Raw genomic sequence first — 57671 nt, forward strand, 5'->3', positions numbered from 1 at the left:
CGCCATGACCTTGATTTTCTTGCGCCTGGTGTTCGGCGCCGAATGGGCCGGCGACGGTTCGTTCGTGCTGTTCGCCGTGCTCTTCGTCTTCACGGGTGGGCAATTCATCGGCATGGGCCTGCTGGGCGAGTACCTGGGGCGCATGTACAGCGACGTCCGCGCCCGCCCGCGTTTCTTTGTCGAAAAAGTCTTGCGTAGCCAACCCGCCGCACCCGCTCCCGTTGTCACTGTTGACGGCCTCACTTCCACTTCAGATCAGGTTCTCTCATGAGCGCAAAAGCTGTTGTCTTCGCCTACCACGATATTGGCTGTGCCGGTATCGAATCCCTGCTCGCGTCCGGCTTTGAAATTGCCGCCGTGTTCACTCATGCCGATGACCCGAAAGAAAACGCGTTCTATGGTTCCGTTGCGCAGTTGTGTGCCCAAAAAGGCATCCCGGTGCATGCGCCGGAAGATGCCAACCACCCGCTGTGGATCGAGCGCATCGCCAAACTCAACCCTGATTTCCTGTTCTCGTTCTACTACCGCAACCTGTTGACCGAGCCACTGCTGGCCACCGCCCGCAAAGGCGCGTTCAACCTGCACGGCTCGTTGCTGCCACACTACCGTGGCCGCGCGCCGGCCAACTGGGTGCTGGTGAACGGCGAAACCGAAACCGGCGTGACCCTGCACCGCATGGTCAAGCGCGCCGACGCCGGCGCGATCATCGCCCAGCAAAAAGTTGCCATTGAGCGCAGCGACACCGCGCTGAGCCTGCACGGTAAATTGCGTGTGGCCGCTGTCGACCTGTTGCGCGACACCCTGCCCGCCTTGCTGCAGGGCAAAGTCACCGAAACCGCTCAGGACGAATCCAAAGCCACGGTATTTGGTCGCCGCACCGCCGCCGACGGCAAGCTGCTCTGGAAGAAGCCGGCGGAAGAACTGTTCAACCTGGTTCGCGCGGTTACCCAGCCGTATCCGGGCGCATTCTGCGACGTGGGCGAGCACAAGCTGATTGTGTGGAGTGCCGAAGTTGCCAAGGGCAACGAAGGTCTGGCGCCGGGCCGTGTGATCAGCGTCGATCCACTGCGTATCGCGTGTGGCGAAGACTCGCTGGTGATCACCGCCGGCCAGCGCAATGACAACGGTCTGTACCTGAGCGGCCCGCAACTGGCCAACGAATTGGGTCTGGTCGACGGTTCCGTCCTGCGCGGTGCTGAATCCGGGCGCAAGCCACGTCGCACCCGCGTGCTGATCCTTGGCGTCAACGGCTTCATCGGCAATCACTTGTCCGAGCGCCTGCTGCGCGATGACCAGTACGAAGTCTACGGCCTGGACATCGGTTCGGACGCCATCGACCGCCTGCGCAGCCACCCGAACTTTCACTTCGTCGAAGGCGATATCAGCATTCACTCCGAGTGGATCGAGTATCACATCAAGAAGTGCGACGTGATCCTGCCACTGGTAGCGATTGCCACCCCGATCGAATACACCCGTAACCCGCTGCGCGTGTTCGAACTGGACTTCGAAGAGAACCTGAAACTGGTTCGTTACTGCGTCAAATACAACAAGCGCGTGATCTTCCCGTCGACTTCCGAAGTCTATGGCATGTGCCAGGACCAGAACTTCGACGAAGACACCTCCAACCTGATCGTCGGCCCGATCAACAAGCAGCGCTGGATCTACTCGATCTCCAAGCAATTGCTCGACCGCGTCATCTGGGCCTACGGCCAGAAAGGCCTGAACTTCACCCTGTTCCGTCCTTTCAACTGGATGGGCCCACGCCTGGACCGTCTGGACTCGGCACGTATCGGCAGCTCCCGGGCCATTACCCAGCTGATCCTGAACCTGGTGGAAGGCACGCCGATTCGCCTGTTCGATGGCGGCGAGCAAAAGCGTTGCTTCACTGACATCGCGGACGGCGTAGAAGCCCTGGCGCGGATCATCGACAACGAAAACGACGCCTGCAACGGTCAGATCATCAACATCGGCAACCCTGAGAACGAAGCGAGCATTCGCCAGTTGGGCGAAGAACTGCTGCGTCAGTTCGAAGCTCACCCGTTGCGCGACAACTTCCCGCCGTTCGCCGGTTTCCGCGACGTAGAAAGCAAAGCCTTCTACGGCACCGGCTACCAGGACGTGTCCCACCGCAAACCAAGCATCGCCAACGCCAAACGTCTGCTGGACTGGACGCCAACCGTGGAGATGAGCGAGACCATCGGCAACACGCTGGACTTCTTCCTGCGTGAAGCCATGCTCGAAATCGCGGACAAGCGTTGATGCAGGCAGGCCTTCGAATCGATGTCGACACCTACCGAGGCACCCGTGAGGGGGTGCCCCGGCTGCTGGAAATCCTCGACGAAGCGCAGGTCAAGGCGACGTTCTTCTTCAGCGTCGGGCCGGACAACATGGGGCGCCACTTGTGGCGCCTGATCCGCCCGCAATTCCTCTGGAAAATGCTCCGTTCCAATGCCGCCGGGCTGTACGGCTGGGACATTTTGCTGGCCGGCACTGCCTGGCCAGGCAAGCCGATCGGTCGGGACCTGGGGCATTTGATGCGCCAGGCTCAGGCTGCCGGGCATGAAGTCGGCCTGCACGCCTGGGATCACCACGGCTGGCAGGCCAATGCCGGACGCTGGAGCGACGCGCAACTGATCGAGCAAATCCGCCAGGGCGTCGACACGCTCAGCGACATCCTCGGCAACAAGGTCGACTGTTCGGCCGCCGCCGGTTGGCGCGCAGACGAGCGCGTGATCGAAGCAAAAGAGGCGTTCGGCTTTCGCTACAACAGCGACTGCCGGGGCCAGAGCCTGTTTCAGCCGACGCTGGCAAACGGTGGTTCAGGTGCGCCGCAGATTCCGGTGGACCTGCCGACCTTCGATGAGGTGGTGGGCCCGACGGTCGCTGCCGAGGATTTCAACGCTTACATTCTTGAGCGCTTCACCCCCGAAAAACTCAACGTCTACACCATTCATGCAGAAGTAGAAGGGATTCTGATGGCCAACGATTTCCGTCAGCTGCTGGCCGATGCACGCCAGCGTGACATTCATTTCCAGCCCTTGGGCGATCTGCTGCCCGACGCCCCCAACACCTTGCCCGCAGGACGTGTCGTACGCGGCGTCCTTGAAGGTCGCGAAGGCTGGTTGGGAGTGCAAGGCGCATGAGCAAACGCTGGGCATTACCCTTGCTGCTGGTTCTTTTTGTCTTGGGTTACCTGCTGCCACTGGGCACCCATGGTTTATGGATCCCGGACGAAACCCGCTACGCGCAAATCAGTCAGCACATGCTCCTGAGCGGCGACTGGGTGTCGCCGCATTTCATGAGCGTGCGCTATTTCGAGAAACCGGCGGCGGGTTACTGGATGATCGCCGTCAGCCAGGCGCTGTTTGGTCAGAACCTGTTTGGCGTGCGGTTTGCCTCGGCGCTGAGCATGGGCCTGAGCGTGTTGCTGTGCTTCCTGATCGCCCGCCGATTGTGGAACGATCCACGCAAGAGCTTTGCCTGCGCGCTGCTGTACATGAGTTTCAGCGTCATCGCCGGTCAGGCTGGTTATGCCAACCTTGATCCGCAATTCACCTTATGGGTCAACCTGAGTCTGGTGGCGTTGTGGTTTGCGCTGGACAGCGTCGGCCGCCGGCAAAAAATCATCAGTTGGGCACTGCTCGGCCTGGCCTGCGGCATGGGTTTCATGACCAAGGGTTTCCTCGCCTGGTTGCTGCCGGTTCTGGTCGCCCTGCCTTACATGATCTGGCAGAAGCGCTGGAAAGAACTGCTGGTCTATGGCCCCGTAGCGATTGTCGTGGCCATCGCGGTGAGCCTGCCTTGGGTGCTGGCGGTGCATGCGGAAGAGCCCGATTACTGGCGGTTCTTCTTCTGGCACGAGCACATTCAGCGCTTTGCCGGTGAGGACGCCCAGCATGAAGAGCCGTTCTGGTTCTACCTGCCGTTGCTGGTTGCCTTCAGCTTTCCGTGGGCGGCGTTATTGCCGTCGGCACTGAAGCAGGCCTGGCAAACCCGGCGCCAGTCCAGCATCGGCTTCCTGCTGCTGTGGATGGTGATGCCGCTGGTATTTTTCAGCATCAGCAAAGGCAAATTACCCAGTTACATCCTGCCGTGCCTGCTGCCCTTGGCCTTGTTGCTGGGTCACACGCTGGCCGACCGACTGAAGCTGGAACAGGGACGAGTGCTGGGGATCAACGGTTTGCTCAACCTGGCACTGGGCCTGATTACCCTGATCGCCCTGGTCTACCTGCAACTGAAAAAGCCGCTGTACGACCATGAACTGCACAACCTGGTGCTGGTGTTCATCGGTTTGATGGGCTGGATCATGGCCAATCTGCTGCAAGCCTTCAGGCCCTTGCAATGCTGGGCTGCACCGGCGTTCGGCAGCCTGCTGCTGATCGGTCTGATACCTGCCGGGCTGCCCAACTCAGTGGTCGCCAACAAGACGCCCGACCAATTCATCCTCCATCACATGGATGAACTGGCGCAGACCGGCAAATTGCTGAGCAACGATCTTGGCGCCGCATCGGCTCTGGCCTGGCGCATGAAGCACCCGGATGTGTCGTTGTACAACTCGGTAGGCGAATTGAAATATGGTCTCGCCTATCCTGACTCGGCACAGCAACTGGTCACTGTCGGCCAGGTTCAGCAGTGGATGCGCGACGCCCGCCGCAGCGGCTCCGTCGGTGTGGTCATGCGGGTCAAGGGTGAGGACGAATTGCAGGAAATCGAATTGTTGCCCAAGGACGGTAAACGCTATGAACAGGGCAACCTGGTGATTCTGATTTTCCCTCAGGAGGCACCATGAGCCTGCTACTGGTTCTGGTCGCGTGTCTGTTGACGTGCCTGGGTCAGATTGCGCAGAAATACGCCGTCGAGAGCTGGCGCGGCCAGGCTTCGGGATGGGGCGCGAAATTGCGCTCGCCCTGGCTGTGGCTGGCGCTCGCTGCGCTGGGATCGGGCTTGCTGGTCTGGCTGCTGGTGTTGCAACGCCTCGAAGTCGGCATCGCCTACCCGATGCTCAGCCTCAATTTTGTATTGGTCACCCTGATCGCCCGCTTCGTCTTCCACGAAACCATTGATCGTCAGCACTGGTTTGGCGTCGCACTGGTGATCGGTGGCGTGGTTCTGCTGGGGCAACACGCATGAGCCTGCGTCGCGGAATCACCTTCGCGATGGGCAGCGTGGTGCTGGGCAGCGCCGCGCAACTGGGCATGCGCTGGAGCATGACGCGCCTGCCCTCGCCGGAAAACTGGCTGAGCGCCAGTTTCGAATGGGTCCCGGTACTGGTCGTGCTGAGCGCGATTCTGGCCTACGCCCTTTCGATGCTCTGCTGGCTGGCCGCCCTGCGCGACTTGCCGCTGGGCCGGGCCTACTCGCTGCTGAGCATCAGCTACGCGCTGGTGTACGTGCTGGCCGCCAGCCTGCCGCTGTTTCACGAATCGTTCAGCCTTTCCAAGACCGTCGGGGTGGCATTGGTCATTCTCGGGGTCATCACTATCAACTCTCGTTCAGTCCGTGCGACCGAACTCCGGGGTGCGTCATGAAAATCAGTGTATTTGGTAGCGGTTATGTGGGCCTGGTCCAGGCAGCCGTGCTGGCTGAAGTCGGCCATGATGTGGTCTGCATGGACATCGACGAGAAAAAAGTCGCACTGCTGCAACAGGGCCACGTGAGCATTTTCGAACCAGGGCTGGCCAGCCTGGTGCGTGAAAGCCTGGAAGCCAAACGGCTGCAATTCACCACCGACGAAAAACTGGCCGTCCAGCATGGCCAGGTGCTGTTTATTGCCGTGGGCACGCCGTCCCGGGACGATGGCTCGGCGGACCTTAGTTATGTGATGTCGGTCGGTGACGCCGTGGCGCGGCATCGCGAACAACCGGTGATTCTGGTGGAGAAGTCCACGGTCCCGGTGGGCACCGGCGATGCGTTGCGCGCGCATATCGACAAATCCCTGGTGAAGATCGGCCGTGTGTTGCAGTTCGATATCGTCTCCAACCCCGAATTTCTCAAGGAAGGTTCGGCCGTCGCCGACTGCCGGCGCCCGGACCGGATCATCATTGGCTGTGAACGTGACGAAGTGCGCGAAGTGATGCGCGACCTTTATGCACCGTTCAACCGCAATCACGACCGCGTCATGTTCATGGACCTGCGCAGCGCCGAACTGACCAAGTACGCCGCCAACTGCATGCTGGCGACCAAGATCAGCTTCATCAACCAGATCGCCGAACTGGCCGAGCACTTGGGTGCCGACATCGAATCGGTGCGCCTGGGCATCGGTGCCGACTCGCGCATTGGTTACCACTTCATCTACCCCGGCTGCGGTTATGGCGGCTCGTGTTTCCCCAAAGACATGCGCGCGCTGATTCACAGCGCCCAGGAAGCGCACTGCTCCAGCGACCTGCTGCAAGCGGTAGAAGCGATCAACGAGCGCCAGAAGCACAAGTTGTTCGAACGGATCAACGCGTTCTACCGTGGCGACCTGCGCGGCAAGACCTTTGCCGTCTGGGGCCTGGCGTTCAAGCCCAACACCGATGACATGCGTGATGCGCCGAGCCGGGTCTTGCTGGAATCGCTGTGGGCCGCCGGGGCCAATGTCCGCGCGTATGATCCGGAAGCCATGCAGGAAACCCAGCGCCTGTACCCTGACGAGTCGAAACTGATGCTGATGGGCACACCGGAATCCGTGCTGTCGGGCGCCGATGCGTTGATCGTCTGCACCGAGTGGCAGCAATTCAAGGCCCCGGATTTCGACCTGATCGAACAGCGCCTGAATGCGCCGGTGATCTTCGACGGGCGCAACCTGTACGACGCCGAACGCCTTGAGCGCAGCGGTTTCAAGTACTTCCCCATGGGCCGCGGCGAGTCGCGCAACCTGCCGATCCCGCATCAACAATGGGCCGCTGATTCGGTCGTTGCCTGATCGTCATGTCACCGACTCGACAGCAGTCCCTGGGCATCGGTTTACTGGCACTGATCCTGTTCAGTGCCGGGGTTTATCAGCAGGCGGCCATCGGTTTCGATTCGCGGTTCGTGATGTTTGCCCAAGAGATGCTGCGGAACGGGCCATCGGTGTTTCCCACCACCTATGGCCAGCCTTACGCCGACTACTCGGCCGTCTCGACGCTGTTCATCTGGCTGCTGTCCTTGCCGTTCGGGCAGGTCAACAGCCTCAGCGCCTGGCTGCCGAGTGCGATGGCCGGTGCCGTAATTGTCACATTGATGTACCGCTTACTGGCGCCCTACTCCCAACGCTGGGCGCTGCTCAGCATTGCCTTGATGCTGATGACCAGCACCTTCATCACCGAAGCCCGCGCCGTGTCTCAGGACCTGATACTCGCGGCGGTCGCGTTTTCGGTGTTTTACCTGGGGTATGCCGCCGACCACTTCGCGGCACAACGCCGCTGGTGGCTGATCTTCGCCCTGCTGGTCCTCGGTTTCGGGGTGCGCGGGCCGATCGGGCTGGTGGTGCCTACCGGCATTTTGTGCAGCTACTTTTTTCTCAATCGCCAATGGCGCCACCTGTTCGGCTTCGGCCTGACAGCGGCCGCGTTGTTGGCGGTCAGCGTCGGCGCCTTGTTGTGGCTGGCCGACACCGATGGCGGGCCGGCCTTCATGCAAGACGTGGTGCGCATGCAGTTCATGGGGCGCCTGGACGGCAGCGAAGGCGCCAGCGGTGCGTTGTATTACTTCACCAGTTCGATGGGCAACTACGCGCTCGCCTATCCGCTGGCCTGGCTTGCGTTGGCGGCGATCGCGCTGACCAAACCACGCCAGGCAGGCCCGGCATGGCGCCTGTTGCAGTACTGCGTGGCGGCCGGGTTGATTGTGATGATCGGGTTGTCGATCCCGCAGGCGAAGAAGGCCCGCTATCTACTGCCGATGTTGCCGATGGCGGCGATTGTTGCGGCATACCCGTTTCAGGTCACGCAAGGTCGGTTGTTTGCCGCGCTACGCGGGTTGATGCAGGGGGTATGGCTGCTGATCCCGATACTCATGATCGTTGGCTTGGTGGTCGCTCAGCGCCGGTTTCCCGAGCAACTGACGTCGATTCGCTCGATTGTGATCCTGCTCGGCGTGTTGCAGGCCATCGCGCTTGCCACGCTGTTCAAGGCTCGTTGGCGTGCAGAGACACTGGCTTTTTGCGCGGTGCTGGCGGTGTGGTCGGTGTACATGAGCGTGTTCGAACCGGTTGAGCGTCGGCTCTATGACACCCGCACTTTCAGCCTCGCCGTCTATGAACAGGTCCAGAAAGCGCCGGCGCCGCTGGTGTTGCACGGGATGGGCAAAGATGCCAAGGCAATCAAGTTCATGATCAACATCCCGCATGACTTGCAACCGCTGTTTACTGACTCTGTTGCGGAACTGCAAAGTCTCTCCGGGCCTGCGTGGTTGATGATGGACCTGAACGCTTACGACGCCTTGCAGGGCACTGCGCTGGGTAACTTGCAGCCAGTGTTGAGTGGGCGATTCGACAAGAATGATTTCGTGCTGCTGCATAAACAAACCCCGTAGGGCGACGCACAGGAAGTTGCTGTTAGCCGACCCTGTCTGTTTCACGCGGGGGCCTTCAAATCGACCCCCAACGCCTGCGCAAACGCCTTGACCAGCGGACTGCGTACGGTGTTGTGGCGCAGGATCAGATTGAACGGCGTGACGATGTTGATCAGGTCCGGACGCACCGCACGAAGCTGCCCCTGAGCCACCAGGGACGCCGCGTAATGCTGCGGCAGGAACCCGACAAAACGCCCGGTCTTGATCAACAGCGCCACGGCTTCCACCTGGGTGGCGGACGCCGAGAAACTGTCGTAGTGAGCGAAGTTCAGCTTGTCCCGATGAATTGCGTAGCGATGGTTGATGCACTCATGATGCCTGAGCACATCGCTGCCCATTTCGGCGTCCGGCGTCGAAAACAACGGGTGACCGACAGCGCAATACACTTCCGAGCGTTCTTCATACAGCGGGTAATAATCGAACTCCTCTCTTTTTTGATACACCGGCACAATTCCCGCCACTAATCGCCCCTCGACTACACCCCTTTCCACCTCATCCAGTTGAGAGGCCTGAAGTTGAAACCTTACTTTCGGTGACTCTTCGTTAATTCGTCTAATCGCTGCAACTAACGGTGAATTAGCATCGGAAATCGTATTATCAATAACCCCCACACCAAGGTCGCCAATCAGTTCGTTCTGCGCTGAACTAAGTCGATCTCGAAAGTTATCGACCGAGGCAAACAAGTCGATCGATGCCTGATACACCAAGCGGCCTTCTTCGGTCAGATGAAAGCCTTCTCGACCCCGGGTACACAGGCGCATGCCGATGCGGATTTCCAGGTCGGAGATCTGTTTGCTGATGGCCGCCAGCCCCACATTCAGCTCGTTTTGCGCCGCACTGAAGCCCCCGGCCTCGACCACGGCCTTGAATACTTTGAGCAATTTGAAGTCCAGCCCACTGAGGGCCAGCGGTGCCCGTTGCAGCGGTTTTGGCGGCGGGTTTCCGGAACTGGAAAGTGGGGTTTCCATAATGCTTATTTACCTCTGGCGCCGTATTCAACAACCTGTGTCCAACAACAAAAATACTGCCGGTAAATAATAATGACCACAGAAAACCAGGCTTGGCAACCGCCAATAATTTCCGTACTTCAGTGCCAACTCACTGATGTCCAACGACTAAAAGCTGACACTTCGATCAGCTCTCGTGACTTCGCAACTGCGCTTATCCCCTGCCCTTGAATGATTGATTAGCCCGAACCTCGTCCGAATGACTTTCGACGCGTGTTCCGGGCCCGGCATACCGATTTCAGTTCGCTTTACCGACGAGGAAAACAACAATGTCTCAAACCACCGACCGTCTCTGGGGTGCTCGCTTCAAAAGCGGCCCGTCCGAAGCCCTGGCGGCCCTGTCCCGTTGCCCCGAGCGCTACTTTCGTCTGACCCCGTACGACCTCGCCGGCTCCAAGGCGCATGCCCGTGAACTGCAACGCGCCGGGCTGCTGACCGAGCAAGAAACCCTGACCATGCTCGACGCACTGGTGCGCATCGGTGATGACTTCCGCGCCGGCCGCATTGCCCCGACGCTGGACGACGAAGACGTCCACACCTTCATCGAGCGCCTGCTGACCGAACGCCTCGGCGCCTTGGGCGGCAAGCTGCGCGCCGGCCGTTCACGTAACGACCAGACCGCCAACGACCTGCGCCTGTTCCTGCGTGATCACGTCCGCACCCTGGCCGTCGAAGTGCTGGCCTTGCAACAGGCCCTGGTCGATCAGGCCGAGCAACACATCGAAAGCATCTGCCCGGGCTTCACCCACCTGCAGCAGGCGCAACCCATCGTCTTCGCACACCACTTGCTGGCCCACTCGCAATCGATGCTGCGTGACGTGCAACGCCTGGTGGATTGGGACATACGCACCTCGCTGTCGCCACTCGGTGCCGCGGCAATGGCCGGTTCTGCCATCGCGCGCCTGCCGCAACAGTCGGCCAAGGAAATGGGCTACAGCGGCGTCTGCGAAAACTCCATCGACGCCGTCGCCAGCCGCGATCACGTCGCCGAATTCCTGTTTATTGCGAGCATGCTCGGGATCAACATTTCCCGCCTCGCCGAGGAATTCTGTCTGTGGTCGTCGCGGCAGTTTCGCTGGGTCGCACTGGACGATGCCTACGCCACCGGCAGCTCGATCATGCCGCAGAAGAAAAACCCGGACATCGCCGAACTGGCCCGGGGCAAGGCGGGTCGCCTGATCGGCAACCTGACCGGTCTGCTTTCCACGCTGAAATCCCTGCCGCTGTCGTACAACCGCGACTTGAGCGAAGACAAGAACGGCGTGCTCGACAGCGTCGACACCTTGCTGCTGGTGCTGCCGGCCATGGCCGGGATGGTCGCGACCATGAAGGTCAACGTTGAAGAGCTGCGGCGTCAGGCACCCCTGGGCTTCACCCTCGCCACCGAAGTCGCCGACTGGCTGGCCATGCGCGGCGTGCCGTTCAAGGAAGCGCATGAGATTACCGGCGCACTGGTCCAGGCCTGCGAGAAACATGACATCGAATTGTGGGAAGCCTCGCCGGCCCTGCTGGCCGAGATCGACCCGCGCCTGACGCCCGAAGTGCGTGACAGCCTGACCCTGGAAGCCGCCATCGCCGCCCGCAGTGGTTGGGGCGGCACCGCGCCGCAACAGGTGCGCGAGCAGATCGGCCGCCTGAAAGCTGCCCTCACTGCGCAACACGCGTGGACCGAGAACTATCAGGGTTTCCGGCTCTGAAGCAGTACGCAAATCCTGTGGGAGCGGGCTTGCTCGCGAAGGGGCCGTGTCAGTCGCCATTTATGTTGAATGACACACCGCATTCGCGAGCAAGCCCGCTCCCACAGGGGATTGTGGTTGGCCTGAATTACCCAGTGTACGGAGAAACATCATGAGCCAGACCCAGGCAGAACGACTCCAGGCGGAGCGCAAACTGGCGGAAAACCAGTTCGACATCACCCAATACCACCATGTGCCACGGCGTTACTACGGGCGGATTTTCTTCGCCAGCGTCATCGTCATCGCCCTTCTCGGTCTGGTGCGAGCCTTCGCCGAAGGCAAGATCGAATGGTCGTACATCGGCCAGTTCCTGACCTCCCAGGCGATCATGTGGGGCTTGCTCAACACCATCGTCATGGCTGTGCTGGCGATGGCGCTGGGCATTATTTTCGGGGTGATCACCGCGATCATGCGCATGTCGGCCAACCCGATCCTGCGCTACGTGGCAGTGACCTACACCTGGCTGTTTCGCGGCACGCCGCTGATCCTGCAATTGCTGCTGTGGTTCAACCTGGCGCTGATTTTCCCCACCATCGGCATCCCCGGCCTGTTCGAAATGGACACCGTGAGCCTGATGACGCCATTTGTGGCCGCCCTGCTCGGCTTGAGCATCAACCAGGGTGCCTACACCGCCGAAGTTGTCCGTGCCGGCCTACTGTCGGTGGACACCGGCCAGTACGAAGCGGCCAAGTCGATCGGCATGCCGCGCCTGCAAGCGCTGCGCCGGATCATCCTGCCGCAGGCCATGCGGATCATCATTCCACCGGTTGGCAACGAGTTCATCGGCATGGTGAAAATGACCTCGCTGGCGAGCGTCATCCAGTACTCGGAACTGCTCTACAACGCCCAGAACATCTACTACGCCAACGCCCGCGTGATGGAGCTGCTGATCGTCGCCGGTATCTGGTACCTGGCCACGGTCACCGTGCTGTCCTTTGGTCAAAGCCGCCTGGAGCGTCGTTTCGCTCGCGGCGCCGGCAAGCGTTCTTGAGGAGCCCCACATGAGAAGCATCGTCAAGGCCGTGAGCCTGAACAAATATTACGACCAGTACCACGCGCTCAAGGACATCAACATCGAAGTCGAGCAAGGCGAAGTGCTGTGCATCATCGGCCCGTCCGGTTCCGGCAAAAGCACCTTGCTGCGCTGCGTCAACCAGCTGGAAAAAATCGACAAGGGCGGCCTGTGGGTCGATGGCGAACTGGTCGGTTACCGCGTCGTCGGCAATAAACTGCATGAGCTCAACGAGTCGCAGATCGCCCGTCAACGCCTGTCCACCGGCATGGTGTTCCAGCGTTTCAACCTGTTTCCGCACATGACTGTGCTGCAAAACATCATCGAAGGGCCGTGCCAGGTGCTCAAGCGTTCGCCCAAGGAGGCGCACGAAGAAGCGGTGGAACTGCTCGCTCGCGTCGGCCTGGCCGACAAGCGCAACAGCTACCCGATCGAGCTGTCGGGTGGTCAGCAACAACGCGTGGCCATCGCCCGCGCCCTGGCCATGCGGCCCAAGTTGATGCTGTTCGATGAACCCACTTCGGCACTCGACCCGGAACTGGTCGGTGAGGTGCTGTCGGTGATGCGCGATCTGGCGCAATCCGGCATGACCATGATCGTCGTCACCCATGAACTGGGCTTCGCTCGCGAAGTATCCAACCGCATGGTGTTCATGGACGGCGGGCAGATCGTGGAGGCAGGAAGCCCCGAAGAAATACTAATAAGCCCGCAAAACCCTCGCACCCAAAGCTTCATTTCTGCCGTTCGAACCTAAGCGTCCTTTGGCGCTCACAACACTCATAAGAGAACGACCATGAAGAACATAGTAATTCCAGCAGTACTCGCAAGCGTTATGGCCTCAGGCTTCGCCATGGCAGCCGAATTGCCGGCCAGCATCAAGGCCAAGGGCGAGATCGTGGTAGCGATCATGCCCAACTACCCGCCGATGGATTTCAAGGACCCGGCGACCAACACCCTCACCGGCCTCGACTATGACCTGGGCAATGCCCTGGCCGAGCGTCTGGGCGTGAAGATCAAATGGCAGGAAACCGGTTTCGAACAGATGATCAACGCCCTGACCACCGCCCGCGTGGACATGGTGTTGTCGGGCATGACCGACACCGCCGAGCGTCAAGCCAGTGTGACGTTCGTTGACTACTTCACCAGCGGTCCGCAGTTCTACACCCTGCAGAAGAACAAGGACTTCAACGAGATCATCGACCTGTGCGGCAAGAAAGTCGGCACCAGCCGCCGCACCACCTTCCCGGCGGAAATCGCCGAGTGGAGCAAAGCCAACTGCGAGGCCGCCGGCAAGCCTGCGATCAACGTGATCGGCACCGAAGGTTCGGCCGATGCCCGTGCGCAACTGCGCCAGAGCCGTATCGACGCGGCGATGCAGGGCAGCGAGACCCTGCCTTACCTCAAGACCCAGGAAAAGGACATGTACAAGACGGTGGGCCTGCCGATCTCCTCGCAGTTCACCGGCCTTGGCGTGAGCAAGAAAAAGCCTGAGCTGAGTCAAGCGGTGAAGGTCGCGTTGCAGAGCATGATCGATGACGGCAGCTACCAGACCATCCTGAAGAAATGGGACCTGGAACTGGGCGCGATCAAGACAGTGACCATCAACGCCGGCAAGTAAGGACCAGTACATTACCCATTGTGGGAGCGAGCCTGCTCGCGATAGCGGAGTATCAGTCAACGGTGATGTTGAATGTGACGGCCACTTCGCGAGCAGGCTTGCTCCCACAGGAATTGAGTAGTGCCTATATATTATTGGAGTGCCACTGATGTCCTCCTCGCTGCAACCCACCTGGCCCGACCAGCACAAAGCCTGTCTCGCCCTGGCCTTCGACCTCGACGGCCCGACCGGCGATGCCATGCTCAACGGCTCGATCTGGCACAAGCCCGAGTACTTCGGTTTCGGCGGTTACGGCCCTTACCGGGCGTTGCCGCGGATTCTCGACTTGCTGGACGCGTTCAGGATCCCGACGACATTCTTCGTCCCGGCCTGGGTCGTGGAGAACTGGCCGAAACAATGCCAGGCGATTGTCGAGCGCGGGCATGAGGTGGCGTACCACGGCTACAAACACGAATCCTTTTACGCCCTGACGCTGGACCAGCAAAAGGACGTGATGAAGAAATCCCGCGAGGTGTTCTGGAAATACTTGGCGATCCGCGCCGAAGGCTTCCGCACCCCGTCCGGCGATTGGCGCGCCGAGACCCCGGCGATGCTGGTTGAAGCCGGCGTGACCTATTCCAGCAGCATGCGCGGCGATGACCGGCCGTACCTGGTCAAGGTGCCCGGCCACGACACGCCACTGGTGGAAATCCCCGGCCGCTGGGAAATGGACGACTACGCCTCCCTCGCCTATACCCGCGCCCCGGACTTCCCCTCGGGCCTCGACCGCACCGCCAGCTACGCGCTGACCCTCGACAACTGGTGTCGCGAGTACGACGGCGCGATGAACGAAGGCCTGTGCCTGACCACCCTGTTCCACCCCAAGATCACCGGCAAACCGGGACGCATCCTGTTGCTGGAAAAACTCTTCGAGCACATGCGCCAGCGCGATGACGTGTGGTTCGCCACCTGCCGCGACGTCGCCCAGTGGTGGCTGAAGGAGCATCACCATGGCTGATTCCAACGTCTGGCCCCAAGGCAAGCGCTGCGCCGTCGTGTTGACCGTTGATTACAACGACATCCACGGCATTCTGACCCAGGCGCCTGAAGTGGCCGGGCGCGACAAAACGCTGTCCGTCTGGCGCTACGGCAGCCAACGCGGGGTCGAACGCTTGTTGGGTTTGTTCAAGGAACTGGGGGTGCCCAGCAGTTGGTGCATCCCCGGCATCGTCGCCGAGGAAAACCCCGAACACATCCACGCGATTCAGGCCGGTGGACATGAGATCGCCTGTTCAGGCTATCGCCATCAGAACTACGACACCCTCGATCTCGCCCAACAAAGCGCCGAAATTGCCAAGGGTTGCGCAGCGCTGGCCGCGCTGACCGGCCAGCGTCCGACAGGGTTTCGTATCCCGGCCGGCAACGGCGCGCCGGGTTTTATCGAGGCCTTGAGGGACCATGGCATTCGCTGGTCCTCGTCGTGGCGTGGCGATGACTTGCCGTTCAAGCATCCGGCTGCACCTGACGTCGTCGAGTTGCCGCTGCACTATGAACTGGAAGACGAGCCGTATTTTGCCTTCAACCTCAGCCCTGCCGTGCCTCCGGCGCAATCGCGGATCGCGTCTTACAGCCACACCCTGGGCAACCTGCAAATGGACTTCGCCGGGTTCCACCGGTTTGGCCTGTGCTACGTGTTGCGCCTGCACCCGGAAATAATCGCCACGCCGGGGCGCATCGGGGTCCTGCGCGAATTGCTTGAGGGCATTCAGCAACACAAAGACGTGTGGATCGCCACGGCCGCTGACGTCGCGCAGTGGTGGGCAGATTCGGCGCAGCCTGTGACCGAGGATCACCCGGCCTCAGTTTATGAGCGCCATTATCGGGACTACCTGGTATGACCGAACGCATGCAGCGACTGGCGCAGTTTTGCGTCGACACTCGCTACGAAGACTTGCCCCCGACACTGGTGGCGCAAGCCAAGCGGCACATCCTCGACACCTTCGGCGCGACGTTGGCCGGTGCTGTCAGTGACGTGGCGAAACAGGCGCAACAGGTGTTCGCGGGTGAAACCGGTGAAACGTTGGTCTGGGGCACCGGATTGCGGGTCGGGGCCATTCAGGCGGCCATGCTCAACGGAGTCGCCGCCCATGCGCTGGAACTGGACGACACCGGTGGCTGCGACCATTCCGGCGCGGTGGTCCTTCCGGCGGTCATGGCAGCGGTATCGATGTCGCCCACGCCAGTCAGCGGCCGCGAACTGATAACCGCCGTGGTCATCGGCTACGAAGTCGGCCGCCGCGTGCTCGAAGCCTGCGGCGGTTACTCGGCGCACAACGGCGCGGGCTGGCACTCCACCGCCACCTGCGGTGTATTCGCCGCCGCCGCGGCGAGCGCTCGGATCTTGCGCCTCGATTTTCAACAAACGTTATCGGCGCTGGGCATCGCCGGCAGTTTCAGTGGTGGGTTATGGGCATTTATCCACGACGGTTCGCACAGCAAGAAACTGCACAGCGGTCGGGCCGCAGAGGGTGGATTGCTGGCCGCGCGGTTTGCGCAACAGGGCATCAGCGGGCCGACAAAGTTGTTTGATGATGTCTGGGGCGGGTTTCTGAAAACCCTTGCTGGCGTGACGTCGCAACCCGAAGCGCTGGACGCCGAGCTGGGCGTGGTGTGGAAACTTTCCCGCTGCTCGATCAAGCCTTACGCCTCGTGCCGGGGCACGCACTCGGCCATCGACGCATTAGGGCTGTTGCTGGATCAATTGCAGGTCGATGTCGATCAAGTCGAAGACATTCATGTTTCGCTGTGCGGGTTTCTTCAAGGCATGTGTGGCGACCAGGAAGTCAGCACACTGGCGGCGGCGCAAATGAGTTTGCCGTATGCCTTGGCGGCACGGTTGGTTCATGGTCATTGTCGCCTGCAGGCGTATGACGATGCACAACGCCGCGATCCGCGTATCGCGCACTGGATGTCGCGCATTCGTCTTGAAGTGGACCCGCAACTGTCAGAGGATGGCGAGCCGGTTGTCAGCCTGCGCACCGTGGACGGTCGGCAGGCGCGCCTGTGTGTCGAGGTGCCGCTGGGGGCGCCGGGGAATCCGTTGAGTGATGCGGCGCTGGAGCAGAAGTTTTTCAGCCTGTCTGGGCGGGTGATGTCGCAGGAACGGGCGGTGCAATTGCTTGGGCAGTTGTGGCGGCTGGATGAGATGGAATCGGTTCGTTTGCTGGATCGGAGGCTGGTTTGATCTGGGTGTTGAATCGGCTGACGCCATCGCGAGCAGGCTCACTCCCACAGTTGGAATGCGTTCCCCTGTGGGAGCGAGCCTGCTCGCGATGGCCGCGCCTCGGTCCCTCGACGAACACTACACAAACCAAATAAGGACATTTGCCCCACCGTGGCCACTTACTCGCTCGTTATCCGCCGCTTGATGATTGTCTCGCTGACGATTGTCGTCAGCCGCGCCATCACCAGCCCGCTGCTCACGCTGTTCCTGAGCAACAAACTCGGCCTCAACCAACAGGACGTCGGTTTGCTGCTGGGCATCGCGGTGTTTATCGCCACGCTGCTCGCGCTCTATGGCGGCTACATCATCGACCGTCTGGAAAAGCGCCGGCTGCTGATCCTCGCCATGCTTTCCAGCGCCATCGGCTTTGTATTGCTGACATTCGCCGAGAACCTCTACCTGACCACCGCCACGCTGGTGATCACTGAAACGGCTTCGGCGCTGTTTTTGATCGGATCGAAAGCGATCCTCAGCGAAAACCTGCCCATGGGCCAGCGCGCCAAGGCCTTTTCCCTGCGCTACACCTTGACCAACATCGGCTATGCCACCGGGCCGATGCTCGGCGTGGTGATTGCCGGCGTGTACCCGATTGCGCCGTTCCTGATCGCTGGCGGCATCGCGTTTTTCAGCATTTTCCTGATGATCGGGATCCCCAAGGATTCGGCCCAGCCACCTGCCATCGGCCAACCCCAAAGCTTTCTCAAGACGCTGATCACCCTGAAAAACGACCGCACGCTGATCATGTTCACCTGCGGCTGCCTGCTCAGTACGGTGGTCCACGGCCGGTTCACGTTGTACCTGTCGCAATACCTGCTGGTGACGCATGATTCCAAACGCGCCCTCGAAACCATGGCCGCCCTGCTCGCCTGCAACGCCATCAGCGTGATCCTGCTGCAATACCAGATCGGCCGGTTTCTCAAGCGTGAACAACTGCGCTACTGGATTGCCGGGGGCACCAGCCTGTTCATCGTCGGCCTGATCGGTTTCAGCCTGGCCGACAGCCTGGTGTCGTGGTGCGTGGCCATGTTCATCTTCACCCTCGGCGAAATGATCATTTACCCCGCCGAGTTCCTGTTCGTCGACACCCTGGCCCCGGAAGAACTGCGCGGCAGCTATTACGGTGCGCAGAACCTCGCCGCACTCGGCGGCGCACTGAGCCCGGTGATCTGCGGTTTCCTGCTGATGCACACGCCCGCACCGACGATGTTCTACGCCCTGAGCGCACTCACCGCGATGGGCGGATTCCTGTGCTTCATGAGCGGACGGCGCGTGGCGATACTGCAAAATTAATGCACTGAAGCTGCATTAATATGAATTTGTCAGCACATGGAATCAACGGCACACTGTGCCCGTTCCTCCCCCAATCGTTGGAACACCTTCAAGGGCTTTCTGGATATCCCAGCCAAGCCTTTTTTTTTATTCGTTTTTTTGTCCATGGATCGATTTCATCATGCTTGCTCGCTGGTTGCCCGCCGCCATCAACACCCGTCCTTCCGAATGGAGCCGCGCCGCCATCGGCATGGCCCTCGGGACGCTGTTCAGCGTCTGGGTTTGCGGGCAAGTGTTTGGCATGGACGTGGCGCAGCACCTGATCGGCCCGCTGGGCGCTTCGGCGGTATTGTTGTTTGCCGTGTCCTCCGGCGCCCTCGCCCAGCCGTGGTCGATTCTGGGCGGCTACTTGAGCGCCGGGGTGGTTTCGCTGCTGGTCGCCCACGTGCTCGGGCGAACCCTCGGCAGTGCCTGCCTGGCGGCGGGCATGGCGCTGATGTTGATGTGCTGGCTGCGTTGCCTGCATCCGCCGGCCGGGGCTTTGGCGCTGCTGTTGGTGTTGGCCGACCCGGTCACCATCGCCATGGACTGGAAGGCCCTCGGCCCGGTGATGCTCGGTGCCTCAGCAATGCTGCTCAGCGCCCTGGCGTACAACAACCTGACACGCATTCGCTACCCGAAACGCGCCAGCGAACCGGCGGCCGTGATCCCCGCCGACCACCCGCCCGTCGACACCCAGGCCATCACCGCACAAGACCTGAAACTGGCGTTGGCGGACATGGAGGCGTTCTTCGATGTGACGCCTGAAGACCTCGAACAGCTGATCCACGCCAGTGAATTGCATGCCAAGCGGCGCAGCATCAGCGAAGTCCTCAGCAAACGAATTTGACCAATCCTTGTGGAAGCAGGCATTGGCCTTAAGGCAAAAACGCAGACAGAACCTGCACATATCCCGGTTGTACATCACAAATTTGCACTGGTACGATCCTGCATCGCTCGCGCGCGAGCATCTCTATAAAGAACAATAAAAGCAGGGAGTTACTGATGACTGCTCAGGTTTCATCGAAGGCGACTTCGTCCATGAATGCCACGCAAAACGACGTGCTGGCCGAGGTTCGTAACCACATCGGTCACCTGACCCTCAACCGCCCCGCCGGCCTCAACGCCCTGACCCTGGACATGGTGCGCAATCTGCAGCGTCAACTCGACGCCTGGGCCCAGGATCCACAGGTACACGCGGTGGTCTTGCGCGGTGCCGGCGAGAAAGCCTTCTGTGCCGGCGGCGATATTCGTTCGCTGTATGACAGTTTCAAAAGCGGCGACACGCTGCACCAGGACTTCTTCGTCGAGGAATACGCCCTCGACCTCGCCATTCACCATTACCGCAAACCCGTGCTCGCCTTGATGGACGGCTTCGTCCTGGGCGGCGGCATGGGTCTGGTGCAAGGCGCCGATCTGCGAGTGGTCACGGAAAAAAGCCGACTGGCGATGCCGGAAGTCGGCATTGGCTACTTCCCGGACGTCGGTGGCAGCTACTTCCTGCCACGCATCCCCGGCGAGATTGGGATGTACCTCGGTGTCAGCGGTGTGCAGATTCGCGCGGCGGATGCGCTCTATTGCGGGTTGGCCGACTGGTATCTGGAGAGCGAAAAACTGGCCGTGCTGGACGACAAACTCGACCAGCTCGAATGGCACGACACGCCGCTCAAAGACCTGCAGGGCTTGCTGGCTAAACTCGCGGTGCAGCAACTGCCCGACGCACCGCTGGAAGCGCTGCGCCCGGCCATCGACCACTTCTTCGCCTTGCCCGATGTGCCGAGTATTGTTGAGCAACTGCGTGAAGTGACGATTGCCGACAGCCATGAGTGGGCACTGAGCACCGCCGACCTGCTGGACAGCCGTTCGCCGCTGGCCATGGGCGTGACCCTGGAAATGCTCCGTCGTGGTCGGCACTTGAGTCTGGAAGACTGCTTCGCCCTTGAGCTGCACCTGGACCGTCAATGGTTCGAGCGCGGCGACCTGATCGAAGGCGTGCGCGCCTTGCTGATCGACAAAGACAAGACGCCGCGCTGGAACCCGCCGACCCTAAAGGCACTGGATGCCGAGCACGTCGCGAGTTTCTTCAACGGCCTTGATGAAAGCGGGAACTGAGCCATGCACGATATCGAATTGAGCGAAGAGCAAGTCATGATCCGCGACATGGCCCGGGACTTTGCCCGCGGCGAAATCGCGCCCCATGCACAAGCCTGGGAAAAGGCTGGCTGGATCGACGACGGTCTGGTGGCGAAGATGGGGGAACTCGGGCTGCTGGGCATGGTGGTGCCTGAAGAATGGGGCGGCACCTATGTCGACTACGTGGCCTACGCCTTGGCGGTGGAAGAGATTTCCGCGGGTGATGGCGCTACCGGTGCGCTGATGAGCATCCACAACTCGGTCGGCTGCGGTCCGGTTTTGAACTACGGCACCGAAGAACAGAAACAGACCTGGTTGCCGGATCTTGCCAGCGGCCAGGCCATCGGCTGCTTCTGCCTGACCGAACCACAAGCCGGTTCCGAAGCGCACAACCTGCGTACCCGCGCCGAACTGCGCGACGGCCAGTGGGTGATCAACGGCGCCAAGCAATTTGTCAGCAACGGCAAACGGGCGAAACTGGCGATTGTGTTTGCCGTGACCGATCCGGACTTGGGCAAACGCGGTATTTCGGCCTTCCTGGTGCCGACCGACACCGCCGGTTTTATCGTCGATCGCACTGAACACAAGATGGGCATCCGCGCCTCCGACACCTGCGCGGTGACGTTGAACAACTGCACCATTGCCGAAGCCAACCTGCTGGGTGAACGCGGCAAAGGCCTGTCCATCGCCCTGTCCAACCTCGAAGGCGGCCGTATCGGCATTGCCGCGCAAGCGTTGGGCATTGCCCGTGCCGCGTTTGAAGCGGCGTTGGCCTATGCGCGGGATCGGGTGCAATTCGACAAGCCGATCATCGAACACCAGAGCATCGCCAACATGCTCGCCGACATGCACATGCAGCTGAACGCCGCGCGCTTGCTCATCCTGCATGCGGCGCGCCTGCGCACGGCCGGCAAACCCTGCCTGTCGCAAGCCTCACAGGCCAAGCTGTTCGCCTCGGAAATGGCCGAGAAGGTGTGTTCGTCCGCGATTCAGATTCATGGCGGTTATGGGTATCTGGAAGACTATCCCGTGGAGAAGTACTACCGGGATGCGCGGATTACGCAGATTTACGAAGGGTCGAGCGAGATACAGCGGATGGTGATCGCCCGCGAGCTAAAGAACTATCTGGTGTAAAAAGCTAAAAGCTTCGCGAGCAAGCCCGCTCCCACATTTGACCGCATTCCTCCTGTAAGAATGCGGTCAAATGTGGGAGCGGGCTTGCTCGCGAAGGCGTCCGTGAAAACGCTACATCACTTCCCTTGGAACTCAGCCTCACGTTTGGCAATAAACGCCGCCATCCCTTCCTTCTGATCCTGCGTCGCAAACGCCGCATGGAACACCCGGCGCTCAAAGCGCACGCCTTCGGACAGGCTCACTTCGAACGCGCGGTTCACGCTTTCCTTGACCATCATCGCAATCGGCAGCGACTTCTTCGCAATCAGCGCTGCGACTTTCAACGCTTCGTCCAACAACTCATCCGCCGGCACGATCCGCGCGACGATGCCGCAACGCTCCGCTTCCACCGCGTCGATCAAACGCCCGCTCAGGCACATTTCCATGGCCTTGGCCTTGCCCACGGCGCGGGTCAGGCGCTGGGTGCCGCCCATGCCCGGCAGCACGCCGAGGTTGATTTCCGGCTGGCCGAATTTGGCGTTGTCGCCCGCCAGGATGAAGTCGCACATCAGCGCCAGCTCACAACCACCGCCCAGGGCAAAACCGTTGACCGCGGCGATGATCGGCTTGCGGCGGTTGGCCACGCGATCGCTGTCGCTGAACAGGTCGTCGATGTAGATTTGCGGGTAGGTCAGCTCGGCCATTTCCTTGATGTCGGCACCGGCGGCGAAGGCTTTTTTCGAGCCGGTCAGTACGATGCAGCCGATGTTCGAATCGGCTTCCAGGCCATCGAGGGCGTGGTTCAGCTCACTGACGATCTGCGCGTTCAACGCGTTCAGCGCTTGCGGCCGGTTCAAGGTAATCAGGCCGACGCGGCCGTGGGTTTCCAGCAAAATCGTTTCGTAACTCACAGAGGGACTCCTTCTTATAAATTGCGCGAAATAACCATGCGTTGAATATCGCTGGTGCCTTCGTAGATCTGGCAGACCCGCACGTCGCGGTAGATCCGCTCCAGCGGGAAGTCGTTGAGGTAACCGTAACCGCCGAGGGTTTGCAATGCCGAGGAGCAGACCTTTTCAGCCATTTCCGAGGCGAACAGCTTGGCCATGGACGCTTCGACCAGTGCCGGTTTGCCGCTGTCACGCAGCGCCGCCGCGTAATGCACCATCTGCCGGGCCACGGCAATTTTCGTGGCCATGTCGGCGAGGCGGAACGCAACGGCCTGGTGTTCGATGATCGGCTTGCCGAAACTCTCGCGCTCACGGGCGTAGTCGCGGGCCGCTTCGAACGCGGCGCGGGCCATGCCCACCGATTGCGACGCAATGCCGACACGACCGCCTTCGAGGTTGGCCAGGGCGATTCGGTAACCTTCGCCCTCTTCGCCCAATCGGTTGGCGACCGGGACTTTAACGTCTTCGAACAGGATCTGGCAGGTGTCGGACGCGTGCTGACCGAGTTTGTCTTCAACCCGTGCGACTTTATAGCCCGGTGAATCAGTTGGCACGATCAACGCGGTGATCCCACGTTTGCCGGCGCTCGGGTCTGTCACGGCAAACACGATCACCACTCCGGCATTCTGCCCGGAGGTAATGAACTGTTTGCAGCCGTTGAGCACGTAGTGATCGCCTTCCAGGCGCGCGCGGGTTTTCAGGCCGCTGGCGTCGGAACCAGCCTGCGGTTCGGTCAGGGCAAAGGCGCCGAGCATCGCGCCGCTGGCCAGGGGCTTGAGGAAGCGTTCTTTCTGATCGTCGTTGCCGTAGTGCAGGATCGGCACGCAGCCCACGGAGTTGTGCACGCTCATGATGGTCGAGCACGCACCGTCGCCGGCGGCGATTTCTTCCAGGGCCATGGCGTAGGCTAGGTAACCGGTGTCGCACCCGCCCCACTGCTCCGGCACCAGCATGCCGAAGAAGCCGAGTTCAGCCATTTCACCGATGGCTTCCTTGGGGAAGCGGTGTTCGCGATCCCAATCGGCGGCGAACGGTTTCAGCCGTTCCTGGGCGAACTGCCGGGCGGCTTCGCTGATCTGCAGTTGTTCGTCATTGGGAATCATGCCAAGTCCTTAAAATTTGCCTGTCGTACAAAATGACCGGCTGAAACACTGAACCTGTGGGAGCGGGCTTGCTCGCGAAAGCGGTGTGTCATTCAACATTGATGTCGCCTGACACGGCCTCTTCGCGGGCAAGCCCGCTCCCACAGGGATTGGCGTCAGCCCTCAGTAGAGGCATTCAACCGCCATGGCCGTGGCTTCGCCGCCGCCGATGCAGATCGCTGCGACGCCGCGTTTCAGGCCTTTCTGGCGCAGGGCCGAGAGCAAGGTCACGAGAATTCGCGCGCCCGACGCACCAATCGGGTGGCCCAAGGCGCACGCGCCGCCGTGAACGTTGACCTTCTCGTGGGGGATTTCCAGTTTGGTCATCGTGACCAGACTGACCACGGCGAAGGCTTCGTTCACTTCGAACAGTTCGACCTGGTCCAGCGACCAGCCGGTTTTTTTCATCAGCTTCTTGATCGCGCCCACTGGCGCCACCGGGAACAGGCCCGGGGTGTCGGCAAACGCCGCGTGACCGTGAATCACTGCCAGCGGTTTCAGCCCTTGTTTCTCGGCTTCGGAACGGCGCATCAGCACCAGTGCCGCCGCGCCATCGGAGATCGAACTGGAGTTCGCCGCCGTGACCGTGCCGCCATCGCGGAACGCCGCTTTCAACGAGGCAATCTTGTCCAGTTTGGCTTTCGGTGGCTGTTCGTCGTTGCTGATCAGCACCTGTTCTTTTCCGACCATGACCGACACCGGGACGATCTCGTCCTTGAAGCTGCCGTCCTTGATCGCCTGCTGTGCGCGGGTGGTCGAGGCGATGGCAAAGGCGTCTTGCGCTTCGCGGGTAAAGCCGTTGGTTTCGGCGCAATCCTCAGCGAAGGTGCCCATCAGGCGGCCTTTGTCGTAGGCATCTTCCAGACCGTCGAGGAACATATGATCGAGCACACGCCCGTGGCCCATGCGATAACCGCTGCGTGCACGGTCCAGCAGGTATGGCGCGTTGGACATGCTTTCCATGCCGCCCGCGACCACGATTTCAGCACTGCCGGCCACCAGCATGTCGTGGGCCAGAATCGCCGCTTCCATGCCCGAACCGCACATCTTGTTCAGCGTGGTGCAACGGGTCGATTTGTCCAGCCCGGCGCCCAGTGCAGCCTGACGCGCCGGCGCCTGGCCAAGGCCAGCGGACAGGACGCAGCCGAACAGCACTTCCTCGACCGATTCGGCATTGATGCCGGCGCGCTCGACGGCGGCGCGGATGGCCAGAGCGCCGAGTTGCGGTGCGGTCAGGCTTTTCAGTTCGCCCTGAAACCCACCCATCGGGGTGCGGACGGCGCTGACGATAACAATCGGATCGTTGGCAATGGTCATGTCAAAACTCCTTACTTGGCGGCCATGCGCAAGGCACCGTCGAGACGGATCACCTCGCCGTTGAGCATGCTGTTTTCAATGATATGCCGGACCAGCGCGGCGTACTCGCCAGGTTTGCCCAGGCGTGGCGGGAATGGCACGCCAGCGGCCAGCGAATCGCGGACTTCCTGGGTCATGCCGGCCATCATCGGCGTTTCGAAAATGCCCGGGGCGATGGTCATCACGCGGATGCCAAAGCGCGCCAGTTCGCGGGCGGCGGGCAAGGTCAGGCTGACGATTGCCCCCTTGGACGCAGCATAAGCAGCCTGGCCGATCTGGCCGTCATAAGCAGCGGCGGAGGCCGTATTGATGATCACGCCGCGTTCCCCATCGGCGTCGGGATGGGTTTCGGCGATAGCCGCCGAGGCCAGGCGCAGCATGTTGAAGCTGCCGATCAGGTTGACGTTGATCACCTGGCTGAAACTGGCCAGTGAGTGCAGGCCGTTCTTGCCGAGGATCTTCTCGCCACGCACGATACCGGCGCAGTTGACCAGACCGTTAAGGCCACCGAAGGCCTTGACCGTCGCCTGCACCGCCGCTTCCGCTGCCGCTTCGTTGCTGATGTCCGCGACCACGCTTTGCGCGCCCAGACGCTGGGCCTGCGCCGCCACGGCCTCGGCATTCATGTCCACCAGCATCACTTTGGCGCCGGCCGCAACCAACATTTCAGCGGTGGCAGCACCCAGGCCGGAAGCACCGCCGGTGACCAGAAAAATCTTGTTTTCGATCTGCATCATTGTTTCCTTGGATTCAAGCTGAAACGTTCTTCGCGGCGGCCTCTTGAGCCTTGGCGATTTCCTGGTTGCGCAAGATAAAGCGCTGCAATTTGCCGCTTGGGGTTTTCGGCAACTCGCTGACAAATTCGATTTCACGGGGATAGGAATGCGCCGCCAGACGCTTGCGCACGTGTTGGCGCAGTTCTTCGGCCAGCTCCGGTGTGGCGCGGTATTGCTCGCAGATCACAACGAAGGCCTTGACCAGTTCAGTGCGCTCCGGATCGGGTTTGCCGACCACCGCCGCCTCGACCACGGCCGGGTGCTCGATCAACGCGCTTTCGACGTCGAACGGGCCGACGCGGTAGCCGGACGTGGTGATCACGTCATCGCTACGGCCGACGAAACTGATGCTGCCGTCCGGGTTCCACTCCACGGTGTCGCCACTTAAATAATAGTCGCCGACGAACGCTTTGGTCGGCGCGCCTTCGTAGCCGTTGAACCAGCACATCGGTGATTGCGTGCGGTCGATGGCCAGAATGCCGGGCTGACCAATACCGAGTTCCTTGTAGTCATCGTCCAGCACCACGATGCGGTGGCCAGGCGAGGCAAAACCGGCGGCGCCCACATGGACCGGGTGTTCCAGTGCGTGGTGATTGCACAGGACCATGCCCAGTTCGGTCTGGCCGTAATGGTCGTGGATGACCACACCGAGGTTGTCGGCGAACCAGCGGATCACTTCCGGGTTCAGCGGTTCGCCGGCGCTACTGACGATGCGCAGCTTGCCCTTGATCGACTTGGCGAACTCGTCGCCGCCCGCGATCAGCAGGCGGTAAGCGGTCGGCGAGCCAGTGAGGTTGGTGATCCCGTACTTGTTGATCACCCGGCAGGTGCTTTCGAGGGTGAATGGGCCATCGTAAAAGGTAATCGGATGCCCCATCGACATCGGCCCGGTGACACCGAAATAGATGCCGTAGGCCCAGCCCGGATCGGCCACGTTCCAGAACGCGTCTTCGGGACGCAAATCCACGGCGTCGCGGGTGTAGCTCTGAAAGGCGACGATGGCTTTCAGTGGCACCGACAAGGCTTTCGAAGGACCGGTGGTGCCCGAGGTGAACATCAGCAGGAACGGGTCTTCGCCGGTCAGCAGCACCGGTTCGCAGTCGGCGGAATAATTCGCCAGTTCGGCCCAGAAGCTGTAATCGCCACGGACGATGCCCTGGCCTTTGGCGCCACCGACGGTGACGACGGTCGGGCAGTCGGCGACTTCAGCGAGTTTCGGGCGATTGACCGCGTCGGTCACCACGACTTTGGCCCCGGAGCAGCCGAGACGGTGTTCGATGGCTTTGGGGCCGAACGCGGTAAAAAGCGGCTGATACACCGCCCCAATGCGCCAGGTGGCGAACACGGTGATCAATAATTCGATGTTGCGTGGCAGGAGGCCGGCGACCTTGTCGCCCTTCCTCACCCCTTGGGCCAGCAGAAAATTGGCGAAACGTGCGGCTTTGTCCTGCAGATCGCTGAAGGTGTACGTGGCGCTGGCGCCATCGCGACCTTCCCAGAACAGCGCAATGCGCCCCGGCAAGGCATGCCGGTCGCAACACTCGACACAGGCGTTGAGCGCTTGCAGGGAACCGCTGAGTGCGGCGTCGACGGTGTGCTGATAATTGAACTGTGATGTGGCAGACAAGTAATCGCGCATTGCCAGAATCCCTCTGTTTTTTTATTAGGTTGGGGGAACCGTAAAAAGCAGGGAAATACTCGCTCTGTGGGCAGAACGGGGCAATGGTCAAAGTTATCAAGTTGCGTGACTGCTTTGGCCAAGGTTCAAGGGTTGTTGTGCCTGGGCGGGCCTCTTCGCGAGCAGGCTCGCTCCCACATTTGCAATGCACTCCCCCTGTGGGAGCGAGCCTGCTCGCGAAGGGGCCAGAGTGAACGACACAAAATCCGGATCAGTGCGCTTCGTTCAGAATCAGACTGCGGTAATGCCCCGGATTCGACCCCGACCACTTGCGGAACGCCTTGTAGAACGAGCTGGCATCGGCAAACCCCAACCGCGTGGCGATCTCGGCGAAGCTGATGTTCGGCTCGGCCAACCAGACGATGGCCAGTTCCTTGCGCACGCTGTCCTTGAGCCCTTGATAGGTCTGCCCTTCTTCCGCCAGACGCCGGCGCAAGGTCGAGGCAGACATGCACAGTTGCTGTGCCAAGGGTTCGGTCTCCGGCCACTGCTCGGCGGGGAGTTGCCGCAAATCGTGTTTGATCCGGCTGGCCAGGCTTTCGGGATCACGGTATTTCACCAGGATGTTGGCCGGCGCATGAGCCAGGAAACGCTTGAGCTCTTCCAGGCTGCGTTTGATCGGCAGGTCCAGGCAATCGGCCGAGAAAATCATCCGTGTACGCGGCCGGTCGAAGCGCAGGTTCTCGGAGAACATCACTTGATAGTCATCGCAAAAGTCCGGTGCGGCGCAGCGCAATTCTACGGCCAGGATGGGGATCCGCCGCCCGGCCAGCCAGCAGGCCACGCCATGGACGATCATCCAGTAAGTGAAATAGGTGAAGGCGCGACGCGGGTCCTGGTCGTCTTCCAGCAGGACGATTTCGGCCAGGCTTTGTTGGCGAACCAGTTGCGCGGGCAGGTGTTCGAGCATCAACGACAGAAAGCTCAACCCCGTGGTTAAAGCAGCGGCGAGGCTGGGCTGAACCATCGAGCAACGGCACAGAAATTCCAGGCTGCCGGACTTGAGCTTGCGCGGGTCCATGCCAAAAAACTCGTCATCGCCGCGCCGGGCCAGCAAGCGCCAGAGCCGCGCATAAGCGGTGGCCGGCACACGGGCATCGGTGGTCTGCAGCCAGGCCGGATCGATGCCGACCTTGTCCAACACCTCGTCGGTGGCCTGACCGGGGGCGCAACTTTGCAGCAGCGCTTCGCGCACCAGTTGAATGGAGATGGTGTCTTTTTCCGACATTGAGCGCGGTGAGCCCTGTTGTTTTTTTGAGTGTGGGCATCTTACCGCAGCCGTTTGCCCAGTGCAGATCCCTTGTAGGAGTGAGCCTGCTCGCGATAGCGGTGTGTCCGTCACCCAGTTGCTGGCAGTCAGTCCGCTATCGCGAGCAGGCTCACTCCTACAAGGGATTGCGTGATGTTCAGGTTAGGTTCAGGTAAATGGCAATCAACCCCATATGAGAATGAGTGTCATTATGTTACAAATTAGCACCCTATCTAATTCCACCGGTGCTGAATGCTCGTCCCTTTCCTGATCATGCTGCGCGAAGGCATTGAAGCCGCGTTGATCGTTGGCATCATCGCCAGCTACCTCAAGCAAACCGGCCGTGGCCAGTGGATGCCCGCCGTGTGGATCGGCGTGTTCCTCGCCGCCGCCCTGGCCTTGTTAGTGGGCGGTGGCCTGGAGCTGGTCAGTGCCGAGTTCCCGCAGAAACAACAAGAGCTGTTTGAAGGTGTGGTCGGTCTGGTGGCCGTCGGCATTCTCAGTTCGATGGTGTTCTGGATGCGTAAAGTGGCGCGTTCGATCAAGCATTCCTTGCACGTATCCCTCGATCACGCGCTGACCGGTTCCAGAAACCAGGTGTTCGCGCTGATCGCCATGGTGTTTTTCGCCGTCGCTCGGGAAGGCCTGGAAACAGTGTTCTTCCTGCTCGCGGTGTTCCAGCAAAGCGATGGCCCGGCCGCGCCGATCGGCGCCCTGCTCGGCCTGGTCCTGGCCATCGTCATCGGTTTCCTCATCTATACCGGCAGCATGCGCCTGAACCTCAGCGCGTTTTTCCGCTGGACCGGGTTGTTCATCCTGGTGGTCGCCGCCGGCATTCTCGCCAACTCGGTGCAGGCGCTGCATGAAGCCGGGCTGTGGAATCACCTGCAAACCGTGCTGTTCGACTTAAGCGCCACGCTACCGATGGATGGTCCGCTGGGCTCGGTACTGGCGGGCATGTTCGGCTATCAGGACGCGCCCACCGTCAGCACTCTCGGCGCTTATCTGATTTACCTGGTGGTGGCGCTGGTGATGTTTTTTCTCCCGGCCCCGGCGCCCGCTAAACAGTCTTCTTCCGTTTCCAGTCAGTAAGGGCTTTCATGTCAACGCCTACTCCTACCGTGGCCACACCTTCCAGGGCTTTGCGCTGGGCGGTGGCCGGTTCGGTGATCGTGATGATCGCCGCCGGCGGCCTGTTCTACTACGCCTCGAAAATGGCCGCCGCCAAGCGTCAGGCCAACCATGACGAAATCGTGGTGAACATCCACCCGCACAGCTGCGAGCCGAATGCGCTGACGGTCCCGGCCGGTCGCGCCAGTTTCCGCATCGTCAACCGCTCGGATCGGGCCGTTGAATGGGAAATCCTCGATGGCGTGCTGGTGCTCGAAGAGCGCGAGAATATCGCGCCGGGCCTGAGCCAGGTGATCAACGCCAACCTTGCCCCCGGCGACTACACCATCACCTGCGGCTTGCTCAGCAACCCGCGCGGCACGTTGCACGTGACCCCGACGGCCGCGTCCGACGCTGCCGCCAAGGCCAAACCGTCAATGGTCGCGTTCATCGGGCCACTGTCGGAATTTCGCGTGTACCTGAGCAGCCAGGGCACCGCGCTGATCAAAGCCACCACCGCCCTTGAGCAAGCCATCGAGGCCGGCGACCTGAGCCAGGCGCAAGCCTTGTACACACCGGCCCGCGCCGCCTATCAACGCATCGCCCCGGCCGCCCAGCGCCTGGCCGAACTGGACAACGCGATCAATGCCCGCGCCGACTATTTCGAAAAACGCGAACAGGACCCGGCCTTCGTCGGCTTCCATCGCCTGGAATACGCGCTGTTCCAGCAACGCAACCTCGACGGCCTGACGCCCGTTGCGCAACGCCTGACCCGCGACGTCACCACGCTCAAACAGCAACTGCTGGCCGAGCCGCTGCCGCCGGAGCAACTGGTGAGCATTGTGGTGCGCAACCTCAACACCCTCGCCGACGTGCGTGCCAGCAGCGGTGAAGAAGAACGCTACAGCCACACCGACCTCAACGGCTTCGCCGCCAACCTCGACGTCGCGCGCAAAGTCGTCGAGCTGTTGCGACCGATGCTGAGTAAATCCGCCGCTGCCGTCCTGCCGAAGATCGACAGCGCCCTCGCCGCCTTCGACAGCGAACTCAATGACCTCAAGGTCAAGGACGGCTACGCCAGCTACGACAGTGTCAGCGCCGAGCAGCGCAAACAGGTCGCCGACAAGGCCCAGGCCCTGGCCGACGCCCTCGACACCATCGATCCCGCCCTTGGCCTGTCCGGCCTGTAAGCAGAAGACGACATTCAGATGAACGATTCAGAGCAATTCAACCTCCAGCGTCGCCGGATCCTGATGGGCATGGGCGTCGCCGGCGTGGCACTGGCCGGCAGCGCACTGAGCTGCCCGGCGATGGCCGCCAGCCCCGCGCAAGTCACTGAAGCGCCAAGCAGCGACAAGACCGAAGACCGCCATGCGTTCCACGGCAAGTACCAGACCGGCATCGTCACCCCACGCCCGGCATCCGGCATGCTGGTGTCGTTTGATGTGTTGGCCAGTGACCGCGAAGACCTCGAGCGGCTGTTCCGCACCCTTAACGAGCGCATCGCGTTTTTGATGAAGGGCGGCCCGGTGACCCAGGTCGATCCAAAACTGCCACCGGTGGATTCCGGGATTCTCGGCCCGGTGGTGACGCCGGACAACCTGACCATCACCGTCTCGGTAGGGGAATCGCTGTTCGATGAGCGTTTCGGTCTGGCCAGCGTCAAACCCAAGCGGTTGATCCGCATGGTCGGTTTCCCCAACGATGCGCTGGAAGCCGACTGCTGCCACGGCGACTTGAGCTTGCAGTTCTGTTCCAACACCACCGACACCAACATCCACGCCCTGCGCGACATTGTGAAGAACCTCCCGGATTTGCTGCTGGTGCGCTGGAAACAGGAAGGCAGCGTGCCGCCGCAAGCCCCGGCGAAACCCGGTGTGCCCGCGCAGAGCGCGCGCAATTTCCTCGGTTTCCGCGACGGCTCGGCCAACCCCGACTCCAACAACGCCAAGACCATGGACAGCATCGTCTGGGTCCAGCCCGGCAGCGATGAACCGGCCTGGGCGGCGAATGGCAGCTATCAAGCGGTGCGGATCATCCGCAACTTCGTCGAGCGCTGGGACCGCACGCCGTTGCAGGAACAGGAAAGCATTCTCGGACGGGTCAAAAGTACCGGTGCGCCCATGGGCGGTGGCCACGAAACCGAGGTCCCGGACTACGCCAAGGACCCGCAAGGCAAACTGACCAAACTCGACGCGCACATCCGCCTGGCCAACCCGCGCACCGCCGCGACCCAGGCCAATCTGATCCTGCGCCGGCCGTTCAACTACTCCAACGGCGTGAACAAGAACGGTCAGCTCGACATGGGCCTGCTGTTCATCTGCTATCAGGCCGATCTGGAAAAAGGCTTCATCACCGTACAGACCCGTCTGAACGGCGAACCGCTGGAGGAATACCTCAAGCCTGTCGGCGGCGGCTACTTCTTCACCCTGCCGGGTGTCACGGGCGATCAGGATTTCATCGGTCGCTCGCTGCTGGACGCCACCCATTCAACAACAACCGCATAACAACGCCCAACACGGAACCGCCCCATGAAAAAGTCGCCACTCGCTTTGCTGCTGACCCTTGGCTTGCTCAACACTCCGCTCTCAGCGTTCGCGGCGACCGCGCCGCTGGACCTGGTGGGGCCGGTGTCGGACTACAAGATCTACGTCACCGAACAACTGGACGAATTGGCCAGCCACACCCAGCAATTCACCGACGCGGTGAAAAAAGGTGACCTGGCCACCGCACAAAAGCTCTATGCGCCGACCCGCGTCTACTACGAGTCGATCGAGCCGATTGCCGAGCTGTTCAGTGACCTGGACGCGTCCATCGACTCCCGCGTCGACGACCACGAAAAAGGCGTGAAGGCTGAAGACTTCACCGGTTTCCACCGCATCGAATACTCGCTGTTCTCGGAAAAAAGCACCCAGGGCCTGGGCGGGCTGGCCGACGGTTTGAACAAAGACGTCAAGGACCTGCAAACCCGCGTGGCCGGCCTGACCTTCCCGCCTGAGAAAGTCGTCGGCGGCGCGGCGGCGTTGCTGGAAGAAGTGGCGGCCACCAAGATCTCCGGCGAAGAAGACCGTTACAGCCACACCGACCTGTATGACTTCCAGGGCAACGTCGACGGCGCGAAGAAAATCGTCGACCTGTTCCGTCCGCAGATCCAGAAGCAGGACGCGGCGTTCATTGCCAAGGTCGACAAGAACTTCGCGACCGTGGACAAGATCCTGGCCAAGTACAAGACCAAGGACGGTGGTTTCGAAACGTATGACAAGGTGAAAGAGAGCGACCGCAAGGCGCTGGTTGGGCCGGTGAATACGTTGGCTGAAGATTTGTCGACGTTGCGTGGAAAGCTCGGTTTGAACTGAGGTTTTTGTAGCGTCTGGGCGGGCCCCTTCGCGAGCAAGCCCGCTCCCACATTGGATTTGTGAACGACACAAAACTAATGTGGGAGCGGGCTTGCTCGCGAAGGCATTATCACTACCACCGATATTCCCCCCGCCTGTCCGATACCCGCGCTACCATCCCCCGCAAACAACAAAAGCTCACGGAAGACTCCCCTCATGACCACCCCCGCCTTCGACCTGCGCCCATTAATGGTCGCCAACATGGCTTGCTCCATGTCGATGATGGCGTTCGTCTCGTTGATCGGCCCGATTGCCCGGGTGCTGGGCCTGGCCACGTGGCAGGCCGGTGCGGCGGTGACGGTGTCCGGGGTGATCTGGATGCTGCTGGCCCGCCCCTGGGGCCAGGCCAGCGACCGCTATGGCCGGCGCCGGATTCTGTTGATCGCCACCGCCGGTTTCACCCTCGCCTATTGGGCCTTGTGCCTGTTCATCGATGCTTCATTACGATTCCTGCCGTCGGCGCTGCTGGGGTTCATCGGTTTGATGATCGGGCGCGGCTTGATCGGCGTGTTCTATGCCGCGATCCCGGTGGGTTGCAACGCGCTGATCGCCGACAACATTGAGCCGCAGCACCGTGCCAAAGCCATGGCGGCGTTGGGCGCTGCCAACGCCTGTGGCCTGGTGATCGGGCCGGCCATCGCCGCGTTGCTCTCGCGTTTCAGTTTGAGCCTGCCGTTCTACGCCATGGCCGTCCTGCCGTTGCTGGCGTTTCTGGTGTTGCGCTTCAAGCTCAAGGGCCAGGAATTGCACCTGCGGCAAGTACCGCGCAAGGTCCACCTGAATGATCCGCGCCTGCGCCGGCCGATGGCGGTCGCGTTTGTGGCGATGTTGTGCGTGTCGATTGCGCAGATCACCGTCGGCTTCTTCGCCCTCGACCGGCTTCGCATGAGCCCGGCCGACGCCGCACAAACCGCAGGCATCGCCCTGACCATGGTCGGGTTCGCGCTGATCTGTTCGCAACTGGTGGTGCGCCGGCTCGAATGGCCGCCGCTGCGGTTGATCCGCGCCGGTGCGCTGATGGCGTCCGTGGGATTTGCCGGCAGTATCCTGGCGAATACCGCGTGGGGCTTGTGGCTGTGCTTTTTCGTGTCGGCGGGCGGGATGGGGCTGATCTTTCCGTCATTCGCAGCGCTGGCGGCGAACGCCGTGGACGCTTCGGAGCAAGGCGCGACGGCAGGCTCAATCGGCGCTGCGCAAGGCTTTGGCGTGGTCATCGGGCCATTGGCAGCCACCTTGATCTACGACCTCGAACCGCGCCTGCCCTATCTCGTCGCGGCCGCGCTACTGCTGCTGGTGGCCCTGTGGCCAAAGCCCCCGGCAGCGTTGAGCCTTACAGAATCCGATAGAGCAACCGCTCGATCCGCACGCGACTGACGCGCGTGAGGAACTTGGCCACCGCTGGCGGGTAATCCAGCAGCGTTTCCAGATCCTGATAACGCTCGATGCGCTTTGTGTTCTGGAAAATCTCCACCAGCTCAGCCTTGCGAGGCTCCAGCAACTCGCCTTTCGGGTCATCGATCAGCAGCGCGTTTTCCAGGTCAAGACGGAACGCTCGCGGGTTGAGGTTGTTGCCGGTCAGCAAGGTGTAGCGCTGGTCGATCCACATGCCTTTGAGGTGATAGGTGTTGTCGCCATCGCGCCACAAATGCAGGTTCAGCTTGCCGCTGTCGATGCTGTGTTGATGGCGTTTGGCAAAACGTCGCAGGCTGATCTCGTACAAATACGGCAGCGCCGCGATCACCTTGAACGGCTCGCTCGGCGGGATGTAGAAGTCGTTGGCGGTCTTGTCGCCGACCACGATGTCGACCTTCACGCCCCGGCCCAGCGCCCGGTTGATTTCCCGGGTCACCGCCAGCGGCAGGTTGAAGTACGGCGTGCAAATGGTCAGTTGGTGCTGGGCGCTGGCGATCAGCTCGCAAATCACCCGGTTCAAAGGATTGTTCTTGCCCACACCCAGCAACGGGCTGACGCACAAACCGCCTTTGAGCGTGGTGCCTGCCGTGGTGTCGTACGCGGCGTGCTTGAGGCGGCTGCGCAAGTCGCCGATGTCGTTGCGCAGGCTGCGGGTGGTCGGCAGGTTCGGCAAGTCGAGGCGGTGCACAGCTTTTGAGGCGATGAAACCGTGCTGGATCAGGTGCTGCATGGAGTTGGCCAGCGCCTGGTTCTGCAGCACGTGATAGCGGTCGAAGCGGTACTTGTCGAACTTGTGCAGGTACACGTTGTTCAGGCTCGCGCCGCTGTAGATCACGCAGTCATCGATCACAAAGCCTTTCAAATGCAGCACGCCGAACAGTTCGCGCGTCTGCACCGGCACGCCATACACCGGCACTTCACTGGCGTGGGTGCGGGTCGCTTCCTGATACCACGCCGAGTTGCCCGGCTGCTTGCCCGCACCAATCAGACCGCGCTGGGCGCGCAGCCAGTCGACCACCACGACCACGTCCAGCTGCGGACGCGCCAGTTTGGCGGCGTGCAAGGCATCGAGGATTTCCTGGCCGGCTTCGTCCTGTTGCAGGTACAGCGCGACGATATAGATGCGGTGCGTGGCCTGGGCGATTTTCTCCAGCAGGCAACGACGAAACTCGGCAGCGCCGGACAGGATGGTGACGGCATCGGCGGTCAGCGGAAAACTGCGCAGTTTGGGCAGCAGAGAGCGTTTGAAAAGCGACGGCATAGGGCTCGCAATGGGTCGAATCCGGAGAATTCAAGAGCTTACACCATGGATCGGTTCGGGTCTTCCGGTGTTGTTAAGGTCCCCTTCGCGAGCAAGCCCGCTCCCACATTGGAATGCATTTCAAATGTGGGAGCGGGCTTGCTCGCGAAGGGGACCTTACAGGCGACAAATAATTATTGTTGACCATGGAGAACGAACGTTCTACTGTACCCAACATGAACGAATTAGCCGATAACACCACACGCGACATCATTCTGGATGTCACCGAAAAGTTGATATATAAAAGTGGCATCGCCGCCACCGGCATGGACCTTCTGGTGAAAACCGCCGGCGTCTCCAGAAAAAGCATCTACCGCTACTTCGCCAACAAGGAGGAGCTGACCGTCGCAGCCCTGCAACGCCGGGATGTGCGCTGGATGCATTGGTACAAAACCGCCGTCGATCAGGCTGAAACACCGGCCGATCGCCTGCTCAACCTGTTTACCGTGCTCAAGGCCTGGTTCGCCTCCGAAGGCTTCCGCGGTTGCGCCTTCATCAACACCAGTGGCGAAACCGGCGACCCGCAAGACCCGGTCCGCCTGGTGGCCAAGGAACACAAACAGAAACTGCTCGACTACGTGCGCGAGCTCTGCACCGAACATGGCGTCACCGATCCGGAGAACACGGCCAAGCAGCTGCTGATCCTGATCGATGGTGCCATTACCGTGGCGCTTGTCATGGGTGATTACAGTGCCGCCGATAATGCGCAATGCATGGCGCGAAAGTTATTGGACCTGTAACACTTATATAAGCGCTGCAACGTGTTTGAACTTTACTTTTATTGGGAGACTTTACATGTCTAACGCTGAAGTTCGTCCGCCATTGCCCCCTTTCACCCGCGAGTCGGCCATCGAAAAAGTTCGCCTGGCCGAAGACGGCTGGAACTCTCGCGACGCGGAACAGGTGTCGCTGGCCTACACGCTTGACACCAAATGGCGTAACCGCGCCGAGTTTGCCTACAACCGCGAAGAAGCCAAAGGTTTCCTGACCCGCAAATGGGCCAAGGAACTCGATTACCGCCTGATCAAGGAACTCTGGGCCTTCACCGGCAACCGCATCGCCGTGCGCTATGCCTATGAATGGCACGACGACTCGGGCAACTGGTTCCGCTCCTACGGCAACGAGAACTGGGAATTTGATGAAAACGGGTTGATGGCCAACCGGTTTGCCTGCATCAACGACATGCCAATCAAGGAAAGTGACCGCAAGTTCCACTGGCCGCTGGGACGTCGTCCGGATGATCACCCGGGACTGTCTGACCTCGGCCTGTAAATCCACCTAGATCCACCGATCCAATGTGGGAGCGGGCTTGCTCGCGAAAGCGGTGTATCAGTCACTGTATATATCGACTGACACTCAGCCATCGCGAGCAAGCTCACTCCTACAAGGGTTTTGTGTGGGTTATACGGCTGCGGTGGTTGGCTTCGATTGGGCCTTGGCCTCTAGCTCCCTCACCAACGGCAACACGCGCTTACCGAAATACTCCACCTCTTCCTGAAAGTGCAAAAACCCCGCCAACACCAGGTCCACGCCCACTGCCTTCAACGCCACGATCCGCTCGGCAATCTGCTGCGGCGTGCCAATCAGGTTGGTCTTGAAGCCATCGTTGTATTGCACCAGATCCTCAAACGTCGACTTCGCCCAATTGCCCTCACCTTCCGGCGACGCCTTGCCCGCTTGTTTCGCGGCATCGCCAAAGGCATTTACCGCCTCTGGATCGGCCTGATCGATGATTTGCGCCAGCACTGCCCGCGCCTCTTCTTCGGTGTCGCGAGCGATGACAAACGCATTCACACCGATTTTCACCGAATGATTATTCGCGGCAGCCTTCACGCGGATATCGTCGACCTGCGCCTTGATCCCTTCTGGCGTATTGCCGTTGGTGAAGTACCAGTCCGACACCCGCGCTGCCATATCCCGGGCGGCACGTGAACTGCCGCCCTGAAAGATTTCCGGCTGACCCAGAGGCTTGGGTTTGAGGCTGTAGTTGTCGAAACGGTAGAAGTCGCCGCGAAAGGTGAAGTTGTCCTGGCTCCAGATACCCTTGAGCGAACGGATGAACTCCTCGGAACGGCGATATCGCTCGTCGTGCTCCAGCCAATGCTCGCCAATCGCCTGAAATTCACCTTTGAACCAGCCACTGACGATATTCACCGCCACTCGCCCATTGGTCAGTTGATCGATGGTCGCCAACTGCTTGGCCGCCAGCGCCGGTTGCCACGGGCCGGGCAGGATCGCGGCGATCACTTTGAGTGTGGTGGTGGCGGCCAGCAACGCGTGGCTGAAGGCAACCGACTCATGTTGGTATTCGGCGCCGTAACCGGCGGTGAAACGGATTTGGGTCAGGGCGTATTCGAACCCCGCGGCTTCGGCCAGTTGCGCCAGTTTGCGGTTGTAGTCGATGCCCCAGTGGGTGCGCTGCTCGATCTTGCTGACCACCAGCCCGCCGCTGACGTTCGGCACCCAGTAGGCAAATTTGACGGCTTGCTGACTCATTGGCGTGTCCTCGGGACTCAGGGATGTACCAAGGGCTAGAGCAGCAACCGTGCCAGTACTGAAGTGGCGGTTTTGCGGGGGGTTCAGAGTGGTTGGCTGTCAGGCATCAGGGCGATTTGTCGATGGACTGTTGGTGGGGCAACAGTGGCGCCTGGGAGTCAGTCATCGCCAGCAGGCTGGCTCCCACATTGGATCTATGCAGCACCCGAGATCCCTGTGGGAGCCAGCCTGCTGGCGATAGGGCCAGACCAGTCGCCGCAAAGTCCGGATCTAGGTAAGATACCGCCCCTTCCCCGCAGCCCTTTCCTGCACCCCGCCGAATAAGCCGATTCCATGCCTTTCGAACTCAGCGTTGACCTCACCACCCTGGCCATTCTGGCCGTCGTTGCCTTTATTGCCGGCTTCATCGACGCGATTGCCGGGGGTGGCGGCCTGCTCACCACGCCGGCATTGCTCACCGCCGGCCTGCCGCCGCACTTGGTGTTGGGTACCAACAAGTTGAGTTCGACCTTCGGCTCGGCCACCGCCAGTTTCACCTTCTACCGGCGCAAGCTGTTCCATCCGCGGCAGTGGGTGCATGCCATCGTCGGCACTCTGGTCGGCGCGTTGACCGGCGCCATCGTCGCGCATTACCTGCCGGCCGAGTGGCTGAACAAAATGCTCCCGGTGATCGTCTTCGCCTGCGGCGTGTACCTGTTGTTCGGCGGCACACCCAAGGCCCCGCTGGACTGCGATGCACCGATCAAGAAAAAGTGGCAGTCGACCCAAGGTTTCAGCCTCGGTTTCTACGACGGCGTGGCGGGTCCCGGCACGGGCGCATTCTGGACCGTCAGCACCCTGTTGATGTACCCCATCGATCTGGTGAAGGCCAGCGGCGTGGCGCGCAGCATGAACTTCGTCAGCAACATTGCGGCGCTGTCGGTGTTTGTGTTTTCCGGGCAGGTGGACTGGATCATCGGCCTGAGCATGGGCGTGTCGGTGATGGCCGGCGCATTCTTCGGCGCTCGCACCGCCATCAGCGGCGGCGCGAAGTTCATTCGTCCGGTGTTCATCACCGTGGTGCTGGGCTTGACCGTGCGCTTAGCCTGGCAACACTGGTTCAGCGTGGCCTAAGCGCCGCGCCACGTAGACGTCGATCAGGTAACGGGCAATCGAGCGCGACGCCGGCAACGGCGGCAGCGCATGGACGTTGAACCACTGGGCGTCTTCGATTTCGTCTTCCTGGCAGACAATCTCGCCACCGGCGTACTCGGCATGGAAGCCGAGCATCATCGAGTGCGGGAACGGCCAGCACTGGCTGCCCAGGTACTGGATGTTCTTGACCTCGATCTGCACCTCTTCGCGAACCTCGCGAATCAGGCAGTCCTCGGCCGACTCGCCTGGCTCGGCAAACCCGGCCAGCGTGCTGTAGACCCCGCTGACAAAACGCGGCGAACGCGCCAGCAGCACTTCATCGCCACGGGTCACCAGCACGATCATGCTCGGCGAAATCCGTGGGTAATAGCGTAAATCGCACGGCTCGCAGTACATCGCCCGCTCACGCGGAACCTGCGTCGCCGCCTGCCCACAGTTGCCACAAAAGCGGTGCTCGCGATACCAGGTGCCAATTTGCGCGGCATAGCCGAGCACCTTGTACACCGTGTGATCGCCATCGAGCATGAACGCCCGCAGGCCTTTCCAGTTGCAACCCGCCACGTCGCTGGCGCTGCGCAGCTCCAGTAGATAGACCGGCTCACCGTCGAGATGGCCGATGCCGTGTTCGGCGAGAATCGACAAGTCCTGACGCTTGAGCCATTCACGCGGGAACAGCGCGCCATTGTCATCGAACAGGAAGCCTTCCGGGCTGCGGGCCACGGCCCAGCCGCCGGGTTGGTCAGTGTCCAGTACTGCAGTGGTCCAGCGTGAAGTCATGTTTAATCAGTCCAGAAATTCGGGTTTCTGTTTGCTCATATGGGCGGCCATGGCCACGCGCAAATCAGTGGATTGCAGCATGGCGGCGTTCCAGGTGGCGACGTATTCGAGGCCGTCGTCGATGCGGTGGTCGCGCATGTAGCTGATCATCTCTTTGGTCCCGGTGACCGCAATCGGCGACTTGCTGGCGATTTCCCGGGCAATGCCCATGACGCCATCCAGCAGGCTGGCAGTGTCGCTGTAGACGCGATTGACCAGGCCGATGCTGCGCGCTTCCTCGGCGCCAAACGTGCGACCAGTGTAAGCCAGTTCACGCAGCATGCCGTCACCGATGATACGCGGCAAGCGTTGCAAAGTGCCTACATCCGCCGCCATGCCGATGTCGATTTCCTTGATCGAGAATTGTGCGCCTTCGGCGGCGTAACGCATGTCGCAGGCGGCGATCAGGTCGATGGCGCCACCCAGGCAATAGCCCTGAATCGCTGCCAGCACCGGCTTGCGGCAATTGTCGACAGCATTGAAGGACGCTTGCAGGGCGAGGATTTTGCGGCGCAGCAGACGTGCATTGCGGCCGACGTCCTTGCCCAGTTCATTGGCCACGCCGGCCAGCATCATCAGGTCGATGCCGGAGGAAAAATGCTTGCCGGCGCCGCTGAGCACCACCACGCGGGCTTCGTCGGTGTCGTCGATCCACTGGAAAATCTCAATGATCTCGCTCCAGAACGCGGCGTTCATCGAATTGATCTTTTCCGGGCGGTTGATCTGCACATGGGCGATGTTGTCGGCGAGTTCGACGGTGAACGCGGTGTACTGAGACATGGCAGTGATCCTTTTACCGGGCAAAAAATGAGGTCCGGACTATAACAAGGCATTGGCGGGGGGAGTAAGGCAGTGGTTCGGCCAAAAGCGGGACTGGCTTCAAGTTCTTTAGTGTCTGGGCCGGCCCCTTCGCGAGCAGGCTCGCTCCCACAGGGGATGTGTGAACTGCGCAGATACGATGTGGGAGCGAGCCTGCTCGCGAAGGCCGCTCCGCTGATCTAACTGCCCTTCACCACCACAAACGCCGCGGTCTCATAAGGCACCGTCCCCACATCCCGCCCACGCAACGCCGGCTCCCCGGCAATCAACGCCCGAACCTGTTCATCCACCTTCGTCCGCTCCGCCTCTGGCAATGCCGCTATAAAACTGGTCGAACGCACCCGATTGAAAATCACATCCTCAGGCGCCCCCGTGTGCCCATGGCTGAAATGCTGCGCCTGCAACGGCCCGAACGCCCGGTGAGGAAACGCCCGACGCCAGGCACCGGTGTAATAACGCGGAAGGCCTGGGCGCAGACCACCACGTCCACGCAGGCATCCGGTAATGGCTGTCTGCATTCAAGCCCAGCGTACCGGTCAGCCAGTCGACCACGGCCGGCGGATAGTCCGGGCGGCCGCGTACATAGGTGTCAGCGCCGGTCTTGTATCCCGCCGCGGCAGAATGATGGACATGGTCTTTCATGGCAGTTCTGCGCTGGACAACGAATGCTGTCGAGCATAGCGCCAAGGTTTAAGCTTTCCTTGTAATGATCAGCACAAAGAAATGAATAATTGTTCACGCTGCGGTGTTCTTGTAGCAGCACCCCGAACGATCGTGGATCAAACCCCGGAGCCTTGCCCATGAACCTGCGTTTTGCTGTTTTCACCGCCCCGCTGCTGCTTGCCGGTTGTCTGACGGCAGCACTGACCAGTTCCCTGGCCCTGGCCCATGGCGACGAGGACGCGCCCGCCAAACCCAACTGCCCCAAAGGCCAGGTCCTGGATTCCAAGTCGCAAAAATGCCTCAAGCAGACCAGCAGTCTGCTGCCGGATGCCGACCGCACCAATTACGCCTATCGTCTGGCCAAGGACGGTCGCTACGAAGAAGCCCTGGCCCTGCTCGATACGCTGAAAGATCCGAACACCGCCAAAGCGTTGAACTATCGCGGCTACGCTACGCGTAAACTGGGGCGCACCGACGAAGGCATCGGTTATTACCTGCAATCGGTCAAACTCGACCCGCAGTATGCGCAAGTGCGCGAATACCTCGGCGAGGCGTATGTGATCAAAGGTCGACTCGATCTGGCGCAGGAACAGTTGCAGCACATCAAATCGATTTGCGGCAGCACCTGCGAGGAGTACCAGGACCTGGCCGAAGCGATAAACGATTCATCGAAAACCTGACACCGAATAAACGACGGAGGTCGCTATCGCCAGCGATCAGGCAATACGGGCAGAACTGGGCCAACATCTGGCGCGTTTGTGGCGCTATGGCTTGCTGCTGTCCCGGCAACGGCATGTGGCCGAAGACCTGGTGCAGGCGACCTGCGTGCGGGCGCTCGAGCGTGCCGGGCAGTTTGTCCCCGGCACGCGCATGGATCGCTGGCTGCTGAGCATTCTGCATTCGATCTGGCTCAACGAGGTGCGCGCGCGCCGGGTGCGCCAGGGTCAGGGATTGGTAGACGCGGAAAGCCAGTTATCGTTCGACGGCGAGCACGCGGCGCAAACCCATGTGCGCGCGGCCCAGGTGATCCGGCGTGTCGACGCGTTGCCCGAAGCCCAGCGCGAAACGGTGTACCTGGCGTACGTCGAAGGTTTGTCGTATCGCGAAGTCGCCGAAGTGCTGCAAGTGCCCGTCGGAACAGTCATGAGCCGACTGGCCGCGGCACGGGTGAAACTGGCCGAATATCCACCGCTGCACGCTGTACCGAACCCTTCCTCGGGAGAACGTCGATGAACCAACGCGCCACACCCTCAGACGAGCAACTGGTGGCCTACCTCGACGACCAGCTCGATGCCGAGCAACGCGCCCGCATCGACACGGCCATTGCCGAGGATTCGACGCTCAACCTGCGCCTGCAATGGCTGGCCCGCAGCAACCTGCCGTTCAAGGACGCGTTTGCCCAATTGGCGCAACAGGCGCCCACGGATCGTTTGCAGTCCATGCTCGACACCTTGCCTTCGCCGGAGCTTCCGTCGATGGATCGACGCTGGTTTCTGGCAGCCGCGGCCGGGTTGGTGGCCACCAGCGTGGTGGCGGACCGTTTGTTCCTCGGTTGGCAGTTGAATCAGGAACAGCACAATTGGCGCGGGTTGGTTGCGGATTACATGTCGCTCTACGTGCCAGAAACCCTGGAGCATTTGTCCAGCGATGAAGCCACCCAACGCGCGCAACTGCGCTCCATCGATACGCGCCTGGGCCTGAACCTTGAACCCGCGAAGCTGACCTTGCCGCGCTCTGAGTTCAAGCGCGCGCAGATCCTGGAATACGATGGTGTGCCGATTGCCCAGATCACCTACCTGGACCCGGCGAATGGCCCGATGGCGCTGTGCGTCACGCTCTCCAATAGCGGCAGCCGACACTTCGCCCGTGAGCGTCGGCACGGCATGAACGTCGTGTATTGGGCGGACATGGAACACGCGTGGATGCTGATCGGGCACAACCCGGCGGCAGAGCTCGAAGACATGGCGAAACTGCTGCGAACCCGGCTTAGCGCATAACCCGCCATCACCTGTGGCGAGGGGGCTTGCCCCCGTTCGGCTGCGCAGCAGTCGCAAAACCATGCAACACGGCAGTAAGAATGCAAGGGGCCGCTTCGCAGCCCAACGGGGGCAAGCCCCCTCGCCACAGGGTTGATGCTGAATCAGGGCTGGGTGGGTAGCCATAACCGGAAGCGGGCGCCGCCCAGTGGCGACGGTTCGACCGTCAGGGTGCCGCCCTGCGCCTCCAGCGCTCGACGGCTGATCGCCAACCCCAACCCAAAACCGCCCGTGGCCCGGTCGCGGCTGCGATCCAACCGATAAAACGGCTCGAAAATCCGTTCCCGCTCGTCATCCGGAATGCCGATCCCGTCGTCATCGACCCAGATCTCACAGCCCTTCGCACACACCTGCACCCCCACCTGAATCCGTTTTTCGCAATAACGCATGGCGTTGCGCAGCAGGTTCTGGATGGCGCGGGCGGTCAGTCGCGGGTCAAGCGTGAAACGCTCGAGTTGGCCATGAAGCAGCACGTCCATCACGATGTGCGGCGACTCCAGTTCTTCATCAACGCTGCCCAGAATGCTGTCGATAAACTCGTCCAGCGCCACTTCAACCTGCTCCGGTATTTGCGCCGGGTTTTGCAGGCGGCTGTAGGACAGCAGTTCCAGGACCAACTCATCCAGCTCACGGATGTGCGCGACTAACCCTTGCAAGCGCTCGCGACTGGTCACGGGCAAGTCATCGGACAGCGCCAGCGCCAGGCCGAAATCCAGGCGGGTCAGCGGCGTGCGCAATTCATGGGACACCGCGTTGAGTAAATCGCGCTGCTGATTCAGCAGGTTTTCGATGTCGCCGGCCATGGTGTCGAAGACATTGGCCAGGCTGCCGATGTTGGAATGCCGGGAAATCCGTGTGCGTTCGCTCAACTGGCCTTTGCCGAAACGTTCGGCGGTGCCTTTGAGGCGTTCCAGGTCGCGCCAATGCGGGCGCAGCCACAGCAGCAGGCACGCAAGCATGGTCGCCCCGATCAGGACGTTGATGCTCCAGTACAACAAGCTGACGTCCATCGGGTCCGGCGGCACGATCATTTGCACCACCGTTTGCTCGTTCAGCGGCGCCACGGCCAGCGTGCGCCAGCCCCAATCGCCGATGCGTACCACGTTCTCGCCGCTTTGCAGGCGTTCGCGCTCATCCAGGGTGAAGTCGGGATCGTCATTGCGCGTCAACGCGATGTGCAGCGGGGCGAAATCCTTGTCCATCTCGACCGCCAGCGCCGGCCACTGCGCTTCGGGCACGGCGTGGAACTGTTTGACGATGAGCGTTTGCAAGCCGCGCGAATAGTCGAGGTTGTAGGTGACGAAGCGCTCATGGAAGACCTTGATTACCAGGTCCGGCACCAGGTAAATCGCCGCGCTGAACGAGACGATGGTCACCAGATACAGACGAAACAGAATCCTGAACATCGTCTCAGCATTCCCACTCGGAACGGCTGAACAGGTAACCCTTGCCCCACACGGTCTTGATCTTGCGCGCCTCGCCCGCGTGGTCGTCGAACTTGCGCCGCAACTTGGAAATCGCCACATCCACCGAACGGTCGGTGCCGTTGAATTCAATGCCGCGCAGGCGTTGCAGGATCTGGTCGCGACTCAGCACCTCACCGGCATGCCGGGCCAGCACCACCAGCAGGTTGTATTCGCCGCTCGACAGTTCGACCAGTTGTTCGCGCCAGGTCACGGTGCGCTCGGACAGGTCGATGCACAGGTTGCCCATGAGTATGCGGTCGTTGGCGGTTTGCGGCTCGCCAAGGCTGCTGCGGCGCAACAGCGTGCGCACGCGGGCCAGCAGGACGCGGGGCTCGCAGGGCTTGGTGACGTAATCGTCGGCGCCCATTTCCAGGCCCAACACTTGATCGTGGCTGTCGTCGCGGGCGGTGAGCATCAGGATCGGCAACGTCGCCGAATCCGCCCGCAGCAAACGACAGACTTGCAAGCCGTCGAGGCCCGGCAGCATCAGGTCGAGGATCACCAGGTCCGGCGGATTGACCCGCGCGCGTTCACGCACGTGATCGCCACGGCTGATCACGCTGACCGAATAGCCGTTGCGTTCCAGGTAGCTGGCGATCAGTTCGGAGAGCGCGGAGTCGTCTTCGACCAGGAGGATGTTGGGCATGGGGGTGTTCCAGAAAGTGCTGTGGCGACAGGTCGGGCCTTTTCGCGAGCAAGCCCGCTCCCACATTAAACCGAGTTCTTCCAGCAGGATGCGGTCGAATGAGGGAGCGGGCTTGCTCGCGAAGGCGGCTTCAGCTTCGCAAAAAGTATCAAGTCACCAAGGATATACGCCCTCACCCCCGCCTGAGTAAAACCCTTACACAATTTCACACAGCACCAACAAAGCTTCACCGCTACCCTCGTCCGCTCCCCGTAGGATGCGGGTGGTCATTATTGGGGTAATTCCATGTCAAAGAATCTGTTCGCCACGCTCGGCCTGCTCGCACTGGCACTGACGCTGAGCGCGTGTGACAAGTCCTCCACCGCCGAGGAACAGGCGCCGTTGGCCACCGTGCGTATCGAAACCATCGAAGCCCGGCCCCTGTCGATCACCAGCGAGTTGAGCGGGCGGATTGCTGCGCCACGGATTGCCGAAGTTCGCGCCCGCGTCGCCGGCGTCGTATTGCAACGCACCTTCAATGAAGGCAGCGATGTGAAAAAAGGCGACGTGCTGTTCCGCATCGATCCGGCGCCGTTCAAGGCTGACCTGGACAGCGCCGAAGCGGCGTTGCGCAAAGCCGAGGCCAATGCGTTCCAGGCAAAACTGCAAGAGCAGCGCTACGCCCAACTGATCGAAGGCAACGCCATCAGCGGGCAGGATTACGACAACGCCCGCGCCAACGTCCGGCAAACCGCCGCTGACGTTGCCGCCAACAAAGCCGCCGTGGAGCGGGCGAAACTCAACCTCGGTTATGCCACCGTCACCGCGCCGATTTCCGGACGCGTAGGCCGCGCGCTGGTGACCGAAGGCGCGCTGGTCGGGCAAAACGAAACCACGCCACTGGCGCTGATTCAACAGCTCAACCCGATCCATGCCGACCTGACCCAGTCGACCCGCGAGCTTAACGATTTGCGCCGCGCCTTCCGCTCCGGTCAGTTGCAACAAGTCGGCCAAGGCCAGGCTAAAGCCACGCTGATTCAGGATGACGGCAGCCTCTACCCGCTGCCGGGCAAGCTGTTGTTCACCGACATCACCGTCGACCCGGGCACCGGCCAGATCATCCTGCGCAGCGAATTCCCCAACCCGGACCTCGACTTGCTGCCCGGCAGTTTCGTGCGGGTGCGTCTGGAGCAAGCGGTGAACCAGCAAGGCATCAGCGTGCCGCAACGGGCGATCCAGCGTGACAGCGCCGGCATTGCTCACGTGTTGCTGCTGGACCCACAGCAGCGCGTGGGCCTGCAACCGGTTGAACTGGGCACGGTGCAGGACGATCGCTGGATCGTCACCGGCGGCCTCAAGCCTGGCGACCGCATCGTCACCGAAGGTCTGCAACACGCGCGCCCCGGCGAGCAGGTCCAGATCGACAGTTCCCCTCTTCCACTTGCCCAGGTTTCTGGTCAGTAAGCAGGACGCTTTTTATGCCGCAGTTCTTTATTGATCGCCCGGTGTTTGCCTGGGTGGTTGCCTTGTTCATCCTGCTGGCCGGCGCATTGGCCATTCCGCAGTTGCCCGTGGCGCAGTACCCCGACGTTGCCCCGCCGCAAATTGAAATTTACGCCCAGTACCCGGGCGCTTCGGCGCAGACCGTGGACGAAAGCGTGGTCAGCCTGATCGAGGAAGAACTCAACGGCGCCGACCATTTGCTGTACTTCGAGTCGCAAAGCAGTCTCGGCAGCGCCACCATCAAGGCCACGTTCCAGCCGGGCACTGACCCGGAAATGGCCCAGGTCGATGTGCAAAACCGCCTGAAAGTCGTGGAATCGCGGCTGCCGCAAGCGGTCAATCAGCAAGGCCTGCAAGTCGAGAAGGTCTCCGCCGGTTTCCTGCTGCTGGTCACCCTCACCTCCAGCGATGGCAAACTCGACGACGTGGCGCTCAGCGATTACCTGGCGCGCAACGTGATGAACGAGATCAAGCGTCTGGACGGTGTCGGCAAGGCGCAGTTGTATGGCGCCGAACGGGCGATGCGCATCTGGATCGACCCGCAGAAGCTGATCGGTTTCAACCTGACCCCGGCGGACGTCAACGCCGCCATCGTCGCGCAAAACGCCCAGGTGTCCGCCGGCAGTATCGGCGATTTGCCGACCCGCACCACCCAGGAAATCACCGCGACCATTCTGGTGAAGGGCCAGTTGTCGACGCCGGAAGAATTCGCCGACATCGTGCTCAAGGCCAGCCCCGACGGCTCCACCGTGCGCATCAGCGATGTCGCGCGGGTGGAAATCGGCAGTCAGGAATACAACTTCTCCACCCGCCTGAACGGCAAGCCGTCGACTGCGGTCAGCGTGCAACTGGCACCGGGCGCCAATGCCTTGAGCACCGCCACGTTAGTCCGCGCAAAGATGGATGAGTTGGCGCGCTACTTTCCGGCTGGCGTGGAATACAAGATCCCGTACGACACTTCGCCGTTCGTCAAAGTCTCGATCACCAAAGTGGTTTACACCCTCGGCGAGGCGATGCTGCTGGTGTTTGCGGTGATGTTCCTGTTCCTGCAAAACATCCGTTACACACTGATCCCGACGCTGGTAGTGCCGGTCGCACTGATGGGGACGTTTGCGACCATGTTGGCGCTGGGCTTTTCGATCAACGTGCTGACCATGTTCGGCATGGTGCTGGCCATCGGCATTCTGGTGGACGATGCCATTGTGGTGGTGGAGAACGTCGAGCGGATCATGGCCACCGAAGGTCTGTCGCCCAAGGAGGCGACTCGCAAGGCAATGACGCAGATCACCGGGGCAATCATCGGCATCACGCTGGTGCTGGTGGCGGTGTTCATTCCGATGGCGTTCATGCAGGGTTCGGTCGGGGTGATCTATCAGCAGTTTTCGTTGTCGATGGCCACGTCGATCCTGTTCTCGGCATTTCTTGCGCTGACCTTGACCCCGGCGCTGTGTGCGACGCTGCTCAAGCCGATTGCCAAGGGCGAGCATCACGAAAAGACCGGTTTCTTTGGTTGGTTCAACCGTGGCTTCGAACGGTTGACCGAGCGCTATCAAGGCTGGGTTGCCTATGCGTTGAAACGCACCGGCCGTTACCTGCTGATCTATGGCGTGCTGCTGATCGGTCTGGGCGTGTGTTTCAGTCGCCTGCCCTCCTCCTTCTTGCCGGTCGAGGATCAGGGTTACACCATCACCGACATTCAGCTGCCGCCGGGCGCGAGCAAGAACCGCACGGTGCAGGTGGTCGAGCAGATTGAAGCGCATAACGCCACGGAACCGGGGATTGGTGACAGCACGATCATTCTCGGCTTCAGTTTTTCCGGTAGCGGGCAGAACGCGGCGCTGGCATTTTCCACGCTCAAGGATTGGTCTGATCGCGGCAGTGACGACTCCGCGAGTTCGATTGCCGACCGGGCCAACGTCGCGTTGAGTCAGATCAAGGACGCCGTGGTGTTCTCGGTTCTGCCGCCACCGGTTGACGGCCTCGGCACGTCCAGCGGTTTCGAGTTCCGCTTGCAGGACCGTGGCGGCCTCGGCCACGCCACGCTGATGCAGGCGCGCAGCGAACTGCTCGCCGCTGCGCAGAAGAGCCCGATCCTGATGAATGTGCGCGAAAGTGCCTTGGCCGAAGCACCGCAAGTGCAACTGGAAGTCGACCGCAAGCAAGCCAACGCGCTGGGCGTGTCCTTTGCCGACATTGGCAATGTGCTGTCCACCGCCGTCGGTTCCGCCTACATCAACGACTTCCCCAATCAGGGGCGCATGCAGCGGGTGGTGGTGCAGGCCGAAGGCGATCAACGCAGTCAGGTGGCTGATCTGCTGAAAATGCACGTACGCAACAGCAACGGAAAAATGGTGCCCTTGTCGGCCTTTGTCCAGGCGAAGTGGACCCAAGGCCCGGCACAGTTGACGCGGTATAACGGCTACCCGGCGATTGCCATTTCCGGTGAACCGTCACCGGGCCACAGCACCGGTGAGGCCATGGCGGAAATCGAGCGGCTGGTGGCACAGGGGCCGGCGGGACTGGGTCAGGAATGGACCGGGCTGTCGTTGCAAGAGCGGTTATCCGGCAGCCAGGCGCCGATCCTGCTTGGGCTGTCGTTGCTGATCGTATTTCTGTGCCTGGCAGCGCTGTATGAGAGCTGGTCGATTCCGACGTCGGTGCTGCTGGTGGTGCCGCTGGGTGTGCTCGGCGCGGTATTGGCCGTGACCTTTCGCGGGATGCCCAACGATGTGTTCTTCAAGGTTGGACTAATCACCATCATCGGGCTGTCGGCGAAGAACGCGATTCTGATCATCGAATTCGCCAAGAGTCTCTATGACGAAGGACACGACCTGATCGACGCTACGCTGCAAGCCGCACGGTTGCGGTTACGGCCGATTGTCATGACGTCGCTGGCGTTCATTCTTGGCGTGGTGCCCTTGGCGATTGCCACAGGCGCCAGCTCGGCGAGCCAGCAGGCGATCGGTACCGGGGTGATTGGCGGGATGATCACGGCAACGCTGGCGGTGGTGTTTGTACCGGTGTTTTTTGTGGTGGTGATGAAGCTTGTCAGCAAGCGCCACAAGGACCTCTGACCCACAACACCGACCCAATGTGGGAGCGAGCCTGCTCGCGAAAGCGGTTGTACATTCAACACTGATGTTGGCTGACACTCCGCTTTCGCGAGCAGGCTCACTCCTACAATGGACCGCGTTACTCTGAGCTTTGTGGTCATGACCGGCTGCGCTGGGCTAAGGTGTTTGCACAGCCCTGACGCATCGAGTCTTCATGCCCTACCTCACCCACACCCACCCTCGCCTGTCCACTGCCGCCACCCTCGGCGTCGCGGCAGGCATTCTGGCCCCCGCCGACTCGGTGATCAGCAAAATCCTCATCGGCTGGAATGCCGGGGTCTGGACTTACCTGATCCTCATGCTGTGGCTCGCCGCCCGCGCCAAGGCACCCGACGTCAAGCGCATCGCCGAGATCGAAGACGAAAACGCCGGGTTGGTTCTGTTTGTGGTGTGCATCGCCGCGATCGCCAGCCTCGCCACCATCACCTTCGAACTGGCCGGCAGCAAGGACCTGGAAACCACCCGCAAGCTCCTGCATTACGGCTTTACCGGGCTCACCGTCATCGGGTCGTGGTTGCTGATCGGGGTGATTTTCAGCGTGCATTACGCCCGTTTGTTCTACACGTGGGAAGGAAAAGACCTGGCCTTACGCTTTGCGGAAGGACTGGAAACGCCGAACTACTGGGACTTCCTGTACTTCTCGTTCACCATCGGCGTGGCGGTGCAGACCTCGGATGTCGGCGTGGCGACTCGGGAGATGCGCAAGATTGTATTGGCGCAGTCGCTGATCGGTTTTCTGTTCAACACGGCCATTCTCGGGTTCTCGATCAACATAGCCGCCGGGTTGTTCAACTGATCGGTGCACAAACGTTCTAGTCATCACCCTCGAGGCAGGCGTTAAATAAGTCGGTAATCCGTCCCGCAGGTGATGCATGACCCCTCACAACTGGATCGACCTGGCCCAGGATGCCGACACCGGCATCGAGACCCTGCGCGCGCATTTCGAAGGCCACGCTTACGATCCGCACTGGCACGACAGCTATCTGGTGGGGGTCACCGAGCAAGGTGTCCAGCAATTCAATTGTCGGCGCACCCGACACCAAAGCACGCCGGGCAAGGTGTTTTTGCTCGAGCCGGGCGACATTCATGACGGCGAAGCGCCGACCGAGGATGGCTTCACCTACCGCATGCTGTACCTCGATCCGCAGTGGTTAGTGCGCGAACTCAGTGCGGTATTCGAAAATGCTCCCGACAACGGTCAATTGAGTTTCGCCAACACCCTGGCCAGCGACACACGACTGGCTCACGCCACCAGCCTGGCCTTCCAGACACTGCATGGCGGTGAACTGAAGATCGTGCGCCAGACCGCCCTCGACGGTTTGCTTGAGCGCCTGACCAGCCACCTGCATTGGCGCACACGTTATGCCGAAGATCCGCGCCTGCCGCTGGTGGCGCAAAAGGCCCGGGAGTACTTGCACGCCAACGCCCAGTACGACATCGGCCTCGACCAGGTGGCGGCGGCAACCGGTGTCGACCGATTCCGCCTGACCCGCGCGTTCAAGGCTGCCTACGGCCTGGCGCCCCATGCCTATCTGGTGCAACTGCGCCTGGCCACTGCCCGACGCCTGTTGGCCCGTGGCGAACAGCCGGCGGCGGTGGCAATGGAGCTGGGTTTTGCCGACCAGAGCCATCTGGGGCGATGGTTCGTGCGGGCATATGGTTTGACGCCGGCCCTGTACCGCAATCGCTGCTCAAATCTTCCAGACGCTTGAAGCCGACTTTGTGAGGATCAGCTCCTGAGATCATTCACGGAGCCCGCTGACATGTCGTCCACTTTCCCCACGCTGTTACCGTTTGTGCTGTTCGCTTTTGTCGCGTCCATCACACCGGGACCGACCAACATTCTGGTGCTCAGCAACAGCGCCCGCTATGGCTTCAAGGCGACATTGCCGATCATTTTCGGTGCGTGCGCCAGTGCGGCGCTGGTTGTATTGCTGGTAGGTAGCGGTTTGGGGCAAGCCTTGCAAGCTCACCCCCTTATAGAAACATCCATGCGCTGGGCGGGCATTGTCTGGCTCAGTTACCTGGCGTGGCAGATTTTCCGCTTGCCGCCCGACGTGATCGATCCACAGTCCGCGTCTGGCACGCCTCAATTCGGATTAAGGGGCGCGGCTGTGCTCCAGTGGATAAACCCCAAGACCTGGATGATGGCGTTGGCCGTAGTCGGTGTTTTTTCCGGGAGCGGTGCAGAAAAAACGCTGCAAGTCATGCAATTGTCGCTGGTGTTCTTTTGGGTGTCGCTACCGTGTGTGGGGGCCTGGGCGATAGCGGGGGCGAAGTCTGGCAAATTGTTGCGATCACCCGCCGCGCAAACGTATTTCAATAGAGGGATGAGCGTGTTGTTGTTATGTGCTGCCTGGTTGCCGGTCACGGTATAGAAAACAGCGCGACACGTACCTGCCAGCAGACATATTGCGCGATGGTTTTGTCATTAATTTCACGAATCACAGCCCTTGTAAACTGTCAACAATGACAGTTTACAACCTGCCCCTTTACGGGCTTTTATAGTTCATCCAGGATTAGGGCCGCGCATGGCCTTTGGATACCTTACTTAACGTAACGGAGACCGAATCCATGAACGCTGTCATCAAACGTATCAGCTTTGCAGAGGGCAATTATGTCACTGCCACCCCTTACGCAACTCACAAAGTAATTCCGGAATTCATCGCTACTTCCCGACTCATCGACACTGTCAAATCCGGCCCGAAAAAAATTAACACCGTCAAAATTACTGCCATTGACCGGCCGGCTTCAAAAACAAGAGCTAAAAGCTCGCCTGCGCGAGAAATCTGTTTGTGCCTACCTGACAGTTTCGAACCGGGTGAGTACGTATTAAAAACTCGCGATGACGTAAGTTCTAGCTTCAAAGACGAAAACGGCATTGTCTACGAAGGTGTTTCTGGCAATATCACATTGCAACCGACGGTAGGAGAAAACAATGTCGCGGGCCTCTTCGATATCAACTACGAACTACCAGACACTGAAGGCGAGACCTTTATTCTAAAAGGTAAATTTCAAGTACTAAAAGCCGGATAGTTCACAGCGTTATCAATAAAAAGGGAAGCCTGCGCTTCCCTTTTTTTTGCGTCACATTCAGAACGAGTAATGAACCCCCATGTTCACACCATAATCCTTGGTCACATTGTCACCTTTACTGGTTTCCAGTTCAGCATGCAGTTGCCAGCGATTGGTCAATGTCCATGAGCCCCCGGCCCCGATTTCGAACCGATCACCCGACAGGTCATTGTTGAACTTGTTTTTATTGACTCGCACTTCGTTATTGTTCACGAACTCACGAACAACAGCGGCCCGAACATGCGGTTGCAAAACGCTGCCATTGGCCAGTTTCATCCCGCGTCCCAGCGTCACACCTGCCTTGCCTAGCAGCGAACGCGTGGTGTCGGCATCAGCATTCAAACCGTTATCCAGATTGAAATTCTTGCCTTGCACGGCGGCGCCCTGCCACTGGGTAAACACTTCCGCGTAATACCCGTCGCGGATATCGATGTGCTTGCCAAACTCGGCGGACACACTGGCGCCCAGGTTGTTGTAATGCCCCTTGGTCAGACTGCCGTCACTCATCGAGACTTTGGCGTCGTTGCGGAAATGATTGAGTTTGGCCACGGTATCCAGGTAGTAACCGCGTTGGCCCAGCCACGTACCGTAGGCGCCAATGGACGTGCTATCGATTTCACCGGAGCTGCCGCGACTCAAATCGAGGTTCGACTTGCTGTAGCCGGCAAACACGCCCAGTAATACCTGCTCGCCTGCAATCTGTACCGGGGTGTCGACACCCAGGGAAAGCCCGTACTGGTTCTGGCTGTAACCATCACCGTAAGCGTTGTTGCTGATGCTGTATCGACTACCGAAAGAGCGAGCCCATGCCCCGGTTTGTCCAGCGTTGGCGCGCAGATCCCCCATCCGGTTAATCAACTGAACATTCTCGCCCCAGACCACTGTCGGCGTTGCGGCGGAAATCGCCAGGACCGTACGGGTCGACGTGCTGACGACTGCTTTATCAGGTTGCAGGTACCAGTCATCACCCTCCTTGGCCAAGCGGTAAGTGAATGCCCCCACGTCGACCCGATTGTTGACGAGGCCGTACTGGGCACTGCCTGCGACGCTCTGTACGATCTTGATCGACGAATCATTGACCGGGTCAAGACCTGTGCTACTCACCAGTAACTGATGATTGCCGGCAGCGCTGCCGGTCACGTTCAACAGGTCGCTGACACCCTTGTTGAAATCCGTGCCCATTTCGAACGTACCGCTGCCGGCCAGGTTGGCCACGTTCAGCTGGAAGTAATCCTGATTCCCGCCGAAACGTACCCGGCCGCCATTGAGCGTGAGGTTGTTAACCGACTGACTGTCAGTCATTTGCCACAGCGCATTATTGTTGATGCCGAAATTGGCGACATTGTTGACCTGACCGGTCAGGCTGGCACCGTTGTCCAAGGTCAAATTAGAAACGCTTTCAGCGGCAGCGTTGACATTCCCGGTCATCACGCTCTGGTTGCTGATCGTTGTATTGGCCACCTCTTGCAAATTGCCGGTGAACGTCGACGCGTTGTCGATCAACACACTGGCGGCGCCCACCACGTTGCCCGTCATCACGCTCTGATGGTTGATCGTTGCATTGGCGACATTTTGCAAATTGCCATTGAGCGTGGACGCGTTGTCGATCACCACGCTAGCCCCGCCCACCATGTCGCCCGTCATCACGCTCTGGTGGTTGATCAGTGCATTGGTCACATTTTGTAAATTGCCGGTGAGCGTCGATGCGTTGTCGATTACCACGCTGGAGGCGCCCAACACGTTGCCAGTCATCCGCGCCTGATTGTTGAGCGTGGCAGAGGTCACGTTCTGTAAATCACCCACCAACGACGCATTGTTTTGCAACGTGACGTTGGCTGAACTACCCGAAGCGACCACGACATTGCCGGTCAGCTCGCTGTTATCAACCAGAAAATTGGCCTGCGCGCCCTGGCGGACTTCCAGCACCGTGTTGTTACCGGAAACCAGGGTCGAGCCATTGCGTACCTGGATGTTGGCCACCGTTGGAAAGTTCGGCGCATTGATGCCGACCACAATGGCTGAGGCGGTTTTGCCTTCCACCCGAGTACCGTCCAGTACGATAGAGGTAGGGATGACAGTCGTTACCAGGGTGTCAGTGCCCACGGTAACGCCATTGAGGCCACCGGTAATCGTGCTACCACTGGCAACCAATGACCCCTCAAGCAGGCGAACTCCGAAGCTGTTGGCGCCGGTGCCTTCAACGGTCGAGTTCTGGACGTTGATGTCACTGAAACGGTTGCCCGCGATCCCCCCTTGCAAACCTTGAACAACAGACCGGTCACGCAGGGTGACCTTGGAACCACCGACGCTTGAGACACCGCGTACAGCCGATATCCCCATTCCGGTCGCACTGGTCACCGTTGAGTTGCTCAGCGCGGCGCTGGCGTTCGTCAGGGCAATACCGTGGACAAAACCACCTGCTCCGTTAGTGGTCGTGCTCGAGTTGCTCAGGTCGATTGTCCCGCCTGCTGCACTGGTGATACCGAGCGTTGTGGCACCGGAGCCGATCAGTGCGGCGTTGGTTTGCAGTTGCCAGGTCTCAACGGGAGTATTGGCGTCGATGGATTGACTGGTGCCCGTCGGGACGGTGGCAGCCTGGATCAGGGATGAAGTCAACATCAAGGACATAAACGATAATGTCCAGATGCCGTTCGATGTCTGGGGAAATGGAAGTTGCGTCTTTGACGACATAGTTGAGCCCTACTCGATAGCATTCCGTCAGGAATAAGTCTCCGACTCAAACGGTGCACAAGCCGGACTAAAACGGCCGCCAGACTACGGCTTACCAACCCTGCGATATGTAGGACAAATCTTTGTGCATGTACGACTTATCCATTTTTGATGTGCGAGGCTCCGTATCTGGGCGTACAACACTTCGCTTCCACTGATGGAGACGACAACTAATGCCGCCTCCATCAGCAGGAAGTTTTACTTGAAGTTCAATCAAGGAACCTCAGGACGCTCTTCCTCGCAATACACCAGGCTCGAGTTCAACAGCGCCACGGCCACGATGGTCTCGGACACAACTCCGTTGACGGTGTAAGCGATCCGCGCATAGCGAGTAACAGGACGTTGACCCGTGCCGGGGCTTGGCGACTGGATGGTTCTGATCGCCGCGTAGTTCATCAGCCTGATTTCCAGGTCACCCGTCGCTGGCATCGTTGCCGTTTCGGTAATCAGCGTACCGGGGATGGGAGTGCCGCCCACCGTATTGGTTGTCCGGCCTTCGAAATTCAAACTGACTGTGGCCCCCGTCGGGATGTTGATATCGCGTCGGATCCTGATCCGTAGCTGGCGCGGCAGATAAGGCGGCATCGGGCCATTCGCCACCGTCGGGTGGTTGAGGCTTGGGCAGTTGATGCTGGTCACGACACGCTCCGGCAACAACGTGGTTGCCGTTCTGAAGGCAGAAACGATAATTTGCGGCAACGGCAGATTGATCACCTTCGCAGTCACGTCGACTTTGGTGGTGATCACCTGTTTCATCACATTGTCACTGCCAGGGTTTTCGACAGTGATGAATGCCTCACGGGCATTAGCGCCAGTACCGTTGCCTTCAGCCAGAATAGTCGCCCACGGCAAGCTGGTGGTAACCGTTGTATCGCCAACTCGCACTGGGATGGGACCACCCACCAGTTTGCGCTGGTAGTAGAATTTGACGATTTCACGGCCAGTTACCGGTCGATTCGGGTCGTCCCACACTGGCCAGTTCATGGCTGCATCCAAGCCCGCTTGAGTGGGGCCAAGGGTGTTGGGGGCGGGTGCCGGTGTGCCGGCGCCCTGGATCACCACCGGCGGAATGTTTGGGTTTTCCAGGTCCGGCAAGTTGGGT

51 protein-coding genes and 1 pseudogene (2 of these 52 running past the window's edge) are annotated in these 57671 nt (G+C 60.6%); 36 read left to right on the top strand and 16 right to left on the bottom strand.

The features are described 5' to 3' along the window. The 8 genes in view from arnC to BK660_RS01070 are tightly spaced (at most 5 nt apart) and all read left to right on the top strand, a layout consistent with a single transcriptional unit that may run on beyond the window. Positions 1-271: the 3' end of an undecaprenyl-phosphate 4-deoxy-4-formamido-L-arabinose transferase gene (gene arnC / locus BK660_RS01035; protein ID WP_123431686.1), read on the top strand. Its footprint begins 746 nt before the window's first position; 271 of the gene's 1017 nt are visible here — the last part of the coding sequence; its start codon lies beyond the left edge, outside the window; the stop codon is at positions 269-271. Next, positions 268-2259 carry a bifunctional UDP-4-amino-4-deoxy-L-arabinose formyltransferase/UDP-glucuronic acid oxidase ArnA gene (gene arnA, locus BK660_RS01040; protein WP_123431687.1) on the top strand — a complete coding sequence of 664 codons (1992 nt, stop codon included), beginning with the start codon at positions 268-270 and terminating at the stop codon, positions 2257-2259. Before arnC ends, arnA begins: the two co-directional genes overlap by 4 nt. Continuing rightward, the gene (arnD, locus tag BK660_RS01045; RefSeq protein WP_123431688.1) at positions 2259-3143 is read left to right on the top strand and encodes a 4-deoxy-4-formamido-L-arabinose-phosphoundecaprenol deformylase; all 885 of its coding nucleotides are present in this window, start codon (positions 2259-2261) and stop codon (positions 3141-3143) included. The genes arnA and arnD overlap by 1 nt, the downstream gene beginning before the upstream one ends. After that, on the top strand, positions 3140-4789 hold the full coding sequence (gene arnT / locus BK660_RS01050; protein ID WP_123431689.1) for a lipid IV(A) 4-amino-4-deoxy-L-arabinosyltransferase: 1650 nt from the start codon (positions 3140-3142) through the stop codon (positions 4787-4789). The genes arnD and arnT overlap by 4 nt, the downstream gene beginning before the upstream one ends. Continuing rightward, entirely contained in the window at positions 4786-5130 is a 345-nt protein-coding gene (arnE, locus tag BK660_RS01055) for a 4-amino-4-deoxy-L-arabinose-phosphoundecaprenol flippase subunit ArnE (protein ID WP_027923061.1), read from the top strand. The genes arnT and arnE overlap by 4 nt, the downstream gene beginning before the upstream one ends. After that, positions 5127-5528 carry a 4-amino-4-deoxy-L-arabinose-phosphoundecaprenol flippase subunit ArnF gene (gene arnF / locus BK660_RS01060; protein ID WP_123431690.1) on the top strand — a complete coding sequence of 134 codons (402 nt, stop codon included), beginning with the start codon at positions 5127-5129 and terminating at the stop codon, positions 5526-5528. Before arnE ends, arnF begins: the two co-directional genes overlap by 4 nt. Then, on the top strand, positions 5525-6904 hold the full coding sequence (locus tag BK660_RS01065) for a UDP-glucose dehydrogenase family protein (RefSeq protein ID WP_123431691.1): 1380 nt from the start codon (positions 5525-5527) through the stop codon (positions 6902-6904). The genes arnF and BK660_RS01065 overlap by 4 nt, the downstream gene beginning before the upstream one ends. Before the next feature lie 5 nt (positions 6905-6909). Beyond that, positions 6910-8496: an ArnT family glycosyltransferase gene (locus tag BK660_RS01070; protein WP_123431692.1), complete on the top strand. Its 1587-nt coding sequence runs from the start codon at positions 6910-6912 to the stop codon at positions 8494-8496. Positions 8497-8537: 41 nt separating this feature from the next. Here the strand turns inward: BK660_RS01070 and BK660_RS01075 are convergent, their stop codons facing one another. Beyond that, positions 8538-9503, bottom strand: coding sequence for a LysR family transcriptional regulator (locus tag BK660_RS01075; protein WP_123431693.1), 966 nt, complete (start codon positions 9501-9503; stop codon positions 8538-8540). A gap of 308 nt (positions 9504-9811) precedes the next feature. Here BK660_RS01075 and argH point away from each other — a divergent pair, with 308 nt between their 5' ends. From argH to BK660_RS01135, 11 genes are all read left to right on the top strand, one after another. Beyond that, on the top strand, positions 9812-11239 hold the full coding sequence (gene argH, locus BK660_RS01080) for an argininosuccinate lyase (RefSeq protein WP_123431694.1): 1428 nt from the start codon (positions 9812-9814) through the stop codon (positions 11237-11239). Between the two features lie 151 nt (positions 11240-11390). Continuing rightward, a complete protein-coding gene (locus tag BK660_RS01090) occupies positions 11391-12269 on the top strand; it encodes an amino acid ABC transporter permease (protein WP_123431696.1) in 879 nt (292 codons plus the stop codon). Between the two features lie 10 nt (positions 12270-12279). After that, positions 12280-13044, top strand: coding sequence for an amino acid ABC transporter ATP-binding protein (locus tag BK660_RS01095; RefSeq protein WP_123431697.1), 765 nt, complete (start codon positions 12280-12282; stop codon positions 13042-13044). A gap of 39 nt (positions 13045-13083) precedes the next feature. Beyond that, the gene (locus BK660_RS01100; RefSeq protein ID WP_123431698.1) at positions 13084-13908 is read left to right on the top strand and encodes an ABC transporter substrate-binding protein; all 825 of its coding nucleotides are present in this window, start codon (positions 13084-13086) and stop codon (positions 13906-13908) included. Between the two features lie 148 nt (positions 13909-14056). Beyond that, positions 14057-14905 carry a polysaccharide deacetylase family protein gene (locus tag BK660_RS01105; RefSeq protein ID WP_123431699.1) on the top strand — a complete coding sequence of 283 codons (849 nt, stop codon included), beginning with the start codon at positions 14057-14059 and terminating at the stop codon, positions 14903-14905. Further along, positions 14898-15785 carry a polysaccharide deacetylase family protein gene (locus BK660_RS01110; RefSeq protein ID WP_123431700.1) on the top strand — a complete coding sequence of 296 codons (888 nt, stop codon included), beginning with the start codon at positions 14898-14900 and terminating at the stop codon, positions 15783-15785. The genes BK660_RS01105 and BK660_RS01110 overlap by 8 nt, the downstream gene beginning before the upstream one ends. After that, positions 15782-17131, top strand: a complete 1350-nt coding sequence (locus tag BK660_RS01115) for an MmgE/PrpD family protein (RefSeq protein WP_123431701.1) — start codon at positions 15782-15784, stop codon at positions 17129-17131. Before BK660_RS01110 ends, BK660_RS01115 begins: the two co-directional genes overlap by 4 nt. A 150-nt stretch (positions 17132-17281) precedes the next feature. Continuing rightward, the gene (locus BK660_RS01120) at positions 17282-18460 is read left to right on the top strand and encodes an MFS transporter (RefSeq protein WP_123431702.1); all 1179 of its coding nucleotides are present in this window, start codon (positions 17282-17284) and stop codon (positions 18458-18460) included. A gap of 160 nt (positions 18461-18620) precedes the next feature. Continuing rightward, positions 18621-19328 (top strand): HPP family protein, encoded by a 708-nt coding sequence (locus BK660_RS01125; RefSeq protein ID WP_123431703.1) that lies wholly within the window; start codon positions 18621-18623, stop codon positions 19326-19328. A gap of 155 nt (positions 19329-19483) precedes the next feature. Beyond that, positions 19484-20590, top strand: a complete 1107-nt coding sequence (locus BK660_RS01130) for an enoyl-CoA hydratase/isomerase family protein (protein WP_123431704.1) — start codon at positions 19484-19486, stop codon at positions 20588-20590. Positions 20591-20593: 3 nt separating this feature from the next. Continuing rightward, complete coding sequence (locus BK660_RS01135; protein WP_123431705.1) at positions 20594-21745, top strand: acyl-CoA dehydrogenase family protein; 1152 nt, start codon at positions 20594-20596, stop codon at positions 21743-21745. Positions 21746-21861: 116 nt separating this feature from the next. Here the strand turns inward: BK660_RS01135 and BK660_RS01140 are convergent, their stop codons facing one another. The 6 genes from BK660_RS01140 to BK660_RS01170 form a co-directional block, all read right to left on the bottom strand. Further along, the gene (locus BK660_RS01140; RefSeq protein WP_123431706.1) at positions 21862-22635 is read right to left on the bottom strand and encodes an enoyl-CoA hydratase; all 774 of its coding nucleotides are present in this window, start codon (positions 22633-22635) and stop codon (positions 21862-21864) included. 14 nt (positions 22636-22649) lie between these two features. After that, positions 22650-23777, bottom strand: coding sequence for an acyl-CoA dehydrogenase (locus BK660_RS01145; RefSeq protein WP_123431707.1), 1128 nt, complete (start codon positions 23775-23777; stop codon positions 22650-22652). Positions 23778-23939: 162 nt separating this feature from the next. After that, the gene (locus BK660_RS01155) at positions 23940-25133 is read right to left on the bottom strand and encodes an acetyl-CoA C-acyltransferase (protein WP_123431708.1); all 1194 of its coding nucleotides are present in this window, start codon (positions 25131-25133) and stop codon (positions 23940-23942) included. A gap of 11 nt (positions 25134-25144) precedes the next feature. Next, the gene (locus BK660_RS01160) at positions 25145-25906 is read right to left on the bottom strand and encodes an SDR family NAD(P)-dependent oxidoreductase (protein ID WP_123431709.1); all 762 of its coding nucleotides are present in this window, start codon (positions 25904-25906) and stop codon (positions 25145-25147) included. Between the two features lie 16 nt (positions 25907-25922). Continuing rightward, positions 25923-27587 carry an AMP-binding protein gene (locus tag BK660_RS01165; protein ID WP_123431710.1) on the bottom strand — a complete coding sequence of 555 codons (1665 nt, stop codon included), beginning with the start codon at positions 27585-27587 and terminating at the stop codon, positions 25923-25925. A gap of 250 nt (positions 27588-27837) precedes the next feature. Continuing rightward, positions 27838-28854 (bottom strand): AraC family transcriptional regulator, encoded by a 1017-nt coding sequence (locus BK660_RS01170; RefSeq protein WP_123431711.1) that lies wholly within the window; start codon positions 28852-28854, stop codon positions 27838-27840. 273 nt (positions 28855-29127) lie between these two features. On the opposite strand from BK660_RS01170, the gene efeU reads away from it, so the two are divergent. The 5 genes from efeU to BK660_RS01195 all read left to right on the top strand — a co-directional run bounded on the left by efeU (position 29128) and on the right by BK660_RS01195 (position 34754). Continuing rightward, entirely contained in the window at positions 29128-29967 is an 840-nt protein-coding gene (gene efeU, locus BK660_RS01175) for an iron uptake transporter permease EfeU (RefSeq protein WP_123431712.1), read from the top strand. 8 nt (positions 29968-29975) lie between these two features. Further along, a complete protein-coding gene (efeO, locus tag BK660_RS01180) occupies positions 29976-31175 on the top strand; it encodes an iron uptake system protein EfeO (RefSeq protein ID WP_123431713.1) in 1200 nt (399 codons plus the stop codon). Between the two features lie 18 nt (positions 31176-31193). Next, positions 31194-32492: an iron uptake transporter deferrochelatase/peroxidase subunit gene (gene efeB / locus BK660_RS01185; RefSeq protein WP_123431714.1), complete on the top strand. Its 1299-nt coding sequence runs from the start codon at positions 31194-31196 to the stop codon at positions 32490-32492. Positions 32493-32516: 24 nt separating this feature from the next. Beyond that, complete coding sequence (gene efeO / locus BK660_RS01190; protein ID WP_123431715.1) at positions 32517-33341, top strand: iron uptake system protein EfeO; 825 nt, start codon at positions 32517-32519, stop codon at positions 33339-33341. 195 nt (positions 33342-33536) lie between these two features. Beyond that, complete coding sequence (locus BK660_RS01195) at positions 33537-34754, top strand: MFS transporter (protein ID WP_123431716.1); 1218 nt, start codon at positions 33537-33539, stop codon at positions 34752-34754. Here BK660_RS01195 and pssA read toward each other — a convergent pair. Then, the gene (gene pssA / locus BK660_RS01200) at positions 34711-36054 is read right to left on the bottom strand and encodes a CDP-diacylglycerol--serine O-phosphatidyltransferase (RefSeq protein ID WP_123431717.1); all 1344 of its coding nucleotides are present in this window, start codon (positions 36052-36054) and stop codon (positions 34711-34713) included. The two genes, BK660_RS01195 and pssA, sit on opposite strands and share 44 nt — an antisense overlap. Before the next feature lie 215 nt (positions 36055-36269). On the opposite strand from pssA, the gene BK660_RS01205 reads away from it, so the two are divergent. Further along, on the top strand, positions 36270-36833 hold the full coding sequence (locus tag BK660_RS01205) for a TetR/AcrR family transcriptional regulator (protein WP_123431718.1): 564 nt from the start codon (positions 36270-36272) through the stop codon (positions 36831-36833). A gap of 55 nt (positions 36834-36888) precedes the next feature. Continuing rightward, a complete protein-coding gene (locus tag BK660_RS01210; protein ID WP_123431719.1) occupies positions 36889-37365 on the top strand; it encodes a nuclear transport factor 2 family protein in 477 nt (158 codons plus the stop codon). Between the two features lie 129 nt (positions 37366-37494). Here BK660_RS01210 and sfnG read toward each other — a convergent pair whose 3' ends face one another. Next, positions 37495-38589 (bottom strand): dimethylsulfone monooxygenase SfnG, encoded by a 1095-nt coding sequence (gene sfnG / locus BK660_RS01215; RefSeq protein ID WP_123431720.1) that lies wholly within the window; start codon positions 38587-38589, stop codon positions 37495-37497. A 333-nt stretch (positions 38590-38922) separates the two neighbouring features. Here sfnG and BK660_RS01220 point away from each other — a divergent pair, with 333 nt between their 5' ends. Continuing rightward, entirely contained in the window at positions 38923-39702 is a 780-nt protein-coding gene (locus tag BK660_RS01220; RefSeq protein ID WP_123431721.1) for a TSUP family transporter, read from the top strand. Here the strand turns inward: BK660_RS01220 and nudC are convergent. From nudC to BK660_RS01235, 3 genes and pseudogenes are all read right to left on the bottom strand, one after another. Next, positions 39670-40500, bottom strand: a complete 831-nt coding sequence (gene nudC / locus BK660_RS01225) for an NAD(+) diphosphatase (protein ID WP_123431722.1) — start codon at positions 40498-40500, stop codon at positions 39670-39672. The two genes, BK660_RS01220 and nudC, sit on opposite strands and share 33 nt — an antisense overlap. 6 nt (positions 40501-40506) lie before the next feature. After that, complete coding sequence (locus tag BK660_RS01230) at positions 40507-41319, bottom strand: crotonase/enoyl-CoA hydratase family protein (RefSeq protein ID WP_123431723.1); 813 nt, start codon at positions 41317-41319, stop codon at positions 40507-40509. 218 nt (positions 41320-41537) lie between these two features. After that, positions 41538-42000: pseudogene (locus BK660_RS01235) on the bottom strand (hypothetical protein). A gap of 158 nt (positions 42001-42158) precedes the next feature. On the opposite strand from BK660_RS01235, the gene BK660_RS01240 reads away from it, so the two are divergent. The 3 genes from BK660_RS01240 to BK660_RS01250 are packed head-to-tail and all read left to right on the top strand — an operon-like array spanning position 42159 to position 44018. Further along, positions 42159-42701: a tetratricopeptide repeat protein gene (locus BK660_RS01240; RefSeq protein WP_123431724.1), complete on the top strand. Its 543-nt coding sequence runs from the start codon at positions 42159-42161 to the stop codon at positions 42699-42701. A 55-nt stretch (positions 42702-42756) separates the two neighbouring features. Next, positions 42757-43254 (top strand): RNA polymerase sigma factor, encoded by a 498-nt coding sequence (locus BK660_RS01245; protein WP_081743930.1) that lies wholly within the window; start codon positions 42757-42759, stop codon positions 43252-43254. Continuing rightward, positions 43251-44018 (top strand): anti-sigma factor family protein, encoded by a 768-nt coding sequence (locus BK660_RS01250; protein ID WP_123431725.1) that lies wholly within the window; start codon positions 43251-43253, stop codon positions 44016-44018. Before BK660_RS01245 ends, BK660_RS01250 begins: the two co-directional genes overlap by 4 nt. A 143-nt stretch (positions 44019-44161) precedes the next feature. Here the strand turns inward: BK660_RS01250 and BK660_RS01255 are convergent, their stop codons facing one another. Together BK660_RS01255 and BK660_RS01260 are read right to left on the bottom strand one after the other, a co-directional pair. Beyond that, positions 44162-45463 carry an ATP-binding protein gene (locus BK660_RS01255; protein ID WP_123431726.1) on the bottom strand — a complete coding sequence of 434 codons (1302 nt, stop codon included), beginning with the start codon at positions 45461-45463 and terminating at the stop codon, positions 44162-44164. 4 nt (positions 45464-45467) lie between these two features. Then, positions 45468-46169, bottom strand: coding sequence for a response regulator (locus BK660_RS01260; protein ID WP_123431727.1), 702 nt, complete (start codon positions 46167-46169; stop codon positions 45468-45470). A gap of 285 nt (positions 46170-46454) precedes the next feature. On the opposite strand from BK660_RS01260, the gene BK660_RS01265 reads away from it, so the two are divergent. The 6 genes from BK660_RS01265 (at position 46455) to BK660_RS01295 (ending at position 53800) form a co-directional block, all read left to right on the top strand. Continuing rightward, positions 46455-47612 (top strand): efflux RND transporter periplasmic adaptor subunit, encoded by a 1158-nt coding sequence (locus tag BK660_RS01265; RefSeq protein WP_123431728.1) that lies wholly within the window; start codon positions 46455-46457, stop codon positions 47610-47612. Between the two features lie 14 nt (positions 47613-47626). Beyond that, positions 47627-50725 carry an efflux RND transporter permease subunit gene (locus tag BK660_RS01270; protein ID WP_123431729.1) on the top strand — a complete coding sequence of 1033 codons (3099 nt, stop codon included), beginning with the start codon at positions 47627-47629 and terminating at the stop codon, positions 50723-50725. 193 nt (positions 50726-50918) lie between these two features. Beyond that, on the top strand, positions 50919-51560 hold the full coding sequence (locus BK660_RS01280; RefSeq protein ID WP_123431730.1) for a DUF1345 domain-containing protein: 642 nt from the start codon (positions 50919-50921) through the stop codon (positions 51558-51560). A 76-nt stretch (positions 51561-51636) separates the two neighbouring features. Beyond that, on the top strand, positions 51637-52476 hold the full coding sequence (locus tag BK660_RS01285; RefSeq protein ID WP_123431731.1) for an AraC family transcriptional regulator: 840 nt from the start codon (positions 51637-51639) through the stop codon (positions 52474-52476). Positions 52477-52527: 51 nt separating this feature from the next. Then, positions 52528-53142 (top strand): LysE family translocator, encoded by a 615-nt coding sequence (locus tag BK660_RS01290; protein WP_123431732.1) that lies wholly within the window; start codon positions 52528-52530, stop codon positions 53140-53142. A gap of 196 nt (positions 53143-53338) precedes the next feature. Then, positions 53339-53800, top strand: coding sequence for a hypothetical protein (locus BK660_RS01295; RefSeq protein WP_123431733.1), 462 nt, complete (start codon positions 53339-53341; stop codon positions 53798-53800). 57 nt (positions 53801-53857) lie between these two features. Here BK660_RS01295 and BK660_RS01300 read toward each other — a convergent pair whose 3' ends face one another. After that, on the bottom strand, positions 53858-56467 hold the full coding sequence (locus BK660_RS01300) for an autotransporter outer membrane beta-barrel domain-containing protein (protein WP_259698460.1): 2610 nt from the start codon (positions 56465-56467) through the stop codon (positions 53858-53860). Between the two features lie 315 nt (positions 56468-56782). Further along, positions 56783-57671: the final stretch of a hypothetical protein gene (locus BK660_RS01305; RefSeq protein ID WP_259698461.1), read on the bottom strand. The gene runs 1214 nt beyond the window's last position; 889 of the gene's 2103 nt are visible here — the last part of the coding sequence; its start codon lies off the right edge, out of view — the gene reads right to left on this strand; it ends in the stop codon at positions 56783-56785.

Source organism: Pseudomonas brassicacearum (assembly GCF_003732265.1).
Lineage (GTDB): Bacteria > Pseudomonadota > Gammaproteobacteria > Pseudomonadales > Pseudomonadaceae > Aquipseudomonas > Aquipseudomonas brassicacearum_D.

Coding starts and splice junctions, on each gene's coding strand:
- arnA (WP_123431687.1), top strand. CDS start 268: ATGAGCGCAAAAGCTGTTGTCTTCGCCTACCACGATATTGGCTGTGCC.
- arnD (WP_123431688.1), top strand. CDS start 2,259: ATGCAGGCAGGCCTTCGAATCGATGTCGACACCTACCGAGGCACCCGT.
- arnT (WP_123431689.1), top strand. CDS start 3,140: ATGAGCAAACGCTGGGCATTACCCTTGCTGCTGGTTCTTTTTGTCTTG.
- arnE (WP_027923061.1), top strand. CDS start 4,786: ATGAGCCTGCTACTGGTTCTGGTCGCGTGTCTGTTGACGTGCCTGGGT.
- arnF (WP_123431690.1), top strand. CDS start 5,127: ATGAGCCTGCGTCGCGGAATCACCTTCGCGATGGGCAGCGTGGTGCTG.
- BK660_RS01065 (WP_123431691.1), top strand. CDS start 5,525: ATGAAAATCAGTGTATTTGGTAGCGGTTATGTGGGCCTGGTCCAGGCA.
- BK660_RS01070 (WP_123431692.1), top strand. CDS start 6,910: ATGTCACCGACTCGACAGCAGTCCCTGGGCATCGGTTTACTGGCACTG.
- BK660_RS01075 (WP_123431693.1), bottom strand. CDS start 9,503: ATGGAAACCCCACTTTCCAGTTCCGGAAACCCGCCGCCAAAACCGCTG.
- argH (WP_123431694.1), top strand. CDS start 9,812: ATGTCTCAAACCACCGACCGTCTCTGGGGTGCTCGCTTCAAAAGCGGC.
- BK660_RS01090 (WP_123431696.1), top strand. CDS start 11,391: ATGAGCCAGACCCAGGCAGAACGACTCCAGGCGGAGCGCAAACTGGCG.
- BK660_RS01095 (WP_123431697.1), top strand. CDS start 12,280: ATGAGAAGCATCGTCAAGGCCGTGAGCCTGAACAAATATTACGACCAG.
- BK660_RS01100 (WP_123431698.1), top strand. CDS start 13,084: ATGAAGAACATAGTAATTCCAGCAGTACTCGCAAGCGTTATGGCCTCA.
- BK660_RS01105 (WP_123431699.1), top strand. CDS start 14,057: ATGTCCTCCTCGCTGCAACCCACCTGGCCCGACCAGCACAAAGCCTGT.
- BK660_RS01110 (WP_123431700.1), top strand. CDS start 14,898: ATGGCTGATTCCAACGTCTGGCCCCAAGGCAAGCGCTGCGCCGTCGTG.
- BK660_RS01115 (WP_123431701.1), top strand. CDS start 15,782: ATGACCGAACGCATGCAGCGACTGGCGCAGTTTTGCGTCGACACTCGC.
- BK660_RS01125 (WP_123431703.1), top strand. CDS start 18,621: ATGCTTGCTCGCTGGTTGCCCGCCGCCATCAACACCCGTCCTTCCGAA.
- BK660_RS01130 (WP_123431704.1), top strand. CDS start 19,484: ATGACTGCTCAGGTTTCATCGAAGGCGACTTCGTCCATGAATGCCACG.
- BK660_RS01135 (WP_123431705.1), top strand. CDS start 20,594: ATGCACGATATCGAATTGAGCGAAGAGCAAGTCATGATCCGCGACATG.
- BK660_RS01145 (WP_123431707.1), bottom strand. CDS start 23,777: ATGATTCCCAATGACGAACAACTGCAGATCAGCGAAGCCGCCCGGCAG.
- BK660_RS01155 (WP_123431708.1), bottom strand. CDS start 25,133: ATGACCATTGCCAACGATCCGATTGTTATCGTCAGCGCCGTCCGCACC.
- BK660_RS01160 (WP_123431709.1), bottom strand. CDS start 25,906: ATGCAGATCGAAAACAAGATTTTTCTGGTCACCGGCGGTGCTTCCGGC.
- BK660_RS01165 (WP_123431710.1), bottom strand. CDS start 27,587: ATGCGCGATTACTTGTCTGCCACATCACAGTTCAATTATCAGCACACC.
- BK660_RS01170 (WP_123431711.1), bottom strand. CDS start 28,854: ATGTCGGAAAAAGACACCATCTCCATTCAACTGGTGCGCGAAGCGCTG.
- efeU (WP_123431712.1), top strand. CDS start 29,128: ATGCTCGTCCCTTTCCTGATCATGCTGCGCGAAGGCATTGAAGCCGCG.
- efeO (WP_123431713.1), top strand. CDS start 29,976: ATGTCAACGCCTACTCCTACCGTGGCCACACCTTCCAGGGCTTTGCGC.
- efeB (WP_123431714.1), top strand. CDS start 31,194: ATGAACGATTCAGAGCAATTCAACCTCCAGCGTCGCCGGATCCTGATG.
- efeO (WP_123431715.1), top strand. CDS start 32,517: ATGAAAAAGTCGCCACTCGCTTTGCTGCTGACCCTTGGCTTGCTCAAC.
- BK660_RS01195 (WP_123431716.1), top strand. CDS start 33,537: ATGACCACCCCCGCCTTCGACCTGCGCCCATTAATGGTCGCCAACATG.
- pssA (WP_123431717.1), bottom strand. CDS start 36,054: ATGCCGTCGCTTTTCAAACGCTCTCTGCTGCCCAAACTGCGCAGTTTT.
- BK660_RS01205 (WP_123431718.1), top strand. CDS start 36,270: ATGAACGAATTAGCCGATAACACCACACGCGACATCATTCTGGATGTC.
- BK660_RS01210 (WP_123431719.1), top strand. CDS start 36,889: ATGTCTAACGCTGAAGTTCGTCCGCCATTGCCCCCTTTCACCCGCGAG.
- sfnG (WP_123431720.1), bottom strand. CDS start 38,589: ATGAGTCAGCAAGCCGTCAAATTTGCCTACTGGGTGCCGAACGTCAGC.
- BK660_RS01220 (WP_123431721.1), top strand. CDS start 38,923: ATGCCTTTCGAACTCAGCGTTGACCTCACCACCCTGGCCATTCTGGCC.
- nudC (WP_123431722.1), bottom strand. CDS start 40,500: ATGACTTCACGCTGGACCACTGCAGTACTGGACACTGACCAACCCGGC.
- BK660_RS01230 (WP_123431723.1), bottom strand. CDS start 41,319: ATGTCTCAGTACACCGCGTTCACCGTCGAACTCGCCGACAACATCGCC.
- BK660_RS01240 (WP_123431724.1), top strand. CDS start 42,159: ATGAACCTGCGTTTTGCTGTTTTCACCGCCCCGCTGCTGCTTGCCGGT.
- BK660_RS01250 (WP_123431725.1), top strand. CDS start 43,251: ATGAACCAACGCGCCACACCCTCAGACGAGCAACTGGTGGCCTACCTC.
- BK660_RS01255 (WP_123431726.1), bottom strand. CDS start 45,463: ATGTTCAGGATTCTGTTTCGTCTGTATCTGGTGACCATCGTCTCGTTC.
- BK660_RS01260 (WP_123431727.1), bottom strand. CDS start 46,169: ATGCCCAACATCCTCCTGGTCGAAGACGACTCCGCGCTCTCCGAACTG.
- BK660_RS01265 (WP_123431728.1), top strand. CDS start 46,455: ATGTCAAAGAATCTGTTCGCCACGCTCGGCCTGCTCGCACTGGCACTG.
- BK660_RS01270 (WP_123431729.1), top strand. CDS start 47,627: ATGCCGCAGTTCTTTATTGATCGCCCGGTGTTTGCCTGGGTGGTTGCC.
- BK660_RS01280 (WP_123431730.1), top strand. CDS start 50,919: ATGCCCTACCTCACCCACACCCACCCTCGCCTGTCCACTGCCGCCACC.
- BK660_RS01285 (WP_123431731.1), top strand. CDS start 51,637: ATGACCCCTCACAACTGGATCGACCTGGCCCAGGATGCCGACACCGGC.
- BK660_RS01290 (WP_123431732.1), top strand. CDS start 52,528: ATGTCGTCCACTTTCCCCACGCTGTTACCGTTTGTGCTGTTCGCTTTT.
- BK660_RS01295 (WP_123431733.1), top strand. CDS start 53,339: ATGAACGCTGTCATCAAACGTATCAGCTTTGCAGAGGGCAATTATGTC.
- BK660_RS01300 (WP_259698460.1), bottom strand. CDS start 56,467: ATGTCCTTGATGTTGACTTCATCCCTGATCCAGGCTGCCACCGTCCCG.